45 protein-coding genes and 2 pseudogenes (2 of these 47 only partly in view) are annotated in these 57,304 nt (G+C 71.5%); 29 read left to right on the plus strand and 18 right to left on the minus strand.

Going from position 1 to position 57,304, the window contains the following annotated elements; genetic code table 11:
* The 3 genes from ACFQ6S_RS35500 to ACFQ6S_RS35510 all read left to right on the plus strand — a co-directional run.
* On the plus strand, positions 1-384 hold the 3' portion of the coding sequence (locus tag ACFQ6S_RS35500; protein WP_383418909.1) for a PH domain-containing protein. It extends 72 nt beyond the left edge of the window; the window shows 384 of its 456 coding nt (coding positions 73-456); its start codon lies off the left edge, out of view; it ends in the stop codon at positions 382-384.
* Positions 385-588: 204 nt separating this feature from the next.
* On the plus strand, positions 589-1,914 hold the full coding sequence (locus ACFQ6S_RS35505) for a hemolysin family protein (protein WP_383418911.1): 1,326 nt from the start codon (positions 589-591) through the stop codon (positions 1,912-1,914).
* Entirely contained in the window at positions 1,911-2,999 is a 1,089-nt protein-coding gene (locus tag ACFQ6S_RS35510) for a hemolysin family protein (RefSeq protein WP_383418913.1), read from the plus strand. The genes ACFQ6S_RS35505 and ACFQ6S_RS35510 overlap by 4 nt, the downstream gene beginning before the upstream one ends.
* A 27-nt stretch (positions 3,000-3,026) precedes the next feature.
* Here the strand turns inward: ACFQ6S_RS35510 and ACFQ6S_RS35515 are convergent, their stop codons facing one another.
* Positions 3,027-4,892, minus strand: coding sequence for an AAA family ATPase (locus tag ACFQ6S_RS35515; protein ID WP_383419033.1), 1,866 nt, complete (start codon positions 4,890-4,892; stop codon positions 3,027-3,029).
* Positions 4,893-5,330: 438 nt separating this feature from the next.
* Positions 5,331-5,984, minus strand: coding sequence for a uridine kinase (locus ACFQ6S_RS35520; protein WP_383418915.1), 654 nt, complete (start codon positions 5,982-5,984; stop codon positions 5,331-5,333).
* A 209-nt stretch (positions 5,985-6,193) separates the two neighbouring features.
* On the opposite strand from ACFQ6S_RS35520, the gene ACFQ6S_RS35525 reads away from it, so the two are divergent.
* From ACFQ6S_RS35525 to ACFQ6S_RS35545, 5 genes are all read left to right on the plus strand, one after another.
* Positions 6,194-7,147 carry a hypothetical protein gene (locus tag ACFQ6S_RS35525; protein ID WP_383418916.1) on the plus strand — a complete coding sequence of 318 codons (954 nt, stop codon included), beginning with the start codon at positions 6,194-6,196 and terminating at the stop codon, positions 7,145-7,147.
* Positions 7,148-7,183: 36 nt separating this feature from the next.
* Positions 7,184-8,725, plus strand: a complete 1,542-nt coding sequence (locus tag ACFQ6S_RS35530; protein WP_383418918.1) for an amino acid permease — start codon at positions 7,184-7,186, stop codon at positions 8,723-8,725.
* A gap of 247 nt (positions 8,726-8,972) precedes the next feature.
* Entirely contained in the window at positions 8,973-10,322 is a 1,350-nt protein-coding gene (locus ACFQ6S_RS35535; protein WP_383418920.1) for a peptidase C39 family protein, read from the plus strand.
* Between the two features lie 60 nt (positions 10,323-10,382).
* A complete protein-coding gene (locus tag ACFQ6S_RS35540) occupies positions 10,383-10,523 on the plus strand; it encodes an SCO1431 family membrane protein (RefSeq protein WP_383418922.1) in 141 nt (46 codons plus the stop codon).
* A 146-nt stretch (positions 10,524-10,669) separates the two neighbouring features.
* Positions 10,670-11,329, plus strand: coding sequence for a TetR/AcrR family transcriptional regulator (locus ACFQ6S_RS35545; protein WP_383418924.1), 660 nt, complete (start codon positions 10,670-10,672; stop codon positions 11,327-11,329).
* 65 nt (positions 11,330-11,394) lie between these two features.
* On the opposite strand, the gene ACFQ6S_RS35550 is transcribed toward ACFQ6S_RS35545, so the two are convergent.
* A complete protein-coding gene (locus ACFQ6S_RS35550) occupies positions 11,395-12,633 on the minus strand; it encodes a glycoside hydrolase family 18 protein (protein WP_383418926.1) in 1,239 nt (412 codons plus the stop codon).
* 334 nt (positions 12,634-12,967) lie between these two features.
* On the opposite strand from ACFQ6S_RS35550, the gene ACFQ6S_RS35555 reads away from it, so the two are divergent.
* From ACFQ6S_RS35555 to ACFQ6S_RS35565, 3 genes are all read left to right on the plus strand, one after another.
* Positions 12,968-14,140, plus strand: coding sequence for an acyl-CoA dehydrogenase family protein (locus ACFQ6S_RS35555; RefSeq protein ID WP_383418928.1), 1,173 nt, complete (start codon positions 12,968-12,970; stop codon positions 14,138-14,140).
* A gap of 417 nt (positions 14,141-14,557) precedes the next feature.
* A complete protein-coding gene (locus ACFQ6S_RS35560) occupies positions 14,558-15,598 on the plus strand; it encodes a hypothetical protein (protein ID WP_383419035.1) in 1,041 nt (346 codons plus the stop codon).
* Positions 15,599-15,610: 12 nt separating this feature from the next.
* Positions 15,611-16,708: a phosphotransferase family protein gene (locus ACFQ6S_RS35565; RefSeq protein WP_383418930.1), complete on the plus strand. Its 1,098-nt coding sequence runs from the start codon at positions 15,611-15,613 to the stop codon at positions 16,706-16,708.
* A gap of 10 nt (positions 16,709-16,718) precedes the next feature.
* Here the strand turns inward: ACFQ6S_RS35565 and ACFQ6S_RS35570 are convergent, their stop codons facing one another.
* Positions 16,719-17,159, minus strand: a complete 441-nt coding sequence (locus ACFQ6S_RS35570) for a hypothetical protein (RefSeq protein WP_383418932.1) — start codon at positions 17,157-17,159, stop codon at positions 16,719-16,721.
* 268 nt (positions 17,160-17,427) lie between these two features.
* Between ACFQ6S_RS35570 and ACFQ6S_RS35575 the strand changes: the two genes are divergently transcribed.
* From ACFQ6S_RS35575 to fxsA, 4 genes are all read left to right on the plus strand, one after another.
* Positions 17,428-17,868 (plus strand): Lrp/AsnC family transcriptional regulator, encoded by a 441-nt coding sequence (locus ACFQ6S_RS35575; RefSeq protein ID WP_383418934.1) that lies wholly within the window; start codon positions 17,428-17,430, stop codon positions 17,866-17,868.
* Positions 17,869-17,926: 58 nt separating this feature from the next.
* Positions 17,927-19,531 (plus strand): amidohydrolase, encoded by a 1,605-nt coding sequence (locus ACFQ6S_RS35580; RefSeq protein ID WP_383418936.1) that lies wholly within the window; start codon positions 17,927-17,929, stop codon positions 19,529-19,531.
* 556 nt (positions 19,532-20,087) lie between these two features.
* Positions 20,088-20,915 carry a polyprenol monophosphomannose synthase gene (locus ACFQ6S_RS35585; RefSeq protein ID WP_383418938.1) on the plus strand — a complete coding sequence of 276 codons (828 nt, stop codon included), beginning with the start codon at positions 20,088-20,090 and terminating at the stop codon, positions 20,913-20,915.
* A gap of 57 nt (positions 20,916-20,972) precedes the next feature.
* Positions 20,973-21,527, plus strand: a complete 555-nt coding sequence (gene fxsA, locus ACFQ6S_RS35590; protein ID WP_383418940.1) for an FxsA family membrane protein — start codon at positions 20,973-20,975, stop codon at positions 21,525-21,527.
* A 170-nt stretch (positions 21,528-21,697) separates the two neighbouring features.
* Here fxsA and ACFQ6S_RS35595 read toward each other — a convergent pair whose 3' ends face one another.
* From ACFQ6S_RS35595 to ACFQ6S_RS35610, 4 genes are all read right to left on the minus strand, one after another.
* A complete protein-coding gene (locus ACFQ6S_RS35595; RefSeq protein ID WP_003977404.1) occupies positions 21,698-22,072 on the minus strand; it encodes an RNA polymerase-binding protein RbpA in 375 nt (124 codons plus the stop codon).
* Between the two features lie 278 nt (positions 22,073-22,350).
* On the minus strand, positions 22,351-23,709 hold the full coding sequence (locus ACFQ6S_RS35600) for an MFS transporter (RefSeq protein ID WP_383418942.1): 1,359 nt from the start codon (positions 23,707-23,709) through the stop codon (positions 22,351-22,353).
* Between the two features lie 56 nt (positions 23,710-23,765).
* Complete coding sequence (locus tag ACFQ6S_RS35605; protein WP_383418944.1) at positions 23,766-24,536, minus strand: glycerophosphodiester phosphodiesterase; 771 nt, start codon at positions 24,534-24,536, stop codon at positions 23,766-23,768.
* Positions 24,533-25,186, minus strand: a complete 654-nt coding sequence (locus ACFQ6S_RS35610; protein ID WP_383418946.1) for a YitT family protein — start codon at positions 25,184-25,186, stop codon at positions 24,533-24,535. Before ACFQ6S_RS35610 ends, ACFQ6S_RS35605 begins: the two co-directional genes overlap by 4 nt.
* 99 nt (positions 25,187-25,285) lie before the next feature.
* Here ACFQ6S_RS35610 and ACFQ6S_RS35615 point away from each other — a divergent pair, with 99 nt between their 5' ends.
* A complete protein-coding gene (locus tag ACFQ6S_RS35615; protein WP_383418948.1) occupies positions 25,286-26,785 on the plus strand; it encodes a PLP-dependent aminotransferase family protein in 1,500 nt (499 codons plus the stop codon).
* Between the two features lie 26 nt (positions 26,786-26,811).
* Here the strand turns inward: ACFQ6S_RS35615 and ACFQ6S_RS35620 are convergent, their stop codons facing one another.
* On the minus strand, positions 26,812-28,446 hold the full coding sequence (locus ACFQ6S_RS35620; RefSeq protein ID WP_383418950.1) for a hypothetical protein: 1,635 nt from the start codon (positions 28,444-28,446) through the stop codon (positions 26,812-26,814).
* Positions 28,447-28,486: 40 nt separating this feature from the next.
* Positions 28,487-28,681: a hypothetical protein gene (locus ACFQ6S_RS35625; protein ID WP_004002760.1), complete on the minus strand. Its 195-nt coding sequence runs from the start codon at positions 28,679-28,681 to the stop codon at positions 28,487-28,489.
* A gap of 317 nt (positions 28,682-28,998) precedes the next feature.
* Here ACFQ6S_RS35625 and ACFQ6S_RS35630 point away from each other — a divergent pair, with 317 nt between their 5' ends.
* The 5 genes and pseudogenes from ACFQ6S_RS35630 to ACFQ6S_RS35650 all read left to right on the plus strand — a co-directional run.
* Positions 28,999-29,391, plus strand: a complete 393-nt coding sequence (locus ACFQ6S_RS35630) for an ankyrin repeat domain-containing protein (protein WP_383418953.1) — start codon at positions 28,999-29,001, stop codon at positions 29,389-29,391.
* A gap of 301 nt (positions 29,392-29,692) precedes the next feature.
* Positions 29,693-31,111 carry a HEAT repeat domain-containing protein gene (locus tag ACFQ6S_RS35635; protein WP_383418955.1) on the plus strand — a complete coding sequence of 473 codons (1,419 nt, stop codon included), beginning with the start codon at positions 29,693-29,695 and terminating at the stop codon, positions 31,109-31,111.
* Positions 31,112-31,309: 198 nt separating this feature from the next.
* The gene (locus tag ACFQ6S_RS35640; RefSeq protein WP_383418957.1) at positions 31,310-32,440 is read left to right on the plus strand and encodes a glycosyltransferase family 4 protein; all 1,131 of its coding nucleotides are present in this window, start codon (positions 31,310-31,312) and stop codon (positions 32,438-32,440) included.
* Positions 32,437-33,597 (plus strand): glycosyltransferase, encoded by a 1,161-nt coding sequence (locus ACFQ6S_RS35645; RefSeq protein ID WP_383418958.1) that lies wholly within the window; start codon positions 32,437-32,439, stop codon positions 33,595-33,597. The genes ACFQ6S_RS35640 and ACFQ6S_RS35645 overlap by 4 nt, the downstream gene beginning before the upstream one ends.
* Positions 33,594-34,424 (plus strand): annotated as a pseudogene (locus ACFQ6S_RS35650) (SGNH/GDSL hydrolase family protein); the annotation flags it as partial. The gene ACFQ6S_RS35645 and the pseudogene ACFQ6S_RS35650, both read left to right, overlap by 4 nt.
* A gap of 216 nt (positions 34,425-34,640) precedes the next feature.
* On the opposite strand, the gene ACFQ6S_RS35655 reads toward ACFQ6S_RS35650, so the two are convergent.
* The 5 genes from ACFQ6S_RS35655 to ACFQ6S_RS35675 are packed head-to-tail and all read right to left on the minus strand — an operon-like array spanning position 34,641 to position 39,080.
* Entirely contained in the window at positions 34,641-35,510 is an 870-nt protein-coding gene (locus ACFQ6S_RS35655) for a biotin-dependent carboxyltransferase family protein (protein ID WP_383418959.1), read from the minus strand.
* The gene (locus ACFQ6S_RS35660; RefSeq protein WP_383418961.1) at positions 35,507-36,124 is read right to left on the minus strand and encodes an allophanate hydrolase subunit 1; all 618 of its coding nucleotides are present in this window, start codon (positions 36,122-36,124) and stop codon (positions 35,507-35,509) included. Before ACFQ6S_RS35660 ends, ACFQ6S_RS35655 begins: the two co-directional genes overlap by 4 nt.
* Positions 36,121-36,879 carry a LamB/YcsF family protein gene (locus tag ACFQ6S_RS35665; protein ID WP_383418963.1) on the minus strand — a complete coding sequence of 253 codons (759 nt, stop codon included), beginning with the start codon at positions 36,877-36,879 and terminating at the stop codon, positions 36,121-36,123. Before ACFQ6S_RS35665 ends, ACFQ6S_RS35660 begins: the two co-directional genes overlap by 4 nt.
* A gap of 33 nt (positions 36,880-36,912) precedes the next feature.
* A complete protein-coding gene (locus ACFQ6S_RS35670) occupies positions 36,913-37,758 on the minus strand; it encodes a putative hydro-lyase (protein WP_383419037.1) in 846 nt (281 codons plus the stop codon).
* A gap of 29 nt (positions 37,759-37,787) precedes the next feature.
* Positions 37,788-39,080: an MFS transporter gene (locus tag ACFQ6S_RS35675; protein ID WP_383418965.1), complete on the minus strand. Its 1,293-nt coding sequence runs from the start codon at positions 39,078-39,080 to the stop codon at positions 37,788-37,790.
* A 129-nt stretch (positions 39,081-39,209) separates the two neighbouring features.
* Here ACFQ6S_RS35675 and ACFQ6S_RS35680 point away from each other — a divergent pair, with 129 nt between their 5' ends.
* From ACFQ6S_RS35680 to ACFQ6S_RS35695, 4 genes are all read left to right on the plus strand, one after another.
* Positions 39,210-39,914, plus strand: coding sequence for a GntR family transcriptional regulator (locus ACFQ6S_RS35680; RefSeq protein ID WP_383418967.1), 705 nt, complete (start codon positions 39,210-39,212; stop codon positions 39,912-39,914).
* 199 nt (positions 39,915-40,113) lie between these two features.
* Positions 40,114-41,640, plus strand: a complete 1,527-nt coding sequence (locus ACFQ6S_RS35685) for a hypothetical protein (protein ID WP_383418969.1) — start codon at positions 40,114-40,116, stop codon at positions 41,638-41,640.
* Positions 41,641-41,734: 94 nt separating this feature from the next.
* Positions 41,735-42,616, plus strand: coding sequence for a hypothetical protein (locus ACFQ6S_RS35690; RefSeq protein ID WP_383418971.1), 882 nt, complete (start codon positions 41,735-41,737; stop codon positions 42,614-42,616).
* A 56-nt stretch (positions 42,617-42,672) separates the two neighbouring features.
* The gene (locus ACFQ6S_RS35695; RefSeq protein WP_383418973.1) at positions 42,673-47,328 is read left to right on the plus strand and encodes a hypothetical protein; all 4,656 of its coding nucleotides are present in this window, start codon (positions 42,673-42,675) and stop codon (positions 47,326-47,328) included.
* A gap of 44 nt (positions 47,329-47,372) precedes the next feature.
* On the opposite strand, the gene ACFQ6S_RS35700 is transcribed toward ACFQ6S_RS35695, so the two are convergent.
* From ACFQ6S_RS35700 to ACFQ6S_RS35710, 3 genes and pseudogenes are all read right to left on the minus strand, one after another.
* Positions 47,373-48,944: an APC family permease gene (locus ACFQ6S_RS35700; RefSeq protein ID WP_383418975.1), complete on the minus strand. Its 1,572-nt coding sequence runs from the start codon at positions 48,942-48,944 to the stop codon at positions 47,373-47,375.
* 96 nt (positions 48,945-49,040) lie between these two features.
* Positions 49,041-50,203, minus strand: a pseudogene (gene solA, locus ACFQ6S_RS35705) (N-methyl-L-tryptophan oxidase).
* A gap of 138 nt (positions 50,204-50,341) precedes the next feature.
* Positions 50,342-50,926: a hypothetical protein gene (locus ACFQ6S_RS35710; protein WP_383418977.1), complete on the minus strand. Its 585-nt coding sequence runs from the start codon at positions 50,924-50,926 to the stop codon at positions 50,342-50,344.
* A 422-nt stretch (positions 50,927-51,348) separates the two neighbouring features.
* Here ACFQ6S_RS35710 and ACFQ6S_RS35715 point away from each other — a divergent pair, with 422 nt between their 5' ends.
* The 4 genes in view from ACFQ6S_RS35715 to ACFQ6S_RS35730 are tightly spaced (at most 24 nt apart) and all read left to right on the plus strand, a layout consistent with a single transcriptional unit that may run on beyond the window.
* Complete coding sequence (locus ACFQ6S_RS35715) at positions 51,349-54,192, plus strand: nitrate- and nitrite sensing domain-containing protein (RefSeq protein ID WP_383418979.1); 2,844 nt, start codon at positions 51,349-51,351, stop codon at positions 54,190-54,192.
* A complete protein-coding gene (locus ACFQ6S_RS35720; RefSeq protein ID WP_383418981.1) occupies positions 54,189-54,626 on the plus strand; it encodes a roadblock/LC7 domain-containing protein in 438 nt (145 codons plus the stop codon). Before ACFQ6S_RS35715 ends, ACFQ6S_RS35720 begins: the two co-directional genes overlap by 4 nt.
* A 9-nt stretch (positions 54,627-54,635) precedes the next feature.
* On the plus strand, positions 54,636-55,031 hold the full coding sequence (locus tag ACFQ6S_RS35725) for a DUF742 domain-containing protein (protein ID WP_383418983.1): 396 nt from the start codon (positions 54,636-54,638) through the stop codon (positions 55,029-55,031).
* A gap of 24 nt (positions 55,032-55,055) precedes the next feature.
* Positions 55,056-57,304: the 5' portion of a hydantoinase B/oxoprolinase family protein gene (locus tag ACFQ6S_RS35730; RefSeq protein WP_383418985.1), read on the plus strand. 1,402 nt of this gene lie beyond the right edge of the window; 2,249 of the gene's 3,651 nt are visible here — the first part of the coding sequence; its start codon is at positions 55,056-55,058; the stop codon falls past the right edge of the window.

Raw genomic sequence — 57,304 nt, forward strand, 5'->3', positions numbered from 1 at the left:
GCCGCGATCTTCGTCGTCATCACGGCCGTCGCGGTGCTGCTGGAGAAGCTCGGTCCGGGGGAGCGCCTCACCTTCATCCTCACCGGCGCGCTGATGTTCGGCGTGCTGGCCAGGCTGGCTCGCGTGAAGGTCGTCGCCGACGAGTCCGGCGTCACCGTGGTGAACATCGCCACCAGGCGCCGGCTGGACTGGGCCGAGATCGTCCAGGTGAACCTCCGGCCGGGCGACCCCTGGGTGTTCCTCAACCTCAGCGACGGCACCAGCCTGCCCGCGCTCGGCATCCAGCCGGGCATCGCCAAGCAGCGGGCCATCGCCGACGCACGCACCCTGCGGGCGCTCGCCGAGGCACGTGCCATCCGGGAGACCGAGGACCATGACGGCTGACTCGGCTCCGTTCACCCTGCCGTAAATCGCGATGTCTTGATTAATCTGTTGGCGGAGGCGTTTTTCGTGACGCCTCCGCCACTGATGTCCCCAACGGTCCTCAGAGGCCCCCCTGCTACCCGAGGAGTGATTCCCTCCAGCGATGGACGGATCGTCCTGTAGTACCGGCGCCGCCCCCTCCCGACATACCGGGGCGGCCGCATCATGAGCATCCCCTTGCTGCTCCTGGCAGCCGCGTTCCTCCTCATTCTCGCCAACGGCTTCTTCGTGGCCGCCGAGTTCGGCCTGGTCACGGTCGAGGCGACGGACGCCGAGAAGGCCGCCGCGGAGGGCGACCGAAGGGCCCACCGGGTCGTCGAGTCGCTCAAGGAACTCTCCTTCCAGCTCTCCGGCACCCAGCTCGGCATCACCATCACCTCCCTGGTGGTCGGCATGCTCGCCGAACCGGCGCTCGCGGAGCTGCTGGGCGGCCCCTTCACCGCGATCGGCATCCCCGAGGGCGCGGTGTCCGGCGTGTCCGTGGTCGTCGGCATGCTGCTGGCCTCGGCCGTGCAGATGGTGATCGGCGAGCTCGTGCCCAAGAACTGGGCGGTGTCCCGGCCGATGCAGGTCGCGCGCTTCGTCGCCGGCCCGCAGCACGCCTTCGCTCGGCTGTTCCGCCCGGTCATCGCCGGGCTGAACGCCGTCGCCAACCGTCTCGTCCGCGCGCTCGGCATCGAGCCCGCCGTGGAGCTGGCCTCCGCCCGCACCCCCGGCGAACTCGTCTCCCTGGCCCGGCACTCCGCCCAGGCGGGCGCCCTGGAACAGGACACCGCCGACCTGTTCGTACGGACCCTGTCGCTAGCCGAGCTGACCGCGCAGCATGTGATGACGCCGCGCGTGAAGGTCAGCGCGCTCCAGTCGTCGGCGACTGCCGAGGATGTGGTCAACCTCACCCGTGCCACCGGTCTGTCCCGTTTCCCGGTCTACCGGGAGCGGATCGACGAGATCGTCGGCATGGTCCATCTGAAGGACGCGCTGGCGATCCGTTCGAGTGATCGTCTGCGCACCCCGGTCGGCCGCATCGCCCGCCCGGCGCTGCTCGTCCCCGAGACCCTGCCGGTCCAGCCCCTCCTCGCCCAGCTGCGCAGCGAGCAGCCCATCGCCGTCGTCGTGGACGAATACGGCGGCACGGCCGGCGTGGTCACGCTGGAGGACATCGTCGAGGAGCTCGTCGGCGAGGTCCGCGACGAGCACGACGGGCAGGACCTGCCCGAACTCGCCGCCGCCCCGCCGGAGGACGGCCGGCCCGCCTGGGACGCCGACGGCAGCTGCCGTGTCGACATCCTCCAGCGCATAGGCCTCGATGTGCCCGAGGGGCCGTACGAGACCGTCGCCGGACTCGTCGCCGACCTGCTCGGACGCATCCCGGCCGTCGGCGACAAGGCGGACCTGCCGGGCTGGCGGCTGTCGGTGCGCCGGGTGGGCCACTACCGCGCCGAGCGCGTCCGGCTGGTCCGGACCGGGGCCGTGGTGGAGGTCGCCCGATGAGCGTGCTCCAACTCGTCTTCGCCGCGCTGCTCGTGCTCGCCAACGGCTTCTTCGTCGGCGCCGAGTTCGCCCTGGTCTCGGTCCGCCGCAGCCAGATCGAACCGCTGGGCACGGCACGGGCCCGTCAGGTCCTGTACGGCCTGGAGCGGCTACCGCAGATGATGGCGGCGGCCCAGTTCGGCATCACCGTCTGCTCGCTGACGCTCGGCGCGGTCGCCGAGCCGACGGTGGCGCATCTGCTGGAGCCGGTATTCGAGTGGATCCATCTGCCGGACGGCGTGATCCATCCGCTCACCTATGTCATCGCGCTGGCCGCGGTGGTCTTCTTCCATCTGGTCATCGGCGAGATGCTGCCGAAGAACCTGGCCATGGCGGCCCCGGAGAAGGTCGCGCTGTGGCTCAGCCCGGGTCTGGTCTACTTCGCCCGCTTCTGCCGGCCGATCACCGTGGCCCTGGGTGCCGTCGCCCAGGCCATCCTGCGGCTCTTCCGCGTCGAGCCCAAGGACGAGGTCGAGGCGGTGTTCACCAGCGAGCAGCTCAATCGGCTCGTCGAGGACTCCGGCCAGGCGGGCCTGCTCGGCCCCGAGGAACAGGAGCGTCTGGAGGACGCCCTGGAGCTGGGCTCCCGCCCGGTGACGGACGTACTCCTGGGGCGCGAGTCCCTCGTCACCGTCAGCCCGTCGGTCACCCCCGGCCAGATCGTCGCGCTCACCGCCCGTACCGGGTACTCCCGCTTCCCGGTCGCGGCGGAGAACGGCGCCTTCATGGGCTATCTGCACGTCAAGGACGTACTGGACCTGGAGGAATCGGAACGGGCCGTGCCACAGCAGGTCTGGCACCCGATGACGACCCTGCGCTCCGAACTGCCGCTGGACGACGCCCTGACGGTGATGCGCCGCGCCGCGACGCACCTGGCCCAGGTGGCCGACGCGTCGGGCAAGGTCCTCGGTCTCGTCGCGCTGGAGGACGTACTGGAGCTGCTGGTCGGCGAGGTACGGGATCCGGCGCATCGGGAGTTGCCGGAGGTTCGGGTGACGGGGCCGCGGATGAGCACGGGTGAGCCCGAAGGGGTCCTCGCCGGCTGATCCACGGCCACGGCGTCGCAGGGTCCGTCACATGGCCGACGGATCCTGCGGCCCCCGCCCCGAAAGCACCTCTCCGTACGCCTGCATCAGATCCGGCAGCCGAAGTGTCGACAAGTCGTCCCTCGTGAGCGCCCCCGGATAGGTGGTCAACCGCAGATCCCGGTACGCACAGCTCTTCTCGTACAGCGTCCGCAGGAACCGTCCGTTGCCCAGTTCGTCGATCCACCCCTGGTCGACCACATGCCCGGCGATCGACCGCAGCTCGTCCAGCGCCTCCTCGTCCCAGGCGTCGCCGTTCTCCGCGGCGAGCACCTCGCCGATCGAGGTCAGTTCGAGGGGGCGGTACGAGGGGAAGTCGACGCGGGTCGTGAAGCGCGAGGACAGACCGGGGTTCGCGGCCAGCAGCCGGTCCATGCCCTCGGGATAGCCGGCGAGGATCACCACCAGGTGGTCCCGGTTGTCCTCGGCCCGCTTCAGCAGCACCTGAAGGGCCTCGTCGCCGTACGCGTCGCCCTTGCCGTAGCCGGTGTTGGACAGGGAGTAGGCCTCGTCCACGAACAGGACCCCGCCGAGCGCGGAGTCGATGAGCTCATTGGCCTTCACGGCCGTCTGGCCCAGATACTCGCCGACCAGATCGGCCCGCTGGGCCTCCACGAGATGGTCGCCGCCGAGCAGCCCGAGGGCGTAGAAGACGCGGCCCAGGATGCGGGCGACCGTGGTCTTGCCGGTGCCGGAGGGGCCGGAGAAGACGAAGTGCCGTTTGGGCGGCTGGACCGGCAGCCCCTGCCCGGCCCGCAGCCGGGCCATGTTCAACTGGGCGGACAGCGCCTTGACCTGGCGCTTGACGGGTTCGAGCCCCACCATGCGCTCGAGCTCGGCGAGCGCCTCCTCGAGTAACCGGGGGTCGGTCGGCCCGGCCGGCAGCGGCTGCGACGACACGGCCGTCTTCTCGCGCACCGCCGGATCCACCACCGACGGCAGCGGCCCGGTCGGCGGCAGGTCGGGGTCGGACAGCTTCAGGTCCCGCCCCTCGGTGCCGAAGAGCGGGTCCAGCCCGTCGGGGCCGTCGGCCACGTCCCCGCCGAACCCGGTGAGCGTGATCGCCGCGAGGTCGGTGGGGTCGTCGTAGCCGTCGCCCTCGGCGATGGCCGCGAGCCGGGCCGAGGTGTCCATGAAGGCGGGGTCGACGCGGTGCACCGCACGGTAGAGCGGGAGGGCGGCGGCGGAGCGGCCAGTGCCCTCGTGCGCCCGCGCCAGCCAGTACCGCAGCTCCTTGCGCTGCGGCTGCTCGCTGCGGCACCGCATCAGCGCGGCCGACAACAGCGGCTCGGCCTGTCCGTACATTTCCAGCCGGACCCGCGCCATGCCGCCGAACAGGCCCGCCTCGATACCGAGCAGCGGGTCGTCGAGCAGCGGGTCGGTGTGCCGTACGAGCTGCTCCCAGTCCTTGACCAGATAGGCGCGGCAGGCGTGCAGGAAGCGGACCTGGTGGTCGGTGTCCACGGGCGGGAGCCCGGCCAGCGCCCGGTCCAGCTCGGGGACGTGCCGGCCGTCCAGCCAGTGCGAGGCGTGGGCGAGGAGCAGGTCGCGCGGGCTCTCCAGGACCGGCTGCACCCACCAGCCCAGCCAGTACCAGGAGTTGATCGTGCGCCGATGCCGGGTGCGCTGTTCCCCGAAGCGGTCCCGATGGCGGAACATCCGCAGCAGCGCGGTCGTCGTGTCGACGCGCAGTGCGTGCAGACCGAGCCATCCGTCGGCCATTCCCGGATCGATCCGTACCGCGGTGCGGAACTCCTCCTCCGCCTGCGGATACGCCCCCATCGTGTAGGCATCCACACCTCGCAACCAGGCGAGGTCGGCCGGGGCCTCGGGGCCCTGCGTGCCGAAGTCCATCACGTCCCCCACAAACCGTGCCCCCGTCGGTTGGCCGGCCGCTGGCCCGTCGGCCGCCTTGGTCAGCTCGATCGAACCGCCGTATCGCGGACCGGAGTTGCAGCGGTGCGCAGAGCGGCCGTCCGTAGGTCGCACCGAGGGCATCGTACCTGCGAGGGCATGGCGCGCCCCAGGGTGCCGCACCGGCCGTTTGGCGAGGTGGGAGCGGATCGGAGGGAGAGCGGTTGGTGACCGAGGGTGACCAAATCGCGCCGCTCGGCGCCCGAAAAGAGAAGCGCGGGCAGAACGAAGCCCCCGATCACGGGGGAACAACCGGGGGCTTCGCGTCTTCGGGCGGTCTCGAATGACCGCACATTCAGAACGTAAGTCCTGTACGGCCCCCGGGTCAAGCCGAGTTGAGGCACTCCGGGAACTTGTCCGGCGGGGCTCTTCACAAGTTCAGCACATTGCCGATGGGTCGTCACCGTGTGTGATGGACTGGTCCGGTCCAACCGTCCCGGCAGGCCCAGGAATCACCTCATATCCCTTGCCGCACTGCCGGACCAGAAGGTCGGCGAAGGGCCGGGAAGGGTCGTCGGCGAAGTGACTCAGCTCCGCCCTGACCCACCCTTCCCAGAACTCCCGCTGCTCCTCCCCGTCCCGTGAGCGGCCTCGCGTCCACGACTCCTCGTGCGGCACGTCCATCCACAGCAGCCGGGCGAGATACGGGCGCAGGGCGCGGCGGCCGGCGCCGACGCCCTCGACGAGGATCACCGGGGAGGGCGGCAGGGGGAGCGGCGCGCCGAAGCGGCGGGCCCGCCAGTCGTAGGGGGTGTAGTGGGCGGTCCGGCCCCGGGTGAGCGGTGCGATCACCTGGGCCAGCAGTCGCTCCGTCCACTCGAACAGCTCGTCGTGGCTGGCGATGTCGTCGAGGTGCAGCACCGGGGCGTCGTCCAGCGCCCGGGCCAACTGCCCGGCGAACGTGGACTTTCCGGAGCCGGCGTGTCCGTCGACGCCGATCAGGCGGACCGGGCCGCAGGACGGGGGGAGGCGGCGCAGCCGCGTGGCGAGGTCGTGAATCGTTTTTCCTGAAAGCTGAGCGGGGGTGGGCATATTTCGTTGGAACATTCTAGTAGTGGGTGAAAGCGGATGGGGCGGCGCGATGAGAAAAGGTGTCGCTTTGAACTAGCCGGCGGATGACCGCAATGCCGCCGAAAAACTCCGGCCACCAGGGTGAAATCCACGTTCCGGTTGGGGCCCACGCTGAGTAAGGTGCCAGGGGTGCAACTGTGAGGTGACGTAACGGGGATGGGCTGGGACACATGGCCGCGGGGTTATTCGAAGGGCAGTATCTCTGGCATCCGGCGGCCGACGACCGTGTGCTGGCGAGCGTCTGCGTCGATGTCCGGGCCGGACGTTGGCTCAGCGCCCGCGACGCCCTGGCCGAAACCCGCGGTGACTTCGGCCTGAGGGCGCACCGCTCCCTCGTGCTCGCCTCGGAGGCCGCCGACTCCGATCTCGTCGAGCGCTGGCTGGCCGAGGAACCCGGCCCCGAGGCGGCCCTGATGTGGGCGCGGGTGGCCGTGCTGCGGGCGATGCGCGCGGCCGACGCGCGCGACCCGCGGACCGAGGCGCTGGAGCGGATAGCGCTGGCCGCCTGCGACCGGGCCGCGACGGCGGACCCTGCCGACCCCACTCCCGTGGTGACGAAGCTGGCCATGGCCCGGCTGCACCGGCTGCGCGACCAGGCCCCGCGCGGGCTGCTCACCGCACCGGCCGGGCCCTGGCGCCTGTTCGCGCACGTCCTCTCGCTCGACCCCTGGCACCGCGAGGCCCACCACCGCTTTCTGGCCTGCTTCTTCCCCCGCTACGGCGGCTCCGTGACGGCCGCCTGGGACGTCGCCGCCTTCCTCGGCCAGCGCGCCCCCGCCGACTCATCCCTGCGCCTGCTCCCGCTGGTCGCCCTGGTCGAGTGCTACGACCCCACCCAACTGCTCGCCGACCGGGTCTGGGAGCAGCCGCAGTGGCGCTCGACCGCCCTGTCGATCCACCACCACTGGCTGCCCACGGTCGCCGACTACCCCTTCACTCCCGTCCTCGACCTGGCCTATCTCGCGCATGCCCTGGTCATGGCCGGGTGCGAGACGCAGGGGCACACCGTCTTCACGGCGATGGGCCCCTACGCCTCGCGCATGCCCTGGTCCGTCTTCGGCGACCCGGCCGAGCAGCTGTCCCGGGCGCGCCGCGCCTGCGGGCTGCCCGTGCCGGCCGTCTGACGCACCACAACCCCCCACCTAGAGAGAGGTCCGGCCGTGTCACAACGGATATCCGCATCGCGTGCCCGAGCACGCGGGGGAGCGGATCCGAACGCACTGGACGACGATGCGACGCTGCATGCGATGGGTTATCCGAGAAAACTCACGCGGCGTTTTCAGGCCTTCGACAATTTCGCCATCTCGTTCACCATCATCAACATCATCTCGGGTATCTTCTCGGGCTTCGGGTTCGGTCTGAACGCGGGCGGCCCGAGCATTCTCGTCTTCGGCTGGATCGGCGTATCCGTCATGGTGCTCTTCGTGGGAGCAGCGATGGCGGAAGTCGCCTCTGCCTATCCGACGAGTGGTGCGCTGTATTTCTCCGCCGGGAAACTCGCCAAACGCCACAAAGGTGCCTGGTCCTGGTACACCGGATGGCTGAACTTCGTCGGCCAGGTCGGCGGCACGGCCGCCACCGGGTACGCCGCCGCCACCTTCGTCCAGGCCCTCGTCGCCCTGCAGTGGCCCTCGTACGAGCCGACCGGCCACCGTACGGTGCTGATCGCGGCGCTGATCATCGTGCTGCAGGGGCTCGCCAACACCTACACGGTGCAGCTGGTCGCCCTGCTGAACCGGATCTCCGTGTGGTGGCTGCTCAGCGGACTCGTGATCATCGTGAGCGCCCTGATCGTGATTCCCGATCACCACCAGCCGGCTTCGTACGTCACGCATTTCGCGAACAACACCGGTTTCACGAGTGCCCTTTACGGCGGGATGCTCGGTCTGCTGGTGACCAGCTGGACCTTCACCGGCTTCGACGGCAGCTTCCACATGTCCGAGGAAACGGTCCGGGCGACGGTGAACGCACCCAAGGGGATCACGAGGGCGATCGGTTACTCGGCAATCGCCGGGCTGCTGCTGATGCTGGCACTGGTCTACAGCATTCGTGACTACGACCGTGTGGCGGGCGCCGACGCCCCGCCCGTGCAGATCCTGATCGACGGGCTCGGAGTGGGCGGCGCGAAGGCGCTGCTGCTGATCGTGATCGGCGCGATGCTCTTCTGCGGCCTCGCCAACCTCACCAGCAACACCCGGCAGATCTTCGCCTTCTCCCGGGACGGCGCGATGCCGGGTTCGCGCTGGTGGCATTCGGTCTCGCCGCGCACCCGGACGCCCGTCAAGGCGGTCTGGCTGGCGGTGGGCTGCTCGCTGACGCTCGTGGTGCCCGGCTGGTGGTCGCACACGGCGTTCACGGCCATCGTCAGCGTCAATGTCGTGGGGCTCTTCCTCGCCTACGCCGTCCCGATCCTGCTGCGGCTGCGGCTCGGCGACGAGTTCCAGCCGGGTCCCTGGCACCTGGGCCGCTGGGGCAGGCCGGTCGGGATCGTCGCGGTGAGCTGGATCCTGCTCAGCAGCGTCATGTTCATGCTGCCGCAGGCCTCGCCGGTCACCGTCGACTCGTTCAATTACGCGCCGATCGCCCTGGCGGTGGTCCTGGCCGTGGCCACGGTGTGGTGGTTCACCACCGCCCGGCGCCGCTTCCACGGTCCGGTCAGCTACGGCCGTCCGGACGAGGTCGCGGCGATGGACCTGGTCTGACGAATCGTCATCGGTCCCGGTGCACCCCGTCACGGCGGGATGCACCGGGACCCCGGCTCGCTCATCTCGCCCCGCCCGTAGCGCGGTTGGGCCGGCGGCCACCCCCCGGGCATGCCAGTGGTCGATACCAATATTCGTAGGCACGCCAGGGGCCGAAGTGCTGGCAGACGCTGCCACCTGCGTCCATAGTTGGCGGACAGCCGTGCACAGGATCCGCCCGACTCGGACACCTGGGGGTCTTCCGCCCATGAGCAGAGCCGAAAAGCCGTCTCGCAGAACCGTCCTCGCCGCCGCGGTGGCCGCTGCCGTCGCCGGTGGCGCGGGGCCGGCCGGCGCCGACACCGCCGCCCCGGCCGACGCCCCGGACCGGACCGTCGACAACCACGCCTGGACCACGTACGCCGACTGGCGCTGCGGCACCGCCGACGGCACCCGTGCCGTCCCGGGCGCCCGCCCCGGCCTCGTGATCGCCGCACCCGCCGGCACCACCGACTACACGGACCCCCACACCGGCCGCACCGCCCGCTGGGAGTACGCGACCTGGACCTCCCCGGTCCACCGGCTCTGCGTCCCCGCGACCGAGGCGATCGCCTCCTGGAACGCCCACACCCCCGCCGGCACCTGGCTCCAGATCGAACTCTCCGGGATCTACTCCGACGGCACCGAGACCCCCTGGTACGTGATGGGCCGCTGGGCGGCCGGCGACCAGGACATCCGGCGGACCTCGGTGGACGACCAGAGCGACGGCCGGAGCAGCGTCTGGACGGACACGTTCGCCATCGACGACCCGGCCACCGGGCTGCGCCTGAGCTCGTACCGGCTGCGGCTGACCCTCTACCGCGCGCCCGGCACGAAGGTCACGCCCAAGGTCTGGCGGATCGGCGCCATGGGCTCCGACGTCCCCGACCGCTTCACCGTCCCGGCCTCCACCCCCGGCCGCGCCCGGGAGCTGACCGTCCCGCGCTATTCGCAGGAGATCCACGTCGGCCAGTACCCGGAGTACGACAACGGCGGCGAGGCCTGGTGCAGCCCCACCTCCTCGCAGATGATCGTCGAGTACTGGGGCGGCCGGCTCACCCCGGAGCAGCTGGAGTGGGTCGATCCCGCGTTCGCCGACCCGCAGGTCTGCCACGCGGCCCGGTTCACCTTCGACTACCAGTACGACGGCTGCGGGAACTGGCCGTTCAACGCCGCCTACGCGGCCACCTTCGACGGCCTCCAGGGCGTGGTCACCCGGCTCGGCTCGCTCACCGAGCTGGAGACGCTGATCGCGGCCGGTATCCCGGCCATAACGTCCCAGTCCTTCCTGAAGGAGGAGCTGACCGGGGCGGGGTACGGCACCGCCGGCCATCTGATGACGGTCATAGGGTTCACCCCCGACGGCGACGTGATCGCCAACGACCCGAACTCACCGAGCAACCAGGCGGTGCGGCGCGTCTACAAGCGGCGCGAGTGGGAGAACATCTGGCTGCGGACCAAGCGGTACAACGCCTCGGGCAAGGTCGTCTCCGGCACCGGCGGCGTCTGCTACCTCTACTTCCCGGCGCGTCCTACCCCGCGGCAGCGGGCCGCGCTCGCGGCGGTGGGCGTGCGCTGAGCCGGCGGGCGTGAGGAACGTCTCGGCGGCAAAGGCCCTTCCCGGTGGCAAGGTGGGCATATGACCACGCACTCCACCACGGCCGCCCGTGTCCGCACCGGCGGCCCCAGGGAAGACGGCCCGAAGATCGTCGAGCACATCATGGGCTGGACCCTCGTCGTGGTCGTCGCGATGCTGGTGACCCAGCTCGGTCTGCTGTGAGCTGACACACACGGGGCGCTTTGATCGGACATTTACCGACCCGATGGTGAGCGGACGTATCAGAGTCGATCACACTCGAACGAGCGGTAGGTGAAGGTCTGCCATACTGCCGATGTCCCGCCGCCCGTTGAACAACAGGGTCGAAATTGAATATCAGTCAACAGCGCGACGCGGCCCGTCCCCGGGCCCGCGGCACCGAGCGTTCCGTGGCGCGCCGTGCCGAACTCATCGCCATCGGGCGGAAGTTGTTCGCGGACACGTCCTACGACACCCTCTCCATGGACGACATCGCCCGGCAGGCCCATGTCGCCAAGGGGCTCATCTACTACTACTTCCAGTCCAAGCGCGGCTACTACCTGGCGATCATCCAGGACTCCGTCGTCGACCTGGTCACCTACGCGGCGAGCGGTCTCGAACTGAAGCCGTTGGACCGGGTCCACCGCACCATCGACAGCTATCTGCGCTACGCCGAGCACAACCAGGCCTCCTACCGCACCATCGTCAGCGGCGGCGTCGGCTTCGACGCCGAGGTGCACGCCATCCGGGACGGCGTGCGCGAGGCCATCGTCGCCACCATCGCCGAGGGCGCGTACGGCCGTACCGACATCGCCCCGCTGGCCCGGATGGGCCTGCTCGCCTGGGTGTGCAGCGTCGAGGGCGCCACCCTGGACTGGATAGACCGCCCCGAGTTGCCCCGGGACACCATGCGCGAACTGCTGGTGAAGATGCTGGGCGGCACCATGCGCTCCATCGAGGAGCTGGACCCTTCCTACCGGGCCCCGGAGCCGGCCCGCCGGGAGGGCTGACCCCACGGCACGCGCATGGGGCGGAGGTCTCGTGGCCCTCCGCCCCAAGCCCCCCGTGGGACCGGCTAGTTGATGGCCCTGATCAGCTCACCGTTCGCCGTGTCCCCGCTCAGCTCCCAGAAGAACGTCCCGCCCAGCCCCTGCTGGTTCTTGTACGTCATCTTGGTCGCGATGGTCGCGGGGGTGTCGTAACTCCACCAGTTGTTCCCGCACTTGGCGTACGCGGTGCCGCCCACCGTCCCGGTCGCCGGGCACTTGGTCTTGAGCACCTTGTAGTCCTCGATGCCCGCCTCGTAGGTGCCGGCGGCCGCCCCGGTCGCCGTGCCACCCGGTGCGGACTGGGTGACGCCGGTCCAGCCGCGGCCGTAGAAGCCGATGCCGAGCAGCAGCTTGGACGAGGGGACGCCGAGGCCCTTGAGCTTGGCGATGGTCGCCGAGGTGTGGAACTGAGCCTTCGGGATGCCGGAGTAGGAGTTCAGCGCCGAGTGTGGAGCCGTCGGACCGGTCGCGTCCCAGGCTCCGAAGAAGTCGTACGTCATCGGGTTGTACCAGTCGACGTACTGGGCGGCGCCCGCGTAGTTCGCCGCGTCGATCTTGCCGCCGCTGGTGGCGTCGGCCGTGATCGCCGCGGTGACCAGGTTGCCGGAGCCGAACTTGGCGCGCACCGCCGACATCAGGTTCTTGAAGGCCTCACGGCCGCTGGTGTCACAGGTGGCGCCGCAGGCGTTCGGGTACTCCCAGTCGATGTCGATCCCGTCGAAGACATCGGCCCACTTGGAGTTCTCGACCAGGTCGTAGCAGGACTGGGCGAACGCGGCGGGGTTGCGTGAGGCCTCGCCGAAGCCGTTCGACCAGGTCCAGCCGCCGAAGGACCACAGGACCTTCAGTCCAGGGTGCTTCTTCTTCAGCTCGCGCAGCTGGTTGAAGGTGCCGCGCAGCGGCTGGTCCCAGGTGTCGGCGACGCCGTCCACCGACTCGGCGGCGGTGTAGGTGCGCTCGGTCGCGGCGTAGGAGTCGCCGATCGCGCACTTGCCGCCGGTCACGTTGCCGAAGGCGTAGTTGATGTGGGTCAGCTTGGCCGCCGAGCCCGAGGTCTCGACGTTCTTGACGTAGTACTTGCGGTCGTAGGTGCCCCATTCCGTGAAGTAGCCGACGACCTTGGAGCCGGCGGCCAGTCTGGGCGAGGAGGCGGGTTCGGCGGTGGCGGTGCCCGCGCCGGCGAGCAGTCCGGCGCCGAGGACGGCCGCGCACGCGGCGGAGACGAGCGCCATCAGCCGGGCGCGGGGGCGGTGCGAGAGGTGCATCGGGTGTCTCCTCGTGGGGGAGAGGGGAGCATGCTCCGATTGGCATGAACGCGCTGATGCGTTGATCCGTCACGGTAGGAGGACTAGACCAGTACGTCAATGGTTCGGACCAATTTCGGCACCGCGGATAACTTGCTGGACACTTCTTTGAGTGAGCGGTCGTTAACTGGTGACTCGATGCCTCCGATCGGGCATACTCACAGCGCACAGCCGCTGGTCAGCAGCTTCCGAGACCCGGGAATGCGAGCATCGGCCCGGCACCAGTGAGACCCGGCGGAGTCGCCCCACCCAAGGCGTACGTCCGCCGACGTGCCCGACAGGGAGGATCGTCGACATGCCCGACCGCGCCCCGCAGCCGGTGGACCGTCAACTGCCCACGGACGAGGCCCGGGACCTGCTCTCGCTCGTCCGCGACATCGCGCAGCGCGAGATCGCCCCGAAGGCGGCCGAGGAGGAGGACGCCGGACGCTTCCCGCGCGAGGTCTTCACCCTGCTCTCCGAGTCCGGACTGCTCGGTCTGCCCTACGACTCCGAGTACGGCGGCGGCGACCAGCCGTACGAGGTCTATCTCCAGGTCCTCGAGGAGCTCGCCGCGGCCCGTCTCACCGTCGGCCTCGGCGTCAGCGTGCACACCCTGGCCTCCTACGCCCTCGCCGCCTACGGCAGCAAGCAGCAGCAGGTCGAGCACCTGCCCGCGATGCTCGGCGGCGGGTTGCTCGGCGCGTACTGCCTCTCCGAGCCGGCTTCCGGATCCGACGCGGCCTCGCTGCGGACGAAGGCCGTGCGCGACGGCGACAGCTGGGTGATCACCGGCACCAAGGCGTGGATCACCCACGGTGGCATCGCCGACTTCTACACCGTCATGGCCCGCACCGGCGAGGACGGCCCGCGCGGGATCAGCGCGTTCCTGGTGCCCGGCGACGCTGCCGGCCTTAGCGCGGCGGCGCCCGAGAAGAAGATGGGCATGAAGGGATCGCCCACCGCCCAGGTCCACTTCGACGGCGTCCGGGTCGGCGACGAGCGGCGCATCGGCGACGAGGGCCAGGGCTTCGCCATCGCCCTGTCCGCGCTCGACTCCGGGCGGCTCGGCATCGCGGCCTGCGCGATCGGCGTCGCCCAGGCGGCGCTCGACGAGGCGGTGACGTACGCGACCGAACGCCGCCAGTTCGGCAAGCCCATCGCCGACTTCCAGGGCCTGCGCTTCATGCTCGCCGACATGGCCACCCAGATCGAGGCGGGCCGCGCGCTGTACCTGGCGGCGGCACGGCTGCGTGATGCGGGCCGGCCGTTCGCCAAGCAGGCGGCGATGGCGAAGCTGCACTGCACCGACACGGCGATGAAGGTCACCACCGACGCGGTCCAGATCCTCGGCGGGTACGGCTACACCGCGGACTTCCCGGCCGAGCGCTATATGCGCGAGGCGAAGGTCCTCCAGATCGTCGAGGGCACGAACCAGATTCAGCGGATGGTCATCGCCCGTCACCTAGCGGGTCCCGAGGGCCGCTGAACTGACCGTGCTTGACCTGCGGCGCCGCGAGCCGGATCCACTCCGGGTCGTGGCGCCCGGGCAGGGTGCGGCCCCGGTCGGCCCACATCCGCATCAGATCGCGGTAGATCGGCGGATCCGACTGCTGCGGGGGTGCCGGCGGCTGAAGCGTTCCTGCGGGCCGGGGAACGAAGACGCGGCGCTGGGGCCCGGTCCCGTAGTAGGTGTGGGGCATACCAGGGCAACGCGGCAGTGGCGGGACAAGTCACCGCCGGTCGGAATCGGGCGTGAGTTCACCCGCGTCCGGTTCCCTCTCTGGTCACCCGAGGCTGTCTGACGTACCGTCAGCCCAGCCCGCGTCCAGGGAGGCTTGCCGTGGCCGACGACGACCGCCCGGTACCGCTCGACGAGTACCCGGTGCACCAGGTGCCCCTGTCCATGAAGCACGTCGCGACCAGCGACCGGAATGCCTACGACCGCTGCATCTTCCACGTCCTCGACCACCGGGGGCGTGCCCTGCTGATCCTCGGCCTCGGGGTCTACCCGAACGTCGGGGTGATCGACGCCTACGCGACCCTGCGGGTGGGGGACACCCTGCACGCCGTACGGGCCTCGGACGCGCTCGGCGAGGACCGGATGCGGCTCGCCGTCGGGCCGCTGCGGATCGAGGTCGAGAAGCCGCTGCGCCGGCTGCGCCTCGTGTGCGACGACGACTCGCTGTCGTACGACCTCTCCTGGACCGCCGACTTCCCGGCCCTGTGGGAACCCCATCACGTCCAGCGTCGCGGTGACCGGCTCACCCTCGAAGGGCGCCGCTTCGTGCAGGCGGGCAGCGTGGCGGGGGTGATCCGTGCCGCCGGTGAGGAGTTCCGGGTCACCGCCGCCGAGTGGACCGGCACCCGTGACCGAAGCTGGGGCGTGCGGCCCATACCGGGGGAGGAGGGCGGACGGCTCGCCGAGGAGCATCCGACCGAGGGCTTCCACTGGACATGGTGCCCGGTCCGCTTCGAGGACCGGTTCCTGATGGTGATCGTCCAGGAGGACGCGGACGGCCATCGCTCGCTGAACGAGGCGACCATGGTCCGCCCCGGCCACCGCGACCGCCAACTGGGCTGGCCCCAGGCCGAGATCACCTACCGCTCAGGCACCCGCCACCCCGAACGCGCCCTCATCCACCTCGGCGACCTCCGCAAGCCGCAGGAGCTTCAGGTGGAGATCCTGACCTCCTCCCCGCTCGCCATCGGCGCCGGCTACCCGCCTGCCGACGACTGGCAGCACGGCACCTGGCGCGGGCCCGGCTGGTCCGACCGGCGCACCTACGACCTCACCGGGGCCCACCCTTTGGCCGCGTACGGCGTCACCGACCACGCGGCGCGCTTCCGTCTGGACGGCCGGATCGGCCACGGGATCTTCGAGCACGGCTCGTTCGGGCGGCACGACCCGAGCGGGTTCGCGGACTTCAAGTCGGTCGCACCGTAGGGGGTTCACGTCATGGCAGCCACGGCACCTCGCCCGCGCACGACCACCCGTGACCCCGAGGAGCTCACCCGCCGCCTCACCGCCTGGCTCGGCACCCGGCTGCCCGGCGCCGGAGCGGTCGGCGTCACCGTCCCCGAGTCCAACGGTCTGTCCAGCGAGACCCTGCTCTTCGGCATCGAGCACCCGCAACCGCCCGCGCCCGCCTGTGCGTTGCGGCTCGCGGCGGACCCGGCGGCGTACACCGTCTTCCCGGTGTACGACATGCCGCGCCAGTACCGGACGATGCGACTGGTCGCCGAGCGGTCCGACCTCCCCGTGCCGAAGGTGCTGTGGCTGGAGGAGGATCCTGGCCCGCTCGGGGCGCCCTTCTTCGTCATGGAACGCGTCGAGGGGCGGGTGCCGCCGGACGTGATGCCCTACACCTACGAGGGCAACTGGCTGCACGCGGCGAGCGACGAGCAGCGCGAGCGGCTGGAAGCGGCGACGGTCGGGCTGTTGGCGCGGCTTCACGACCAAGTGCCCTTGAAGGAGGCCCAGTTCCTGGAGCTTCCGGGCGAGGGTGACGCACTGCGGCGGCACGTCACGGCCCAACGCGCGTACTACGAATGGGTGGTTGACGGACTCGCCCGCTCACCGCTGATCGAGGCCGCCTTCGAACGCCTGGAGGAGCTCTGGCCCCGCGATCCGGGCACACCCGTGCTCAACTGGGGCGACGCGCGCATCGGAAACATCGTCTACGACGGCTTCGAACCCACCGCCGTCCTGGACTGGGAGATGGCGGCACTGGCCCCGCGCGAGGTCGACCTCGGCTGGACCGTCTATCTGCACCGCTTCTTCCACGACCTGACGGTCGCCTTCGGGCAGCGCGGTCTGCCGGACTTCCTGCGCCGCGACCGGATCGAGGCCCGCTACGCGGACCTCACCGGACACACCCCGCGCGACATGGACTTCTACACGCTGTACGCCGCTCTGCGGCACGGCGTCGTCATGCTGCGGATCGCCTATCGCCAGGCCTACTTCGGCGAAGTCGCCGTCCCGGCGGACCCGGACACACTGATCCTGCACCACGACAGCCTGCGAGCCATGGTGCAGGGCAGCTACTGGGATTGAGCGAGGCCGTTCAGGCAGCCTGGCGGCGCATCTCCGGCACGCGCATGGGGCGCGAGCCCGGGCCGCCGACGTGCGAGAAGGGCTGTGTCCGCCAGTCCAGCCCCTGAGGGAGCGTCAACAGGAGGGCGGTGTCCTGCTCCTGGGGCTCCGGCGACTCGTCCGCGGAGCGGGCCTCGGTGGCCCTGCGGCCCGTACCGGCACAGACCGTGAGGCCGAACGGGTTCCACGGCGAGGCGCAGAGCGCGTGCTCCGGCAGGACCTCCTCGTCGGCCAGCAGGGCGATGGGCTGAGCGCAGTCCGGGCAGAACACCCGGTACATCTCGTAGGTGTCGTACGCGTCGAGTTCGTCGTCCTCCTCCAGGGCGTCGGGTTCGACGCCCTCCGGAGCGGGCTCGACGATCAACTGCGGCCGCTTGGGCGTGGTACGACCAGGGCGCTTAAGACTCTGCATGGGTTCTCCCCCTCGGGCTGGGCCGTGACGGCACTGCGGCCTCGACCACAGCAAGCACTTCCCGCCTGCTCTCGGCGTTAATCACGGGGACATCACGGAGCCTGTTCGAGGCCTGTGGCCTTCGTCACATGCCGCTCGCAGGTGCCCAAGGCGGCCGGTTTTGTCCCTCAGGCCGCTCACAGTCGACCGCCGGCCACATCACAAACCGGGCATGACCTGGGCCGCTGAGGTATCCGAGGAGATCAACCGCACTGTAGGTTCTTGCGCCATGGAGGAGCTGGACCGACAAATCGTGCAGCTGCTCGTCAAGGACGGGCGGATGAGTTACACCGATCTGGGCAAGGCCACGGGTCTGTCCACGTCTGCCGTGCACCAGCGGGTGCGGCGGCTGGAGCAGCGTGGCGTCATCCGCGGTTATGCCGCGGTCGTGGACCCCGAGGCGGTGGGGCTGCCCATGACCGCGTTCATCTCGGTGAAACCGTTCGATCCCAGTGCGCCGGACGACATCGCGGACCGGCTTGCCGATGTGCCCGAGATCGAGGCCTGCCACAGCGTCGCGGGCGACGAGAACTACATCCTCAAGGTCCGTGTGGCGACGCCGCACGAACTGGAGGAGCTGCTGGGGCGGGTGCGGGGGCTGGCGGGGGTCTCGACGCGGACGACGGTGGTGCTGTCGACGCCGTACGAGGCGCGACCGCCCAAGATCTGATCGCCGTTGGGGTGACCCCGAGTCCGAGGTGGAGGCGCGAAGCGCGAAACTGGTCCCCATGAGTGAGTCCAGCGCCCCGCCGAAGACCGTCCTTCTCCGTCGCGGAGAAGTCCACAGCCCCGCCGACCCCTTCGCCACCGCGATGGTCGTCGAGCGCGGCCAGGTCGCCTGGGTCGGGTCCGAGGGGGCCGCCGACGCCTTCGCCGACGGTGTGGACGAGGTCGTCGATCTGGACGGTGCCCTGGTCACCCCCGCGTTCACGGACGCTCATGTGCACACCACCGCCACGGGCCTCGCCCTGACCGGCCTCGATCTGTCCGGCGCTCCCTCCCTGGAGGCGGCGCTGGCCCTCGTGCGGGACTTCGCCGCCGCCCGGCCCGGTGACCGCGTCCTGCTCGGGCACGGCTGGGACGCCTCCCGCTGGCCCGGCGGCCGCCCGCCGACGCGTGCCGAGCTCGACGCGGCCACCGGAGGGCGCCCCCTCTACCTGTCCCGGATCGACGTCCACTCGGCGGTCGTCACCACGGCTCTGCTCGACCTCACGCCCGGCGACCTCGGCGCGGTCGACGCCCCGCTCGTCGCGGACGTCCACCACGCCGTACGCGCCACCGCGCTGGCCTCCATCACGCCGGCCCAGCGCGTCGAGGCCCAGCGTGCCGCCCTGACCCGCGCCGCCGCCCTGGGGATCGGAACCGTCCACGAGTGCGGCGGGCCTGACATCTCCTCCGAGGACGACTTCACGGGCCTGCTCCGGCTCGCCGCCGAGGAGGCGGGGCCGCGGGTGGTCGGCTACTGGGCCGAGCAGGACGTGACCAAGGCGCGGGAGCTGGGCGCGATCGGCGCGGCCGGAGACCTCTTCGTGGACGGCGCCCTCGGCTCGCACACCGCCTGTCTGCACCAGCCGTACGCCGACGCCGCCCACACCGGCACCGCCTACCTGGACGCGGCCGCCGTCGCCGCCCATGTCGCCGCCTGCACCGAGGCCGGCCTCCAGGCGGGCTTCCACGCGATCGGCGACGCCGCCGTGACCGCCGTGGTGGAGGGCGTCCGCGCAGCCGCCGACAAGACCGGGCTGGCCCGCGTCCGTGCCGCCCGGCATCGCGTCGAGCACGCCGAGATGCTCACGCCGGACAGCGTCGCGGCCTTCGCCGAGCTCGGCCTGACGGCCTCCGTGCAGCCCACGTTCGACGCGCTGTGGGGTGGCGAGGACGGCATGTACGCCCAGCGCCTCGGCGCCGAACGCGCCCGCTCCCTCAACCCCTTCGCGGCCCTGCTGCGTGCCGGCGTCCCGCTCGCCTTCGGCTCCGACAGCCCCGTCACGCCCCTCGACCCCTGGGGCACGGTCCGCGCCGCCGCGTTCCACCACACGCCCGAGCACCGGGTCTCGGTGCGCGCCGCGTTCACGGCGCACACGCGTGGTGGCTGGCGGGCCGTCGGACGCGACGACGCGGGTGTTCTGGTGCCGGGTGCGCCCGCCGACTACGCCGTGTGGCGCACCGACGAACTGGTCGTCCAGGCCCCCGACGACCGGGTCGCGCGCTGGTCCACCGACCCCCGCTCCGGCACCCCCGGCCTGCCCGACCTGACCCCCGGCCGCGACCTCCCGGTCTGCCTGCGCACGGTGGTGGGCGGACGAACGGTCTTCGTACGGCCGGGCGAGTGATCTCCCGGGGTGGCGCGAACCCGATTACTTCGCGCCGCCCCGTCGCGCGACCTGCGCATCCTCTGCGTTGACCAGCGAAGGGGGTGAAAAACCGCAGCTCAAACGGCTGTTGACAGGCGCAGGCCGGGGGCCGGTAGGTTCGGCCGAGTCCACCACCGGACGCCCGACCGGACAACCGCGAAACTTCCGGGAACCCGTCGCAACGCCGCTGGGTCAGGGACGGTGTGCCGCACCGGGGCACCGCCACTGGGAGCCAGGCTCAGCGCCAGCGCGGCGACGACGGAACTTTTCGGCCGATCGGGGAGGTGTGACCCGGGTGGGGCCCGGGCGCTCAGTAGACAACGGCTTTCGGTCGACCCGCAGCCAGCGGGCCCCAGGTCGGCCCGAAGGGCGCCGGGCCCCCATCCGCAGCAGCAGCGCACCGGCGCACGGTCACGCAAAACCCACACTTACCCCGCTCTTGTGGAATCGAGACCGCCATACGAACGTGCTGTCACGTCAGCGCAGGCAGCGCCCACTATGGTGGACGTCTGCGTACGGAAGTGAAGGGGCAGCAGTGAACGACGGCGACGGGACCCTCGGGGCACAGGACCGCGGGAGGCGGTTCGGTCCGCTCGGCACGGCGTTGGTGATCATTCCGACCTACAACGAGGCGGAGAACATCAAGAGCATCGTCGGCCGGGTCCGCAAGGCGGTCCCCGAGGCACATGTGCTGGTGGCCGACGACAACAGCCCCGACGGCACCGGCAAGCTCGCGGACGAACTGGCCGCCGAGGACGACCATGTGCAGGTCCTGCACCGCAAGGGCAAGGAAGGCCTGGGCGCCGCCTACCTCGCGGGCTTCCGCTGGGGCATCGAGCACGACTACGGCGTCCTGATCGAGATGGACGCCGACGGCTCCCACCAGCCCGAGGAACTGCCCCGCCTGCTGACCGCCCTCAAGGGCGCGGACCTGGTCCTCGGCTCCCGCTGGGTGCCCGGCGGCCGGGTGGTGAACTGGCCCAAGTCCCGCGAGTTCATCTCCCGCGGCGGCAGCCTCTACTCCCGGGTCGCCCTGGACCTGCCCCTGCGCGACATCACCGGCGGCTACCGTGCCTTCCGCCGCGAGACGCTCGAAGGCCTCGGCCTCGGCGACGTCGCCTCCCAGGGCTACTGCTTCCAGGTCGACCTCGCACGGCGCGCGGTCAAGGCCGGCTACCACGTCGTCGAGGTGCCGATCACCTTCGTCGAGCGCGAGCTCGGGGACTCGAAGATGAGCCGCAACATCGTGGTCGAGGCGCTGTGGCGGGTCACCACCTGGGGAGCGCAGGAGCGGGTGGGCAAGCTGCTGGGCCGCCGCGCGAAGCCGTCATCGTCGTCTCAGCCGCCGCGGACACAGGGCTAGGCCTACGACGGCACAGGGCTTATCCCGCTCTGAGCCGCGTCCAGGCACACTGGACGCATGACGACTGGCGCACCGACCCCCACCTATCCCGCCCGGCCCCGGCGCTCCCGGCTGCGCACCTTTCTGCCGCTGGGCATCGCCGCGTGGCTGGTGCTGGAGATCTGGCTGCTGACCGTGGTCGCGGACGCGACGAGCGGTCTCGTGGTGTTCCTGCTGTTGGTCGCCGGTCTCGTCGTGGGCTCGGTGGTCATCAAGCGAGCGGGCCGACGCGCCTTCCAGGCGCTGAACGAGGCACTGCAACGCGGCGGCACCCCGGCGAGCGGCGGTGGCAACGGCCTGATGATGCTGGGCGGCCTGCTGATCATGCTGCCGGGCCTGGTCTCCGACGCGCTGGGCCTGCTTCTGCTGATCCCGCCGCTGCAGAAGGCCCTGAGCGGCTATGCGGAGCGGACCTTCGACAAGCGGCTGCGCGAGGCGAACCCGGGTTCATTCGGCGACGCCTTCCAGCAGGCACGCATTCACCGTCCCGACGGCAAGGTCGTGCCGGGTGAGGTCATCAGGGACGAGCCCGGGGACGCCCCACAGGGGCCCAAGCCGCCGCTGACCAGCTGAGCGGTCCCAGGGCCTGCCGGTGCCGGCGTGCGCCGGTGCCGGTGTGCCGGCCAGGCCCGGTGCCGATCTCTTTCCGAGCACACGAAACCGCGGGCGCCGTACGTCGTGATCACGTACGGCGCCCGCGGTCATACGCGTTACCTGGCGGAATCGTCCAAGCCGCGCAGGGACTAGGCCGACTTGCGGCTGTCCCGGGGGTGAACCGCGATGTTCATCGCCCCGGAGCGCAGAACGGCTAGACGCTCCTCGAGGACCTCTTCGAGTTCCTCACGGGTGCGCCGCTCCATCAGCATGTCCCAATGTGTACGCGCGGGCTTGGCCTTCTTCTCCTCTGGGCCGTCGCCATCCACGAGGAGTGCCTGGGCTCCGCAGACCTTGCACTCCCACTCCGGCGGAATCTCCGCCTCCACCGAGAAGGGCATCTCGAAGCGGTGCCCCTTCTCGCATGCGTACTCCACGGCCTGGCGCGGGGCCAGGTCGATGCCGCGGTCCGTCTCGTAGCTGGTCACCACGAGGCGCGTGCCGCGAAGAGCTCGCTCACTCATGAATCGTGCCTCCCGGGCTTGTCGCCCACAGGACTGGTGTCGCTGTCGTCGTCATCCGGTCAACGTCCGGTCGGCGGTAAAGATTCCCGTTCCGCGTCACGTTCCGGGTCGTGCGTCGCCGTCGTAGCCGCAGCCTTGCTGACCAATGTCGTACCCACCGGCGCCCGGTTTGTCACATCTGCTAGCAGATGTAACCCAGCGTTTCGGCATCTTTGACGCGCAGTAACGGTACGCCTGGCAGGCCAAACGCGTACACTACCGCCCTTTCACTCGGAACGCTAAATCGTGGTCGGCACCGGATTGCCCGCGTCGCTGATCGCCCGGCGCACCGGAACCCTTGCGAGCAGGGCGAACCCGATGACGAAGAAGGCCACGAGGGAGATGATCGCGTCCCGATAACTTCCGGTGAGCTGGTAGGTGAGGCCGAACAGAAGCGGGCCGAGCCAGCTCATGCCGCGGTCGCTCATCTCGTACGCCGAGAAGTACTCGGCCTCCTTGCCCGGCGGGACCAGATGGGAGAACAGGGACCGGGACAGGGCCTGGCTGCCGCCCAGGACCAGCCCGATGCCGGCCGCCAGCACGAAGAACCACACTGGCGCCCCGGCCGGCAGGAAGTACCCGGCCGCCAGCGTGACCGTCCACGCGACGAGCGAGCCGAGGATCGTCCGCTTCGCCCCGTAGACGCGGGCCAGCCGGCCCATCGTCAGCGCTCCCGCCACCGCGAGGACCTGGACCAGCAGCACGGCGCCGATGAGCGTGGACTGTCCGAGGCCCAGTTCCTCGGAGCCGTAGATCGACGCCTGGGAGATCACGGTCTGGATGCCGTCGTTGTAGATCAGGTAGGCGAGGAGGAAGCCGAGCGTCAGCGGATGGCGGCGCATGTCGCGGACCGTCGCCGCGAGCTGCCGGAAGCCCATCGCGCCCGGTGCCTTCTCGGCTCTCCCGCCGGTGGCGGGGCGGTCGCGCAGCCGGCGTAGCGGGATGAGCGCGAACGCGCCCCACCACAGACCGGCCGAGGCGAGGCAGATGCGGACGGCGGTGCTCTCGGAGACGCCGAAGGAGTCGTGCGCCAGATACAGGACCAGGTTCACGATCAGCATCAGCGAGCCGGAGGCGTAGCCGAAGGCCCAGCCCCGGGAGGAGACCGCGTCGCGCTCCTCGGGCGGAGCGATCTGCGGGAGATAGGAGTTGTAGAGCATCATCGCGACCGACTGTGCCGCGTTCGCCACGATCAGCAGGAGACCGCCGAGCAGATAGCGGTCGCCGTCCAGGAAGAACATGGCCGCGGTCGCCGTGGCCCCCAGATACGCGGCGACCGCGAGCAGGGGCTTCTTGCGGCCCGTACGGTCGGCCGCCGCGCCCACCAGGGGCATCACCAGGACGGCCACCACGACCGACAGGGACACCGAGTACGCGAAGAAGGAGCCCGCGCGCACCGGGATGCCCAAGGGGTGGACGAATCCGTCCGCGTCCGCCGCCTCCTCGGCGACCGACGTCAGATAGGGGCCGAGGAACACGGTGAGCACGCTCGTCGAGTAGACGGAGCACGCCCAGTCGTAGAAGTACCAGCCGCGTTGCTCGCGGCGGCGACCGGCGGCCTCGTCGGCCGCATCCGTCCGCACGGTGTCGGTGCCCACCCCGCGCCCTCGCTTCCCCGTGGTGATCCCGCGCGAGGGCGGAGCCGGGGACGGGGTCAAGCCCAGACGTCCCGGTCCTCCATGACCTTGCGCAATGTGTCGATGTGATCGGTCATGATGCCATCGACTCCCAGGTCCAGGAGCCGGTGCATCGCATCGGGATCATTGATGGTCCAGACATGGACCTGTAGCCCGCGGGCGTGGGCGGCCCGTACGAAGCGGTGGTCGACCACCTGGATGCCGGACTGCGCCTCGGGCACCTGGGCGGCGACCGCCGAACGGCGCAGCGCCGCCGGCACGCCCCAGGAGCGCAGCCGCAGATTGAGCACGCCCCGTGTGCCGTACGACGTCGCCAGACGCGGGCCGGCCAGCCGCTGGGCGCGGACGACGCGCGCCTCGGAGAAGGAGCCGACGCAGATGCGGTCCCAGGCGCCTGTGCGCTCGATCAGCTCCAGGAAGGGGTGGAGCGCCGGCTCCGCCTTGAGGTCGACGTTCCAGCGCACGTCGGGGAAGGTCTCCAGGAGCTCTTCGAACAGCGGGACCGACTCCTTGCCGGCCACGCGGGCCTGCCGTACGTCGTCCCAGGGCAGGTCCGCGATCCGCCCCGCCCCGTCCGTGACCCGGTCCAGGGTCGAGTCGTGGAACGCGACGAGCTTGCCGTCGCGGGTGGTGTGGACGTCGGTCTCGATGTACCGGTAGCCCGTTTCGACCGCGCGCCGGAACTGCAGCACGGTGTTCTCCAGGCCGTCCGCCGCCCCGCCCCGGTGGGCGAACGGGATCGGGCCGGGGTGGTCGAGGTAGGGGTGCCGTATCCGCGTGGTGCTCACGGACGCAGTATCGCGCGCCGGGGTTGCCCGGTGGCAACGACCGTGCTGCCGTCGGATGCCTGGGGGACGGCGAACACCCGCAGGAAGAGCTGGGCGAGCGGGCCGATCGACACCGCGTAGAGGACGGTGCCGACGCCGACGGTGCCGCCGAGAGCGAAGCCGGTCACGACGACCGCGATCTCGACGGCGGTACGCATCAGGCGGATCGAGCGGCCGGTGCGCCGGTGCAGGCCGGTCATCAGGCCGTCCCTGGGCCCCGGCCCGAAGCGGGCGGCGATGTAGAGGCCGGTGGCCACGCCGTTGAGCAGGATGCCCGCCAGCAGAAGGGGGATCCGTACGGCCAGGGAATGCGCCTCGGGGAGCACGGCGAGGGTGCCGTCCATGGCGATGCCGACCACGAAGACGTTGGAGACGGTGCCGAGGCCCGGGCGCTGGCGCAGCGGGATCCACAGGAGCAGCACCGCCGCGCCGACGATGATCGAGACGACGCCGATGGTCAGTCCGGTGCGCTCGGCGATGCCCTGATGCAGCACGTTCCAGGGCTCCAGGCCCAGGCCCGCCCCGACGAGAAGCGCGGAGCTCGCGCCATAGAGCGCGAGCCCGACGTACAGCTGTGACAGCCGTCGTATGAGATGCCCCTGCGTGGACAAGAGGTGCTCCCTGTGGTGGTGGTGGCCTGATACATGACACCCTGTGGCTTGGGAAGTGACCCCTTCCATGGCCAATTCGGAGAAGGTGGACTGGAAATCATGGCGCAGTGGACTTCGGCGGTGGGTGCCGCGCAGCTCGCCCGGCTCCTCACCTCCCAGCAGGATCGCCCGGCCGGGCCCGGCAGCAAACGCCCGCCCGCCTACCGGGCGCTCGCCGACGGTATCCGGCTGCTGGTCCTGGAGGGCCGTGTGCCGGTCGCCGCGCGGCTGCCCGCCGAGCGTGAGCTGGCCCTCGCGCTGTCGGTGAGCCGTACGACCGTGGCGGCGGCCTACGAGGCGCTGCGCACCGAGGGGTTCCTGGAGTCACGGCGCGGTGCCGGGAGCTGGACGGCCGTACCGGCCGGGAATCCGCTGCCCGCGCGCGGGTTGGAACCGCTGCCGCCCGAGGCGCTCGGCTCGATGATCGACCTGGGCTGTGCGGCGCTGCCCGCGCCCGAGCCGTGGCTGACCCGCGCCGTCCAGGGCGCCCTGGAGGAGCTGCCGCCGTACGCCCACACCCACGGTGACTATCCGGCCGGGCTGCCCGCGCTGCGGTCGATGATCGCCGACCGGTACACGGCGCGCGGGATTCCGACCATGCCCGAGCAGGTCATGGTCACGACCGGCGCGATGGGCGCCATCGACGCGATCTGTCATCTCTTCGCGGGGCGCGGTGAGCGGATCGCGGTCGAGTCGCCGTCGTACGCCAACATCCTTCAGCTGATGCGGGAGGCGGGGGCCCGGCTGGTGCCGGTCGCCATGGCCGCGGGGCTGGCCGGCTGGGACATGGACCGATGGCGGCAGGTGCTGAGGGACGCGGCGCCGCGGCTCGCGTACGTCGTCGCCGACTTCCACAATCCGACCGGTGCGCTGGCCGACGACGACCAGCGGCGGCGGCTGGTGGACGCGGCCCGGTCGGCGGGGACCGTGCTCGTCGCCGACGAGACGATGAGCGAACTGTGGTTCGATCCGGATCTCGACATGCCCCGCCCGGTGTGCGCCTTCGACCCCGCCGGGTCGACCGTCATCACCGTGGGGTCGGCCAGCAAGGCCTTCTGGGCCGGGATGCGGATCGGGTGGGTGCGGGCGGCTCCGGATGTCATCCGCAGCCTTGTGGCCGCGCGCGCGTATGCCGATCTGGGCACGCCCGTGCTGGAGCAGCTGGCCGTGAACTGGCTGTTCGGCACGGGAGGTTGGGAGCACGCCGTGGAGGTGCGGCGCGGACAGGCCCGGGACAACCGGGACGCGCTGGTCAGGGCCGTACGCCGGGAGCTGCCCGAGTGGGAGTTCGAGGTGCCGCGCGGTGGGCTCACGTTGTGGGTGCGCACGGGTGGCCTGTCGGGGTCACGGCTCGCGGAGGCGGGCGAACGGGTCGGGGTCCGGGTGCCGTCCGGGCCGCGGTTCGGGGTGGACGGGGCGTTCGAGGGGTACGTGCGCCTGCCGTTCACCGTGGGGGGCGCGGTGGCGGAGGAGGCCGCGGTGCGGTTGGCCGCGGCGGCTCGCTTGGTGGAGCGCGGGGTGACCGGGGGGAGCGACACGGTGCGGCCGTTCGTGGCGTGAGACGGCGGCGAGTGCGACGCCGGCCCCTACGAGGTCTCGGCGACGACGGCCTTCGCCGGTACCGGTTCCGGCTTCAGTTCCGTCCTCTCCGGCGCGGCCAGCGACTCGGCCTCCACCGGCGTCGTCCGCTCCGGCAGCAGGTCCAGAACCGCTTGCCGGTGCGCGTCGCTCGTCGCGTCGTCGTACGGGTCCGGGGTCGCCGGGACCTGGAGGCGGTGGACCGGTCCGGTGCCGAGACGGGCGTAGCCCCGGCCGGGCGGGATGTCGGCGACCGGGGTGGTGTGCGGAGGAGCGCCGAGGACCGACTCCAGTTGCCGGGCCGTCGCCGGGCCGAGCACGACACGCGCGCGCGTGTGCTGTCGTACGGCGTCGGACAGGGCGTCCATGGCGTCCCACTGCTCGGCCACGACCACCGTGACGTTCGCCGCGCGGCCGTGCCGCAGGGGTACCTGGAGCAGGGACTGCGGGTCCTTGCGGTCGTCCGCCGCGGCGAGGTGGGTGAACACGGTCGGGCGGTCCAGCAGCAGCCACAGGGGGCGCCTGGTGTCGTCCGGCGGTGGGTTGCCCGCCTGGCGGGCGCGGTTCACGGCGATCAGGCGCCGCTCCGTCTCCGTCGCCGCCCACTCCATGCTGGCCAGCGCCCCCGCCAGTCCGCACTCGACGGCCAGCACGCCGTCGCGGCCGGTCAGACAGGCGTACTCGCCGGTGCTGCCGCCCTCGACGATGACGACGTCGCCGTACTGCAGGGCCTGCAGCGCGATGGAACGCAGCAGGGTCGAGGTGCCGCTGCCGGGCTGGCCCATGACCAGCAGGTGCGGCTCGGTGGAGCGGATGCCGGTGCGCCAGACGACGGGGGGTACGTCGCGCTGCTCCACACCGTGGGCGAGAGGGAGCGTGCGCTGCATGCGGCTGGGGTCGGTGAAGCCGAGGACCGTCTCTCCGGGGGCCGTGACGAAGCGCTGGGCGGCGATGTCGACGGGCAGCGGGGCGAGGACGGCGACGGTGAGTTCGTTGCCCTCCTCATCCCAGTCGAAGTGGTACTCCCGGCCGCGGCCGGACTTCGTGGTCAGCAGGTGCTCGATCCGCGCGCGGGCCTGGGCCTCCCCGTCGGTGAAGTAGGCCGGATAGCGGACGAGAAGGCCGCTGACGCGTCCCGTGGCGTCGAACTCGAACTCCGGGAAGGCCTTCTCCCAGTCGCCGCCGTGGGTGTACAGCGGTTCGGGGTCGTCGGCCGTGGAGAAGTACGGGACCAGCGCCTCGTACAGCGACCGCAGCCGCTCCTGCTGGGCCTCGTCGGGTCCCTCCGGCGTGGCCGGTTTGCGGTCCCGGCCCTGCCAGGCTGCCGCCGCCATCAGGGTGATGACGGCGAGCAGCGGCCCGTACGGCACGAGCGCCACGACCAGGATCACCGAGGCCACCAGGAACAGCAGCGGTCCGCGCTTGTCCTTGGGGGTCTCGGCCCATCTGCGCCGCCCGGCCGAGGCCAGCCGGCGCAGACCACGGGTGATCGTGATCAGTGGATGGAGGACGTCAGAGGCGCTGTCGCCGGCCGTCCGGGCCAGCTCCCGGCTTCGCGCGAACTGCGCCCGGGCCAACTCCCGGCTCCGGGCGATCTGCGTGCTGCCTGTGCTCAGGATGCGGGGGAGGGGGCGGCGGGCCACTGCTGTCTCCTACAGGTGCGTACGGGCGGGTGGGGCGGCGTCAGAACTGGATGCCGCCCAGGAGGCTCGCGAGACTCTCGCCGCCGGCCTTGATACTCGGGGCGATGGCCGTGCTCGCCAGATAGAAGCCGAACAGAGCCGAGATCAGGGCGTGCGACGCCTTCAGCCCGTCCTTGCGGAAGAAGATGAAGACGACGATGCCGAGCAGAACGACGCCGGAGATGGAGAGGATCATCTGAGTGCTCCTGGTTTGGGGGGGACAGTCACCATGAGTACTTCCAGGATCACAGGATGTATCCATACGATAAAAGGTGCAACTGGGTGAAATCCGGCGAATTTCCCCCGGTCGGCGGAGTGTCCTTGACCGAATGAGCTTGGGTGTCGGGTTCGGCCGTGTCTGCGATGATCTTTGCCGCGGACGCATCGGGTCATGTGCGGCGCGAGCCAGTACCCTGGCGAATCACTCGTACGGCCGAGCACCGCTCGCCGGCCGTACCTGTGCTCCCCGCAGTTCCCGACAGTCCCCGTACGTAGTGAGAGGCGGTCCGGCCGATGACTGAAGCCCCCGACCCCGAGGTTGTGGAGCTGGCGACCAAGATCTTCGATCTGGCCCGGCAGGGGCAGACCGAGGCGCTCGTGGCGTACGTCGACGCGGGCGTTCCGGCCAACCTCACCAACGACCGCGGCGACTCCCTCGTGATGCTCGCCGCCTATCACGGCCATTCCGACGCGGTACGTGCCCTGCTCGCCCGGGGTGCCGAGGCGGACCGTGTCAACGACCGAGGCCAGACGCCACTCGCCGGTGCCGTCTTCAAGGGTGAGACGGAAGTGATCGAGGCCCTTCTGGAAAGCGGCGCCGATCCGGCCGCCGGCACCCCGTCGGCCGTCGACACGGCCCGTATGTTCGGTAAGACGGAACTGGTCGAGCTGTTCGGCGCACGCTGATCCGAATGTTCTGACCAGCTGAAACACAGAAAACGGGGGAGGCGGTACAGGGCCGCCGAAATTTCGGTCGCGGCAGACGGAAGTGCCGAGTCATCATGACGTCGTGATTCACGGACGCGATGGCTGGGCAGGTGTTGCCGCACCGCGCGGGCCGTGATGCGGTCCGCATGGGCCACCGACGAGAGGCAGAGGAAGATGGTCTACAGCAAGCAGGAAACGGCGGGCGCCCCGACGTGTTGTCACGCGGCCAGGTGAAGCAAGAACCCCGGTTGTGTCGACGCTTGATGTGAGGCTGTTTCCCATGTTCGAACCGGTCATAGCGCCCAGCGGTACGCTGCTCGGCCTGCTCCAGCGGGGCCGCGGCGACGGAACACTGCACGCGCTCACCGCCCCGCGCGCCGAGGCGCTCGCGGCTCTGAACCACTGTGTGCTGCGGGATCCCCGCCACGACTGGCAGGTGGAGAACCGCTCCCTGTACTACGCCCGTCTCTACCTCGATCTGAACGGCGAGCTGGACGAGATCGAGGCCCACCTCTTCGACGTCGAGGACGCCCTCGACACCGAGGAGTCACGCACCGGGCTGACCCTCGCGGTCCTCGGCCACCTCGCCTCCTACGGCAGGCGGGACGCGCTCCACCTGCTGCGCAGGTACGCCGCCACGGGCTCCAACTGGGCCTGGGCCCTGGACGAGCTGGCGCTCCGGGACGACGACGCGGGGCTGCGTGCCCTCGCCGCGCCCGTGCTGGCGCGTTTCCCGGCCGATGCCGAGGGCGAGGCCGAGCTGGTCACCGTGGTGCGCGATGCTTTTGAGCCACGGCCATGGCGGCTGTGGGCCGAGGATCCGCGCGAATCGATCGCCACGCGTGTGCGTACCGCTCAGGAAGCCGGCTGTTTCGACCGCTGGCAACGGCAGATGCGACCTACCGGGCCCCGTCCGGGGTGGAGCGTGCAGGCGGTCTTCGAGTGGGCCCAGCAGGGCATCGAGCGTGGTGTGGTGCTCCATGTGCCCGCCGCACGGTGTCTCATGGCCGTCGCCGGCCCCGAGGACCGGCCCGAGATCATCGCCGCCGCCGAGGACGGCGCCGACGGCGCCCGCTGTACGGCCCTGCGTTACCTCGCGGACAGCAACGACCCGGCGGCCCTCGACCTGATCGAGGCGGCCGTGGTCACCGGCTCACCGGCGGTCGTGGAGGCCGCCGTCGACGCATTCGAACGTATGCGCAGTATCGCCGCCGTCGACCGCGCGCGTGGCTGGGCCCGACGGCCCGACCCGCTGGGCACCGCCGCCGGACGCATGCTCGCCTGCCGCGGCGGAGCCGAGGACAAGGATCTCGTCCTGGCCGCGCTACGGGAGGCCGTACGCGGCGAAGGTCCCGACGCGCCGACCCTGTGGACCCTCGTCGACGGCACCGGACGGCTCGGCATCGCCTGCGCCGCACCCGTGCTGCGTCATGTGTACCGCGAGACCGCCTCGTCCCATCTGCGCGGCCGCACCGCCCGTGCCCTCGCCGCCACCGATCCCTCCTTCGCCTCCGGATTCGCCGTCGAGTGCCTCTGGGACTGCGAGGAGACCACCCGCGAGATCGCCGCCCGGCACGCCGAGACCGGTGACACGCGCGTCGTCGAGCGACTGCGCCGGCTCGCCGCCGACCCGGCCGAGGAGGCCGAGGTCCAGACGGCCGTACGCAGCCGGATCGGACCCGACGCGAGCGCCGGCTGATCATCGAAGGGCATTTGTGTTCGCTCTGTGAACGTCGGGGAGATCCACCCGCAGGGTGAACACGGGGTGACCGGCGGGTCAGGCGCGCATGGACGCGGCCTGACCCGCTCGGGTGCGCAGCGGAACGCTCATGGGACGTTTGTCGTTCAGAAAGATCCACTTTGACGCGGCCACGTCCAGCACGGCGACAACACCGGTATGCGTGTCGTCATCGTGACCGAATCCTTTCCCCCCGATGTGAACGGCGTGGCCCACTGCGCGCTCCAGACCGCCCGACACCTCGTCGATCGCGGTCACGCTCCCCTCGTCGTCGCACCCGCCCCGGCGCCCGGAAACAAGCTCGCCGCCCTCGCGGCGCCGTGCCCGGTCGTCCATGTCCCCTCCCTTCCGCTCCCCGGCTACCCCCAGGTCCGCGTCGCCCTCCCCAGCCGGCGCCTCGCCGCGGCGATGGTCCAGCACCGCCCGGACGTCGTGCACCTGGCCAGCCCCTTCGTCCTCGGTGTGCGCGGCATGGCCGCCGCCGCCAAGTTCGGCATCCCCGCCGTCGCCGTCTACCAGACCGACCTGGCCGGATACGCCCGCACCTACATGGGCGCCGGCGAGGCCGCGGCCTGGCGGCGCATACGGTCCGTCCACTCCGCCGCCGACCTCACCCTCGTCCCGTCCAGCGCGTCCATGCACGATCTCGAGGCCCATGCGGTGCCCCGGCTCAAGCTGTGGGCACGCGGTGTGGACACCGCCCGCTTCCGCCCCGAACTCCGGGACGAGGCGCTGCGCCGCGAACTCGCCCCGAACGGAGAGGTGATCGTCGGCTACGTCGGGCGGCTCGCCCCGGAGAAGCACATCGAGCTGCTCTCCGGCGTGTGCGGCACGCCGGGCGTGAAGGTCGTGATCGTCGGCGACGGGCCGAGCCAGCCCGCCCTCGCCGAGGCTCTGCCCGGCGCGGTCTTCCTCGGCCGGCGTGGCGGGGACGACCTCGCCCGGATCTTCGCCTCGTTCGACATCTTCGCCCACACCGGCCCCTTCGAGACCTTCTGCCAGACCGTGCAGGAGGCCATGGCCAGCGGGGTGCCGGTCGTCGCGCCCGCCGCGGGCGGCCCGCTCGACCTGGTCGACCACGGCCGCACCGGCCTGCTGGTGCCACCGCGCGACGCGAACGCCGTACGGGACGCCGTGCAGTCCCTGGTCGCCGACCCGGCGCTGCGGGCCGAGTACGGTGCCGCCGGACTCGCCAAGGTCGAGGGCCGCACCTGGGCGGCCATCGGCGACCAGCTGATCGGGCACTACAAGGACGTCGTCGCCGCGCGCCGGACGGTGGTGGCGGCATGACCGGTCTGCGCATCGTCCGGCTCGCGAACTTCGTCGCGCCCGCCTCCGGTGGGCTGCGCACGGCGCTGCGCGAGCTGGGCAAGGGCTTCAAGCTGGCGGGCCACGATCCCGTTCTCATCGTGCCCGGCGAGAAGTACAGCGACTGCGAGACCGAGCAGGGCCGGGTGATCACCCTGCCGGGCCCGATGCTGCCCGGCACCGGCGGCTACCGCGTGCTCATCGACAAGCGGCGGGTCGCGGCCCTCCTGGAGGAGCTCGCCCCCGACCGCCTGGAGGTCTCCGACCGTACGACGCTGCGGTGGACCGGCAAGTGGGCCCGCCGCGCCCGCGTCCCCGCCGTGATGGTCTCCCACGAGACCGCCGACGGCGTACTGCGCACCTGGGGCCTGTCGGAGACCATGTCCCGGCGTGCCGCCGACGCCCTCAACGTCCGTACGGCCCACACGTACTCGAAGGTCGTGTGCACCACCGAGTTCGCCGAGCGCGAGTTCGTGCGGATCGGTGTCCGCAACGTCGTGCGGGCCCCGCTGGGCGTCGACCTGATGAACCGGCGGCCCACCATGCGCGACGCCGCGCTGCGCGCCACCCACGCGCGTGCGGACGAGACGCTGCTGGTGATGTGCTCCCGGCTCTCGGTGGAGAAGCGGCCCGGCACCGCGCTGGACGCCCTGGAGTCGCTGCGCCGGCGCGGAGTGCGCGCCGTGCTCGTCGTCGCCGGGAACGGTCCGCTGCGCGCGGGGCTGGAGAAGCGGGCACAGGAGCGGGACCTGCCGGTGACCTTCCTCGGGCATGTCGCCGACCGCAGCCTGCTCGGCGCGCTCCAGGCCTCCGCCGACGTCGCGCTGGCCCCCGGGCCCGCCGAGACCTTCGGGCTCGCCGCGCTGGAGGCCATGGCCTGCGGCACGCCCGTGGTGGCGAGCGCCTCCTCCGCGCTGCCGGAGGTCATCGGATCCGCCGGGGCCACCGCGGCGGACAACGGGGACGCCTTCGCGGACGCCGTGGAGATGATCCTCGACCGTCCCGAGCGCGAGCGCCGGGAGACGGCACGCGCGCGTGCCGAGTGCTTCGGCTGGGGCACCGCGGTGGACGCCTTCCTGACCGCCCACGACGCGGCGCTGCCGGCGCGTCCCTTCATGCGTGCGGAGGGCGCGGCATGAGACCGCTGCGTTTCGTCGCCCTCGGGGACTCGCTGACCGAGGGCGTGGGTGATCGTGTGGGGAACGGGTGGCGTGGCTGGGCCGCGCTGCTCGCCGGCGGGTTGGCCGAGCCGACCGCCGAGTTCACCAACCTCGCGGTCAGCGGGGCACAGACGCGGGACGTGCTGGAGGCCCAGCTGCCGGCCGCGCTGGATCTGCGGCCCGACGTCGCGTCCGTCCTCGTCGGCGTCAATGACACGCTGCGCAGCACCTTCGACATCGAGAAGATCGCCGAACGTCTCGACAAGGTCTACGCGTCGTTCACCCGTCAGGGCACGGCCGTGCTCACGGCCTGCCTGCCCGACCCGGGCACGATGCTGGGACTGCCGGCGGTCCTGGGCCATCCACTGGCCCGGCGGCAGCGGGCCGTCAACACGGTGGTCCACACGCTGTCCGAGCGGTACGGGGCGGTGCATCTGCACGCGGTCGACGACGCCTGGATCATGGACCGGGCGATGTGGAGCTCGGACCGGCTGCATCCCGGGGAGCGCGGGCACCGGCAGATCGCGCTGCGTTTCCACGCGATGCTGGCGCACCGAGGCGTCGCGACACAGCCGGCGCCCTCCGCGGAACCCGAGTTCCCGCCGCCCACGAAGTCGGCGAGCGTGCTGTGGCTGGCCACCGCGGGTACCGCGTGGATGATCCGGCGGTGCAACGACCTGCTGCCCCAACTGGTGCGCCTGGCCGTGGTCGAGATGCGGCACCGCGCGAGGGGCACCACCGAACGGCTCGACCAGCGGGCGGCCAAGGGGGTCTCCATGGCGCTGGCCGCGCTGGCCCTGCCGGACGGTGTCGGGTTGGCCGGGCATCGGCCGACGCCCGATTCGGTGGTGTTGTCCGACCATGTGCCGGCGCCGGAGCATCGGCCGGTGGCCGGGCATCGGTTGGTCACCGAGCACCTGTCGTTGTCGGAGGGGTTGGCGGTGCCTGTGCCGGGACAGCGCTCGGTCCCGGAGCCGCAGCCCGCATCGGAGGCGGCGTAGTGCACGCGTGCGTGGCGGGCGTCAACGGCGACGTACGGCCACGAAGCGGACCGGGGTGCCCGGGACCGCTTGTGCGGCGGCCGGGAGGTCGGCCGCGCGGACGACGGCGATCACGGGGTAGCCGCCCGTCGTCGGGTGGTCGGCGAGGAACACGACGGGCCGGCCGTCGGGCGGGACCTGGACCGCGCCCAGGACCACGCCCTCGCTGGGGAGTTCGCGAGTGAGTGCCCGTTCCAGGGCGGGGCCCTCGGTGCGCAGGCCGATGCGGTTGCTCGCGGGGGAGACGCGGTACACGCGGGAGGTGAAGGCACGCAGGGCACTTGGCGTGAACCAGTCGTCGCGCGGGCCCGGCGTCACACGCAGGACGAGTTCGGCGGGGGGTGCCGGCTGCGGGGCGACGTCCACGCGCGTGTGGAGCCGCGTCGGCTGCCCCAGAGGCAGCACCGCGCCGTCCGTGAGCGGTGGTGGGCCGAGACCGGACAGCAGGTCCGTGGAGCGGCTGCCGAGGACCGGGTCGACGGCGATGCCTCCGGAGACGCCGACATAGCTCCGTACGCCCGAGGCGGCCGCGCCCACGTCCAGGAGCGCACCGGCGGGGACGTGCAGCGGGGTGCCCCAGGCGACCGGGCGGCCGTCCACCGTGACCCGGCAGGGCGCGCCGCCGACCGCCACGGTGACCGCCGAACGGGTCCGCACCGTGCAGCCGGTCAGCGTGGTCTCCAGCACGGCCGCCTCGGGGGCGTTGCCGACCAGTCGGTTGACGAGGGCGGCAGCTGGCCAGTCGAGCGCGCCCGAGCGGGGCACGCCGAGGTGGGCGTGCCCGGGGCGGCCGAGGTCCTGCACGGTGGTCAGCGGCCCCGCGCGGACGACGGAGAGCGCGCGGTCGGTCATGAGCTCCCCACCGCAACGAAGCGCACACGCGTGCCCGGCGACAGCAGCGCGGCCGGCACACGCGTGTGGTCCCACAGCACGGCGTCCGTGGTGCCGATCAGCTGCCAGCCGCCCGGCGAGGAGCGCGGGTACACGCCCGTGTACGGCCCCGCCAGAGCCACCGCGCCCGCGGGGACGGCCGTGCGCGGAGTGGCCCGGCGAGGGACGTCGTAGCGCGGCGGCAGGCCTGTGAGATAGCCGAACCCGGGGGCGAAGCCGCAGAAGGCGACGCTGAATTCGGTGCCCGCGTGGATCCGGGCCACCTCCTGCGGTGACACGCCCCAGTGCGCGGCGACGTCGGCCAGGTCCGGGCCGTCGTAGCGCACCGGCAGTTCGACGACGTCACGCGCGCGTGGGGGAGCGGGCGGCACGTCCGAGTGGGTCAGTTCGGACGCGAGGCGGGCCGGGTCGGCGAGGCCGTCGAGCAGGACGGTCCGGGCCGCCGGGACGATCTCCCGGACCGACAGCGAGCCCTCGGCGCGCCGGCGCAGCAGATCCGTGTGCAGCGCCTGGGCCTCCTCGCCCGAGGACACCTCGACGAGCAGGGCGTCGTCACCGACGGGCAGCGCCTTCATACGAAGGCCTCCACCCGGACACCCGACTCCTCCAGCCGCGCCCGCACCCGGCGGGCCAGCTCGACGGCGCCGGGTGTGTCCCCGTGCAGGCACAGGGAACGCGCCCGTACCTCGATCCGAGCCCCGGAGTGGGAGGTGACCGCGCCCGACCGGGCCAGGCCCACCGAACGCTCCACGACGGCTTCGGGGTCGGTGACCACGGCGCCGTCCTGGCCGCGCGGCACGAGCCTGCCCCGGTCGGTGTACGCGCGGTCCGCGAACGCCTCCGTGACGGCCGGGAGCCCGGCCTTGGCGGCCACCTCCAGCAGCCGTGAGCCGGGCAGCCCGAGCACGGGCAGCGTGGCGTCCGCCAGGAGCACACCATCGACGACCGCGCCGGCCTGCTCCTCGTCGTGTACGACGCGGTTGTAGAGCGCGCCGTGCGGTTTGACGTACGACACGCGCGTGCCCGCCGCTCGCGCGAAGACCTCCAGGGCGCCGATCTGGTAGGCCACTTCGGCCGCCAGCTCGGCGGGCGGCACGTCCATCGCGCGCCGCCCGAACCCGGCCAGGTCCCGGTAGGAGACCTGGGCGCCGATCCGCACCCCCCGTTCGGCCGCCTGCTCGCACACCCGCCGCATGGTGGCCGCGTCCCCGGCGTGGAAGCCGCAGGCCACGTTGGCGCTGGTGACGACCGACAGCAGCCGTTCGTCGTCGGTGAGCTGCCAGCGGCCGAAGCCCTCGCCGAGGTCGGCGTTCAGATCGATGGAGGTCATGAGTCCGTCGTTTCCCCGGTCGGCTGACCGTGGTCAGGCGACGATGCGGTACTGCTCGTCGCGGGCGTCGGTCAGGAACATCTGGCCCGGTGCGTGGGTGATGGCGAACGGCGGGCGCGAGGCCATCACCGCGGCCTGCGGCGTCACTCCGCAGGCCCAGAACAACGGGATGTCGTCCGGCTCGGCGTCCACCGGATCGCCGAAGTCCGGGCGGCCGAGGTCGGCGATGCCGAGCGCCGCCGGATCGCCGCAGTGCACCGGGCCGCCGTGCACCGCCGGGAGCAGACCGGTCTCCCGCAGCGCCGCCGCCAGGTGCTGTGGCGGCACCGGGCGCATCGACACCACCATCGGGCCGTGCAGCCGCCCCGCCGGACGGCACTGGCGGCCGGTCACGTACATCGGGACGTTGCGGCCCTGCTCGACGTGCCGGATCGGCACGCCCGCCTCGGCCAGCGCCCACTCGAAGGTGAAGCTGCACCCGATCAGGAACGACACCAGATCGCCCCGCCAGTGGGCGCGCACGTCCGTCGGCTCGTCCACCAACTCGCCGTCGTGCCACACCCGGTAGCGCGGCAGGTCCGTGCGCAGGTCGGCGCCCTCGGCCAGTGGCGTCGTCCAGGAACCGGCGTCCGTGACGTCCAGGACCGGGCAGGGCTTGGGATTGCGCTGGCAGAACAGCAGCATCTCGTACGCCCAGTCGGCGGGCACCGAGATCAGGTTGACCTGGGTGTGGCCCGCCGCGACCCCGGCCGTGGGGCCCGTGAGGCCGTCCCGGAAGCGGGCGCGGGCCGTTTCCGGGCTCCACGCGTGCGCGTGCTCGTCGACGAGGGTGAGGGCGCGGTCCTGTGTCGGGAGGGTGACGGGGCGGTCTTCCGTCACGAGGGTCAGCGGTCGGTGTCCCGTGCGGTTCACGCCAGCTCCTTCCCGCGCGTCTCCGGCAGTCCGAACAGGGCCAGCGCCGCGATGCCGTAGCCGATCGCGCCGAAGACCAGCGCGCCACCCACGCCCCAGCTGTCCGCCAGGAAGCCGACCGTCGTCGGGAAGACGGCACCCACCGCGCGGCCGGTGTTGTACGTGAAGCCCTGTCCCGTGCCGCGCACCGCCGTCGGGTACAGCTCGCTCAGGTAGGACCCGAAGCCGCTGAAGATCGCCGACATGCAGAAGCCGAGCGGGAAACCCAGCACCAGCAGCAGGGTGTTGGCGCCGCTCGGGATGTTCGCGTACGCCAGGATGCAGACCGCCGACAGCAGCGCGAACAGCCAGATGTTGCGCTGGCGGCCCAGCCGGTCGGTGAGGTAACCGCCGGTCAGATAGCCGAGGAAGGCGCCCGAGATCAGGAACGTCAGATAGCCGCCGGTTCCGACGACCGACAGGTCGCGCTCGGTCTTGAGATAGGTCGGCACCCAGGTGGCGAGCGTGTAGTAGCCGCCTTGGACGCCGGTGGAGAGCAGGCCCGCGAAGATCGTCGTCCGCAGCAGGCCGGGCTTGAAGATCGCCGCGAAGTTGCCCTTCTCGGTGCTCCGTTCACGCACGGCCACGGCCTCGGGGGCGTCGTGCACCCGGCGCCGCATCCAGATGACGAGCAGCGCCGGCAGTGCGCCGGTCCAGAACATCACGCGCCAGGCCAGGTCGTCGTCGGCGAGCGAGAAGACCACCGTGTACATGATCGCGGCTAGGGCCCAGCCGACGGCCCATGAGCTCTGGATCGCGCCGAGCGTGCGGCCGCGGTGCTTGGCGCTGGCGTACTCGGCGACGAGGATCGCGCCGACCGCCCACTCGCCGCCGAAGCCGAGGCCCTGGAGGGCCCGGAAGACCAGCAGCGTCTCGTAGTTGGGCGCGAAGCCGCAGGCGACGGTGAAGACCGCGTAGGTGACCACGGTGATCATCAGGGCCTTGACCCGGCCTATCCGGTCGGCCAGCACTCCGGCGACGGCGCCGCCGATCGCGGAGACGACGAGCGTGACGGTGGTGAAGAGACCGGTCTGGCCGCTGTCGAGGCCGAAGTACGCGGCCAGCGCGACCATGCTCAGCGGCAGGGTGAAGTAGTCGTACGAATCCAGGGCATAGCCGCCGAAAGCGCCCGCGAAGGCGCGCCGGCCGCGCGGACCGAGGGCGCGCAGCCAGGCGAACGCGCCGTCGTCGTCGGCGCGTTCCTCGGTGGCGGGGTGGGTCAGGGCCTGCGGTGGAGGGGTCGTGCTCATGGGCACCTCGCAGAGAGGGGACGGGGGTGCGGAACTGAGCTGAACGGTGAGCAGTAAGGTAGAGGATCGTTGAACGATCCTTCAATACCCGTGTTGTTTCGTTCTCGTGTCTGCGGTTGAATTCCGGGCATGGCAGAGCAGCTGGGCGGACTGGCCGACGACCGTGCCCTCCTGGGGCGCACGAGCACGGCGGAGCGGGTCTCGGACATCCTCAGAAGCCGGATCGCCGAGGGCTTCTTCCCGCCCGGCACCCGGCTCTCGGAGGACAGCATCGGAGGGGCGCTCGGTGTGTCCCGCAACACACTTCGCGAGGCGTTCCGGCTGCTCACCCATGAACGACTGCTCGTCCACGAACTGAACCGAGGCGTGTTCGTACGGGTCCTGACGGTGGAGGACGTCGAGGACATCTACCGCACCCGACGCCTCGTCGAGTGCGCCGTCGTACGGGGCCTCGGCGAACCGCCGTACCCCCTGGAGGGGCCCGCCGAAGCCGTCGCCGAGGGGCAGCGCGCGGTGCGCGAAGGTGACTGGAAAGGGCTGGGTACCGCCAACATCCACTTCCACCGGGAGCTGGTGGCGCTCGCGGGCAGCGAACGCACCGGTGAACTGATGCGCAGCGTCTTCGCCGAGCTCCGGCTCGCCTTCCACGTCGTCGACGATCCGCACCGGCTGCACGAGCCCTATCTCGCCCGCAACCAGCAGATCCTCCGGGCGCTGGAGGCGGGCGACAAGGACGAGGCCGAGAAACTGCTCGCCGTCTATCTCGACGATTCGCTGGAGCGGGTGGTCGAGGTGTACCGGCGGCGGGTGGGGGAGGGCGAAGCTCTCCAGTAGCTGCGCGGGGCACGCGGTTCGGGGATCGGGGGGTGCACGCGGTTCGCGGGGCCGGGTGCGGGTTCGGTCCACCCTCGTGGGGATGTGGTCGGCCCCCGCCGGTCCGCGGGCGATATGCGGCTGTTGTCGCCCGGCGCGCCGCCGGAGGCGATCCGCGTCGTTTGGATCGTTGTCAGACCCAGGACCTAGTCTGTGCACCGTGACTTCGCCTGCATCGACGGACCGTGTTCCGCCCCAGCTCGGCGCGGGACCGCGCCCGGCTCCGGGCCCGGCCGCCGACGAGGGGCTGGCGCGGCGGCTGCGCGCGCTCGCCTGCACCGCGCCGCTGCACGACCTCGACACACGCAAGGCCAACCTCGCGGGCGAGTACTCCGTGTACGGCATGGCGGAGGTGGCACTCGCCGCCATCGACCTGGTCACACTGAACATGGACTTCGACACGGGCGCCGACCACGACCAGATAGTCGCCCGCCTCATCCCGCGCATCGCCGCCCAGGCCCCGCGGCGCCCGGTCGCCGAGCACGAGCGGGTGGCCCGCTGGGTCCTGGAGAACCTGATCAATGTCGGCAGCGTGGACCGCGGCTTCCGGGCCGTGTACGGCACCTTCGCGCCGGACGGCAGCTATGTCCGCCGTGACTACGACTTCAAGCTCATCGAGGAGGTCCCCGGGCCGGGCGGCACGGTGTACCTGCGGACGACCGACGAGGCGGTCAACGTCCTCGTCGGCGCTCTCGACACCGATGTGACCAGCGCCCAGATCGCCGCCGAGGTCAAGCTCGAGGTGCTGATCAACCGCGGCCGGCTCGCCGACGCCCAGCTGGCCGCCGAGCAGGCCAGGTACCGCACCGTGCAGTACTCCGAGACGCTCCGCCGGGCCCTGGACGCGACCCGGCGCAACGTCCGGGCGGTCGACTGGCTGAGCGCCGTACCGGACATGATCGCCGAGGCGCTCGACCACGTCGCCGACCGATACCGGCACGAGAACGCGATCCTCACCAACATCCGCAAGGCACGCGACGAGACCGAGGACCCGGAGCACAAGCGCCGCGCGGCCGAGCTGGTCGACATCGTCAAGGACTGCATCCGACGGCACACACAGCTGCAGTCGCGCTTGCTGGAGGCCGGACCGCTCTTCCGCGCCGAGCAGGACCGCCAGGCCTTCGCGACGCCGATGACCACGTCGGGGATCGACCTGTACGGCCATCTCGTCGCCCCCGTCCTGCCGTTGCCCCTGGAGCACGCGGTACGGGTCACGGACGCCTTCTTCGCGCGCGGGACGGGACTGCGTACGCCGGTGTCGGTCCGGGTGGGCGATCTCGTCGACATACTGCTGACACCGCCCGCGGAGCGCGAGCACCTGGGCGCCGAGATGCCCGAGCCCGACCTCATCGCGACACCGGACGACAGCCGGTTCAGCGAGGAGCAGCTGGCCGCGGCGATGGTCCTGCTCGATCTGCCGGCCGACGCGCCGCGTCGGCTGTCGGGCCTGTTGGCCGAGGCACGGCGGCGGGATCCCGATCTGCCCTACCTGGTCGCGCTGTTGGCCGTTCACGCGGCCAGTCCGCCGGTGGGCACGGCCTATCGGCAGGGCGAGGGGAAGCTGCTGTTCGCCGTGGACGACGGGACCGAGCTGGATGATCCCGAGTTCGGCGGCGCCGACCTCATCGTCGGCACGGCCCTGCTGGACGCCGCTGGGATGGCGGCCGACAGAACGGAAGCCGCATGACCCGCGCCGAGCACCGTATGGACCGGCAACACCGCACCGGGAACCAGCAGCACCGCACCGGGAACCAGCAACACCGCACCAAGGAGCCGAAACCGTGACCGAGGACGTCGATCGGAGCGACCCGGAGGCCCCCGCCCCATCGGCGACCGCCACCGTCACCCCCGCCGACGCCGCCGACGCTGCGCGGCTCGTCGCCTTCGGGCTGCAGCCGAAGTTGCAGCCCGCGCGCGACCAGGAGTACACCGATCTGCTGCGCCGCCACCGCGAGGACCCGCCCTTCGCTCGGCTCGCCGACGCCGTGGCCGCCGGGCTCGGACTGGTCGTGCTGGAGGTGTCCCCGCGCGCGGGGATGGCGGTGACGGCCGCCGAGGACTCGGTGTTCGCGGTGCGCATGGGCGACTACACGCGCCGGACGTCGGCCGACGGCAGCGACCGGTTCCTGCACGGGCTGGCCCATCTCGCCGTCGCCGCCATGGCGTTCCCGCGGCCCGAGGACCTCGCCGACGACGGCTACATCGGTCGGGTCACCGTCAATGGCGTCGACGCCTTCGTCCGACAGGCCTGCCGCCGGCTGGAGGAGCGGGCGGATGAGCAGGGGGAGAACACCGACCCCGCCACGGACGCGCCCGGCCTGGAGGCCGCCTGGCGGATCTGGGTGAGACGCAGCGCGACCGGCGCCACCAAGGACGCGCGCCGGCCGGCCGGCTCCACCACCGGCATCGTCGGCAAGGCCGCGGCCTTCCTGACCGACTCCGGGTTCCTGCAGCGGACGGGCGACGACAACGGCGGCACGTATCGGACGACCGCCCGCTATCAGCTCCAGGTGCGCGACATGGCCGGCAGCGCCGCCATGGCCGAGCTGCTGGAGCTGGGCGTGGTCCCGGTCACCGACGGCTCGCCCACCCTGCTGCCCGCCGAGGAGACGGACGATCTGGAGCTGGTGGCCGACGCCGGGCTGCCGTTCCACTCCGCCTGAAGCCGACGCGCCTTCCCGAACTTCCCCGACCTGCCGAAGACTTACGAGAGTCCGCCATGTACGAGCTGTCCCGGGTCCGCCTCTACTCCATCGGACCCGCCGGTGCGCGCTACGCCGACACCGTGCTTGATCTGCGCGGTGTGGGCCAACCCGTGCCCGACCCCGCGCCCACGCAGGCGGAGTTCTTCGAGGAGGAGCCCGTCGGGCCGCCGTGCCGGCCCGCGCCCGCCGGGGTGCTCTTCCTGGAGAACGGCGGCGGCAAGTCTGTCCTGCTCAAGCTGATCTTCTCCGTGATGCTGCCGGGCCACCGCAACACCCTCGGCGGCGCCAGTTCCGGCGTGCTGCGGAAGTTCCTGCTCGCGGACGACTGCGGGCATGTCGCGCTGGAGTGGCAGCACACGCTCACCGGCGAGTGCGTCGTGGTCGGCAAGGTGAGCGAATGGCGTGGGCGCCAGGTCTCCAACGACCCGCGCAAGTTCGCCGAGGCCTGGTACTCCTTCCGCCCGGGACCCGGCCTGAGTCTGGACAACCTGCCGGTCGCCGAGTCCACCGCCGTACGACCGTCCGCCGAGGGCCAGTCGGGCGCACAGGGCCGCCGTCGCACCATGAAGGGCTTTCGGGACGCCATCACCGAGGCGGGCAAGGCGTATCCGCATCTGGAGGTCCACTGGGAGGAGATCCACGACCGCTGGATCGAGCACCTCGGCGACCTCGGCCTCGATCCCGAACTCTTCCGCTACCAGCGGGAGATGAACGCCGACGAGGGCGAGGCGGCCGGCCTCTTCGCGGTCAAGAAGGACGCCGACTTCACCGACCTGCTGCTGCGGGCCGTGACCGACACACGCGACACCGACGGCCTCGCCGACCTGGTCGGCGGCTTCGGCAACAAGCTGGGCCGGCGGGCCGAGCTGATCGCCGAGCGGGACTTCACCGCCGGCTCCGTCGACCTGCTGGGGCGGATCGTCGAGGCCGCCGAGACACGCTCACGCGCGCGTGACATCCACGCCGGCGCCGAGCGGCGCACCAGGACCCTGGCCCGGCGGCTGTCCGCACGAGGCGCCCAGGAGCGGGTGCGGGCCGCCGACCTCGCCCAGCGGGTCACCGCCGCCGCATACGCCGTCACCCATGCCGAGGCGGCCCGGGAGCGCAGCGCGCTGATCGCCGCCGAACTGGCCTTCCGGCACGCCTCGCTGGCCCTCGCGGCGGCCGAGAAGTCGGCGGCCGCGCAGAAGCGTGAGCTGGCCGACGCGCGCACCCTGCACTCCGCCTGGCAGGCCGCGGAGGCGGTTCTGCGGCACCGTGCCGCCTCCGACCGCGTCGCCCGCGTGGCCGCCGCCATCCAGGAGGCCGAGCGGGACGCGGCCCCCGCGCTGGCCGCCCGAGCCAAGGCCGCCGTCGATCTCGTACGGGCCCTGCACGCGGCCGCCGAGAGCGCCGAGACCCTCGCCAACGAGGGGGAGGAGCGCTCCGCCGCGCTGCAGGAGGTCAGCGAGTCCGCTCACCGGGACTCCACCGCCGCCGCCACCGACGCGCAGCGCGCCCGCAGCGAGGTCGGGCATCTGCGGCAGCGGTTGACCGAGGTCGAGCAGGAGACCGCCGAGGCCGTCCGCGCGGGCTGGCTCGACGACAGCGCGCCCGACGCCGACCCGGCCCGCGCGGCCCTCGCCGCGAGCGACGCCGAGAAGACGGCCGTCGCCGCCTGGGACATCGCCCGCGAGGCCTCCCGGCGCGCCTCGGAGCACGCGCGTGAGGCGGCGTCGACCGAGTCCCGCGCGGAGCTGACCGCGGCCCGCGCGGCGGACGCGGCGACCGGCGCGGAGCGCGCCCACGACGCCGAGCACCGGCTCGCCGAGGGGCTGGCGGTGGAGGAGCGGCTCGCGGAACTGCTCAGCCTGACCGGCGAGTCCGTCGTGAAGCGCGGGTCCGTGCCCGCTCCGCGAGCGGGCGACGATGGCAGGGCGAGCGTGCCCGCGCCCGACGCCGCCCTCGTCGAGGGTGCTCTCACCCCCGAGGAGCTGGACCGCTTCGCCGACGAGCTGCGTGAGCTGCTCGACGACGCCGTCTCCGCTGCCGAGCGCCAGCTCTTCGAACTGCGTACGGCAGCCGCCGACGACGCCCGGATCCTGGGCGCGCTGGGCGACGGCGGCCTGCTGCCGCCCGGCCCGGACGTGCTGGCCACCGTGGAGTTCCTCGGCGAACAGGGCATCCCCGCGCTGCCGGGCTGGCGCTACCTCGCCCAGGCCGTCGATCCCGCCGACCATGCGCGTGTGCTGGCCGCCCGGCCCGAACTGGTCGACGGCGTGATCATCACCGATCCCGCCACACACGCGCGTGCCCGCGAGGTGCTGGGCGACGCGGCCCTGCTGCCCCGCTCGGCCGTCGCGGTGGGTACCGCGGCGGCCCTGCTCGCCCCGACCCCGGCCGCCGACGAGCCGAGCGGTGACGTCTTCCTCGTACCGCCGAACCCCGCCATGCACGACGAGCACGCCGCCGACGAGGAACGGCAGGCGCTGCGCGCGCGGGCGACCGAGCGGGACGAGGAGATCCGCACTCTCGCCGCGCGGCTCGGCAAGGACCGGGAGCTGGCGGCGCGGCTCGCCTCGTGGCGGACCGGCTGCCCGGCCGGACACCTGGTCGAGCTGGCGCAGGCGGCCAGGGACACGCGTGCCTTCGCCGAGGAGTCCGAGGCCGAGCTCGGCGAGGCACGGACCGTGCGGGCCGAGGCCGACGAAGCCGCCGCCGAGGCCGCACAGGTCCGCGACGAGCGGCAGGAGGCGGCACAGCGGGCACGGCGCTCCGCCGACGCCCTGGCCGGACTGGCCTTCCGCCTGCGCGAACGGGCCGGCTGGCAGGTCAAGCTACGCGAACTCGCCGACGAGGCCACCGAGTCCGAGGCCCGCGCCCAGACCTGCCTGGAGCGCGCCCGCGCCGCCGACGAGGACCGCCGCGCCGCCCAGCGCGCCGGCGACGACGCGCGCCGCACCGCCCGCGCCCTGCGCGCCGAGCGCTCGGAGATCGCGGGCGCCCCCGACGACGTACCGGACACGGACGCGGAAGCCCCGAAGGTGTCCCTGCCCGCGCTGCGCGAGGCATATCGGGCCGCCTCCCAGCTTTATGAGAAGGTCGGCGTCGGTGCCGACCTGCGCGCCGAGCAGGCCCGCGCGGAGAGCGACGAGAGCGCGGCGCGCGCGGAGCTGGACCGGCTCAGCAACAAGGTCCGCACCCGGGCCGAACAGCTCCTGCAGTCGCCCGACGGCTCCGACGGGCCCTCCCGGCAGGCGGCCGCCGCGCGTGCGGAGGAGCTGGTCCAGCTCCTGGAGACCCGGATGTCCAGCGCGAGCGAGCAGCTCGGGCGCCTGCGGGGAGAGGCCGAGCGGCACGCCCCCGAGGACGGTGAGGCGCACACCGAGCTGTCCGAGGAACTCCGGCCGCGCGACGCCGACCACGCGCAGGCGCTGCTGCGCACCGCGACCGCCGAACTCGCCTCCCGCACCGAGGCGTTGACCCAGGCCCGCGAGGCACACGGCGAACTCCTCGAAGCCCACCGCGCGGCCGAGGACGCGGCCGGCGGCTTCGACGAGATCGCCGCGATGCTGCGTGACCTGCTGCGGGAGCACACCGCGGACGAGGAGAAGGAGGCGCCCGAACCCTACCCGGGCAGCCCGGAGGAGGCCCGGCAGTCCGCGGCCGAGGCCCGCCGGTCGCTGCGTGGCTGCGCCGCCGACCTCTCCGCCGCCGAGGCCGCCGTACGCGAGGCGAGCGACGTGCTCGTACGGCACGCCAACTCCACGCGCTACGAGCAGGTCCGCACCCCCGCCCGCCAGCAGATCCGCGAACTGCCGGCCGCCGCGCTGCCCGAGCACGCGCAGAAGTGGGCCGACGCCTTCGCGCCCCGACTGCGGGTCCTCACCGACGAGTTGGCGCAGCTGGAACGCAACCGCGACTCGATCGTGGACCGGCTCCGGGGTCTGGTCGAGTCGGCGCTGGCGACCCTGCGGTCCGCCCAGCGACTGTCCCGGCTGCCCGAGGGGCTCGGCGAGTGGTCCGGGCAGGAGTTCCTGCGCATCCGCTTCGAGGAGCCCGACCAGGCGACCTTGACCGAGCGTCTCGGCGAGGTCATCGACGAGGCGACCAGGGCGGCCGTGAAGAAGAACTCCGACCTGCGGCGCGACGGTATGTCGTTGCTGCTGAGGGGAGTTGCGGCCGCCCTTCAGCCCAAGGGCATCGCCGTCGAGATCCTCAAGCCGGACGCGGTGCTGCGCGCCGAGCGCGTGCCCGTCGGGCAGATGGGCGACGTGTTCTCCGGCGGTCAGCTGCTCACGGCGGCCATCGCGCTGTACTGCACGATGGCCGCGCTCAGGTCGAACGACCGGGGCCGCGACAAGCACCGGCACGCGGGCACCCTCTTCCTCGACAACCCCATCGGCCGTGCCAACGCGACCTATCTGCTGGAGCTGCAGCGCGCGGTGTCGGACGCGCTGGGAGTCCAGCTCCTCTACACCACCGGCCTGTTCGACACCACCGCGCTGGCGGAGTTCCCGCTGGTCATCCGCCTGCGTAACGACGCCGACCTCAGGGCCGGACTGAAGTACATCAGCGTCGAGGAGCACCTCCGCCCGGGGCTGCCGCAACAGCCCCAGGCGGGGGAAGCGGTGCACAGCGAGATCACCGCGACCCGGATGTTCAGACGCCCCGCGCCCGAAGCGCCCTGAGGTGCGGTGCGGGGACGGCGTGATCAGCCAGGGTGCGGCCGGCTTCAGTCGGCCGCCGGCTTGGTGAGGGACGGGGTGCCGGAGGTGGCCGAGGAGTCCAGGCTGTGCTCGGCGAGGACTCCCGTCCGGTGCCGCTGGACGAACCAGTAGTAGGCGAAACCGCCGCCCGCGATGACGGCGACGAACAGCACCGCACCCCAGCGCAGGTACCAGTGGTACGGGGCCGCAGCGTTGTAGACCGCGGCACGCGGCCAGATCAGGTTGATCGTCATGCCCGCGCCCCACACCACGGCGACGATGTTGACCAGCAGCCCCCAGCGCCCCAGCGAGAACCTTCCCTCGCCCGCGGGCTGCCACCTGCCGCGCAGCCGCGCCACCAGCATGGGCGCCGTCACCCCCAGGTAGGCCAGGTAGATCATGATGATGCCGATGCTCGTGACGACGGTGAAGATCTGTGGCTGACGGATGTTGACCACCAGGATGGACAGCGCCAGGATTCCGATGATCACGGTCGGCAGCACCGGTGTCTGGAAGCGCGGGCTGACCCGCGCCAGCTGTGAGGACGCCGGCAGGTTGTTGTCCCGGGCCATCGCGAACGCCAGCCGGATGGCCGCGGTGTGGACCGCCAGCGCGCACACCGTGACGGCGATCAGCACACACCACAGCATCGCCTTGCCGGCCGTGGGACCGAGCACGTCGAGCACGACGTACTGAAGGCCGTCCGTGGACAGCTTCTCGCCCTTCAGGCTGGAGACGCTCATCAGCGCGAGCAGCAGGATCAGGCCGCCGAGCACGAAGGAGGCCACGATGGCGCGGATGATGGCGCGTGGTGCGTTGCGGGACGGGTCCAGGCACTCCTCACCGAGGGAGGAGGCGGTGTCGAAGCCGTACATGACGTACGCGGACGCCAGCGACGCCACGAGGAACGCGCCCAGGTATCCGGTGCCGTAGTCCGCGCCGGTGCCGTTCGTCTCCAGGACGACCTGCGGGCCGCGTGTGATGTGGACGGCGAACAGGACGATCAGTACGACGGTGGCGATCAGCTCGATGAACACGCCCGCCGTGTTGATCCTCGCCATCAGCTTCACGCCGAAGGCGTTCACCAGCGTGGTGAACAGGATCAGTACCGCGGCCAGGACGACCGCGTTGGTCGCCACGTCGTACTTGCCGGTGCCGTCCCCCACGAACTGGAACGCCGACGAGATCTGAGGGAGCGTCAGCTGATAGGCCAGTGCCACGGCCGAGATGGACACGATGGACGCGACCAGCATCATCCAGCCGGCGAGCCAGCCCAGATGCGGGTTGCCTATCTTCTTTGACCAGTTGTAGACCGAGCCCGCCACGGGGTAGCGGGCGGCGAGCTCCGCGAAGCAGAGGGCGACCATGAACTGGCCGACGAAGACCATCGGCCACGACCACCAGTAGGCGGGGCCACCGCTGCCGTAGCCGAAGTAGAACAGCTGGAACGTGCCGGTCAGGATCGAGATGTAACTGATCCCCGCGGCGAAGGTGTGGAAGTTGCCCAGGGTGCGCTTGAGTTCGGGCTTGTAGCCGAACTCCGCGAGTTCGGCGTCGTCATGACTGTGCGGGCTTGCTGGTTGCTCCGTGGTCGGCATGAGCGGACTCCTCGTGGGCCGGCGGAGGGGAGGGAGTGGCTCGGAAGGGTGAGTGGATCAATGAGGCGGGACGGTGTCAGTGCGGCAGGACACCTGTCAATGCGGCGCGTCAGTGCCCGTGAACCGATCCGGGGCGAACAGATCGATGGGGTGCTGGGTGCCGCCGGTCAGGGCGAGGTCGGCGAGGATCTCGCCGACGACGGGCACGAACTTGAATCCGTGCCCGGAGAACCCGCAGGCCACGGTGACCGACTCCGGGTGCGCCGGGTGGCGTGCGACGACGAAGTGCTCATCGGGCGTATTGGAGAACATGCAGGTCGCGGCCTTGAGAAGCCTGCCGGGCAGGTCCGGGACGCAGCCGGAGATGTGGTCCGCCATGGCCTGGATCTCGTCATCGTGGACGGTCCGGTCGATCGTCCCCGGAGTCGTGACCTGTCCCTTGTGGAAGAAGGCGACCTTGGCGCCGAGATCCGGTCCGTCGATGGCAGGGAAGCCGTACACCTGGACGCCGGCCGCGTCCTCCCAGATGTAGATGGGGTGATGCGCGGGGACGAACGGATCCGTGCCGTGTTTCGGCTGGAACCAGTACATGACCTGCCGTTCGATGCTGAACGTCACCCCGATGTCGGTCAGCAGCTGCGGCGCCCAGGCGCCCGGGCAGATCACCAACTGGCCGGCGGTGTAGGTGTTCTCGGCCGTGTGGACGCGTACGCCGTCCCGGTATGGCTCCCAGTGCGTCATCGGCTCGTCGAAGTGCAGGTCGGCGCCCTGCCGGGGGGGCCAGTTGGAGATGCGCGGCGACGGTGTTCTCCGGCCGCAGAAGGCCGGCCTTTCGCTCGAACAGCGCCACCTCGTCGTCCTTCGGCGTGAGCGTCGGGAAGCGGCGGCGGATCTCCTTCGCGTCCAGCATCTCGTGCGGCAGGTCCCACTCCTGCGCCGACCGCAGCGAGCCGTCGACGGTGAGCGAGTCGGGCGGGCCGACCATCACGCCGCCACAGAGGACGGCGATGTCCCGACCGCCGGCCCGCTCCAGCTCCTCGTACAGCTCATAGGCGCGCAGCAGCAGCGGAACGTACGCCGCACCCTCGAAGTACGACTGCCGGGTGATCCGCGAACCGCCATGGCTGGAGCCGCGGTCGTGCACGGGGCCCGAACTTCTCCAAGCCCAGCACGCGCGCGCCGCGCGCCGACAGATGGTGGGCGGCGGCGCTGCCCATGCCGCCGAGACCGATGACGATCACGTCGTAGGTGGCGGACACGGGCGTCTCCTGTCTGCGGACGAGAGTCGCCTCAGTGCCGACCCGCGGTCGAGGAGCGGACTCTTCGCGGTCCGGCATTCCGCTCCACGACGGCTCGGCCGACCGGGTATCCCGCGCCCGGCCGCCTCTCAACCACGCTCAGGGGTGCGACAACTGTCCGGCCCCGCCCCGCTGACGTATCCGCTCCTGGGCGCGCTCCGTCTCCCGACCCTGCTGTCGCGCCCGGCGCCGCTCGCGACGCAAGGCCCGCGCCGTGCTGCTCGGTGCCGAGACCACGCCGTTGCGCTGGTTCCACACCTGGCGGGTCACCCAGACGTCCACGGCGCCCCACGTGGCCACCACGGTGCTCACCACACTGCTGATCACCATCGGGAACGCCAGCCACGATCCCGCCAGGGTGCACAGGAAGGCCACCATCGCCTGTATCAGCGTCACCGCGATGATCAGCACGGCTCGCACCGCCGACCTCCGCACCGGATCGGGCATCCGGCGCCGCCGGGCCGGCTCCTCCACCCACAGCTGCCGATAGCCCGACCAGCCCTCGGTCACCCCGTCGTCCGCATCCGCCGTCACCACGCTCGCGCCCTCCGGAATCTCCCGGCTCCCCGTCCGGGGGCGTGCGCCCGCCGGAATGTCGCGATCCAGTGCCTCCGGGCCACGCCGCACCCTCACATGCGCCACAGCGCCGTCCTCGGGCGTCTCACGCCGCTCCGCCGTGCCCATCACCGTGTCACTCCCCACCGCCAGCAGACCGCTTGCCCGTGTCCGAAGACCCGGCTCCCCAGCGGTTGCCCGGCTTGCGCTGTTTTACGCCCGCCAGAGGCTGGATGCGGCTCCTGTGGCCCATTCCGCCCCCAATTCCCATACAGAAGGACGAACGACGCGTCCCGAAGATTCCCAGGAAAGATAAAATTCCGGCCAACTGGCCGGGGAGACCGGCCGGTTCCCTCCGCCGGGGGGTCCCGCGATCGCGGTAGGCAATCTCCCGCAATGCCCGGACAACTCCCCATGTCTCGCCGCCGGTGCGGAAGTTCAGGTTCCGGACGGCTCTTCGAGTTAACTGTGCGTCGGTAGTAGGCTCGCGCCGACTGTTGACGCACAGGTGTGCCCCCTGACCGGTGGGGGGGTTTGAGCTGGGGGAGGCCATGCGCTTTCGCGGGAAGTCGATCCGCCGGAAGATGGTGGCGCTGCTTCTCGTGCCGCTGGTGTCCCTGACTGCGATCTGGGGTTTCACCACGGTACTCACGGGGCGAGGTGTGGCCCAGCTCTTCACGGTGTCATCCCTCGTCGAGAAGCTCGGCTATTCCACCGAGGACGCCGTGCGCGTTCTCCAGCAGGAACGCCGTCAGGCGCTCGTCTATCTCGCCGATCGCCGGGCGTCGGACGCGCAGACCGCGCTGCGCGTCACTCGCAACGCCACGGACGTGGCCGTCGCCGAGATCCGCAAGAACGCCAAGGACCCCGATGTCCGCGACGCGATGGACGAGGGTGACGCGGAACGCCTCACCGCCGTCCTGGATGCCTTCGACGGCATCAACTCCCTGCGCCGCAGCATCGAGGACGGGACGGTCACCCGCTCCCAGGCCCTCTATCTCTACAACCGGCTCGTCGACCCCTGCTACGCGCTGCTGGGAGCCATCGACGGCATCGACAGCGTCGCGATGGACAAACAGGCCCGCGCCCTGCTCAACGTCACCCGCGCCCGCGAACTGCTCTCGCGCGAGGACGCGCTGCTCAGTTCCGCCCTCGTGGTCGGCAAGCTCACCCGCGAGGAGACCCGTGACGTCTCCGACCTCGTGGCCCAGCGCACCGTGATGTACGACATCAGCCTGACGGATCTGCCCTCGTCCGACCGCGAGCGCTATGAGCGGTTCTGGAAGAACGCCTCCACGGCCCCGCTGCGCGTGGCCGAACAGGCGGTCATCTTCGCCCAGCCCGGCAGGCCCAGCACGGTCGACGCCAAGAGCTGGGACACCGCCGCCGGCAGCGTCCTCGAAGAGCTCAGCAAGCTCAACGACGAGGCGGGCACCCGCTATCAGGAACGCGTCCAGCCCGTCGCGATGGGCGTCATCATCAAGGCGGCCATCGCCGGCGTCCTCGGCCTTCTCGCCCTGCTGTTCTCGCTGGTCCTGTCCGTGCGCATCGGCCGCAGCCTCATCCGCGATCTGCGGCAACTGCGCCTGGAGGCCCACGAGGCGTCCGGCGTCCGGCTGCCCAGCGTGATGCGCCGCCTGTCGGCGGGCGAACAGGTCGACGTGGAGACCGAGGTTCCGCGGCTGGAGTTCGACAAGAACGAGATCGGCGAGGTCGGCCAAGCCCTCAACACCCTCCAGCGCGCCGCCGTCGAGGCCGCCGTCAAGCAGGCCGAACTGCGCGCCGGCGTCTCCGAGGTGTTCGTCAACCTCGCCCGCCGCAGCCAGGTCCTCCTGCACAAGCAGCTCACCCTCCTCGACACCATGGAACGCCGGACCGAGGACACCGACGAACTCGCCGACCTGTTCCGCCTGGACCACCTGACGACCCGTATGCGCCGCCACGCCGAGGGCTTGGTGATCCTCTCCGGGGCGTCCCCCTCCCGGCAGTGGCGCAAGCCCGTCCAGCTCATGGACGTCGTCCGCGCCGCGGTCGCCGAGGTCGAGGACTACGAGCGCATCGAGGTGCGCCGCCTGCCCCGCGTCGCCGTCACCGGCCCGGCCGTCGCCGACCTCACCCACCTCGTCGCCGAACTCCTGGAGAACGCCACGGTGTTCTCCCCGCCGCACACCGCCGTCCAGGTCCTGGGCGAGCGGGTCGCCAACGGCTTCACCCTGGAGATCCACGACCGCGGCCTCGGTATGGCGGCCGACGTCCTGCTGGACGCCAACCTCCGGCTCGCCGAGACGCCGGAGTTCGAACTGTCCGACACCGACCGGCTCGGCCTGTTCGTGGTCAGCCGGCTCGCCCAGCGGCAGAACGTCCGTGTCTCGCTCCAGCCGTCGCCGTACGGCGGCACCACCGCCGTCGTCTTCATCCCCGACGCGCTGCTCACCGACGACGTGCCGGACACCAACGGCATCGGGTTCCGTCTCGACCGGCCCACGCCCTCGAAGGAGGCCGAACTGGAGGAGTCGCGCCGGGCCGCCCTGACCCAGGTGCCCGCCCGCTTGCCCGGCCTGCCCGCCGCGCTGCTGGACGGCCCGGTCGAGCTGGAGGCCCCGGTCGACCTCGACGCCCTCGGCGACTTCCCCGACGGCCTCGACGACGAGGACGGCGAGCGCGGAGGGCTCTTCCGCCCGCGTCGTGCCCTCTCCCACCCGGAGGCCGAGGTGACAGGTCCGCTCGGCGAACAGCACCCCCTCTCCGGCACCCCTGACGGGCCGGACCGGACCGACGACGTGAGCGCCCCGGTGCCGCTGCCCCGCCGCGGTGCACCCAAGCTGGTCAGCTCGCACGGACGTCCGGTCACCGAGCAGCGCTCCCGGCGGGGGAAGGCGGACCCGGAGCCTCCCGCGGTCCCCAGCCGTCCGGAGCCGAACGGCCTCGCTCCGCTGCCGACCCGCCGCCGCGCAACCGGACCCCGAGCGGAGGTGACCGGCGGGCCGGACCGCATCGACGACCGCACCGAGCCCTCGTCCTCCGCCGGACGCGACCGCGGTGAACCGTCGGAGCCGCTGGCTCTCCCCAAGCGCACACGCCGCCCAGCGATCGCGTCGAGCAGCGCCGACGACTCCGTGCCGACCCCGCCCACCCCGCCGCGGCAGCCCGGTTCCGGTGCGGGACCGCTGCCCCGACGGGTACGGCAGGCCAACCTGGCGCCCCAGCTCAAGCAGGGCCCCGCACAGCGCGCCGACGACAAGTCGGAGCTCGAGGAGCGGGACGCGGACGAGGTACGCAGCCGAATGGCCTCACTCCAGCGCGGCTGGCAGCGTGGCCGCCGGGAGAACGCCGCGGACGACGACGCCCACAGCGGCACAGCACCACAAGGAACGACTAAGGGGGACGGTCGATGACCGCACCGAAGGCGACCGGCCACACCGCGACCAATCAGTCCGGGGAGCTCAACTGGCTCCTCGAAGACCTGGTGGACCGCGTCGCCAGCATCCGTAAGGCCCTCGTGCTCTCCGGCGACGGCCTGCCGACGGGTGTGTCCAAGGACCTGACCCGCGAGGACAGCGAGCACCTGGCAGCCGTCGCGTCCGGGTTCCACAGCCTCGCCAAGGGCGTCGGCCGTCACTTCGAGGCGGGTAACGTCCGGCAGACGGTCGTCGAGCTCGACGACGCCTTCCTGTTCGTGACGGCCGCCGGTGACGGCAGCTGCCTCGCGGTGCTCTCGGATGCCGACTCCGACGTCGGCCAGGTCGCCTACGAGATGACGCTGCTGGTCAAGCGGGTCGGCGTACATCTGGGCACCGCTCCGCGCACCGATCTGCCCTCGGGCGGGTAGTGGGATGGCATGAGCGCTGACGGTCAGGGAAGAAGCCACTGGTTCGACGACGAGGCCGGGCCGGTCGTCCGTCCGTACGCCATGACGCGCGGGCGCACCAGCAGTGCGGCCCAGCACCGCCTCGACCTGATCGCGGTGGTCGTCGCGGAACCGCACGCGGACGATCCGGACGCCGACTCGACACTGTCCCCGGAACACGTGGACATCGTCGAGCTGTGCCGTGACGAGCCGCAGTCCGTCGCCGAGCTCTCCGCCGAGCTCGATCTGCCCATCGGAGTCGTACGGGTTCTCGTCGGGGATCTCGTGGACGGGGAATTCGTCCATGTGAACCGGCCCGTACCACCGGCCGAGCTGGTCGACGAGAGTATTCTGCGCGACGTGATCAGCGGCCTGCGGGCGCTGTGAGCGGCGCGGAAGCGGGGTAGAGACGTGACAGGCTGGCAGTTCTGGGTCGACCGTGGCGGCACCTTCACGGACATCGTCGCGCGACGCCCGGACGGCCGCCTGCTGACCCACAAACTCCTGTCGGAGAACCCGGCCCGCTACTCCGACGCGGCCGTCGCGGGCGTACGCGAGCTGCTGGACGGTTCCCGGGATCCCATCGAGGCCGTCCGCATGGGCACGACGGTCGCGACGAACGCCCTCCTCGAGCGCAAGGGCGAGCGGACCCTGCTGGTCGTCACCCGAGGCTTCCGCGACGCCCTGCGCATCGCCTACCAGAACCGCCCGCACATCTTCGCCCGCCGCATCGAACTGCCCGAGCTGCTGTACGAACGGGTCGTCGAGGTCGACGAACGCATCGCCGCCGACGGCGCCGTCCTGCGCACCCCCGACCTGGACGCCCTCACCGGCCCCCTCCAGGAGGCCTACGACGACGGGATCCGCGCCCTCGCCGTGGTCTGCCTGCACAGCCACCTCCACCCGGCCCACGAACAGGCCGTCGGAGAGCTCGCCGCCCGCATCGGCTTCCCGCAGATCTCGCTGTCCAGCGAGGTCAGCCCGCTGATGAAGCTCGTCCCGCGCGGGGACACCGCCGTCGTCGACGCCTACCTCTCGCCCGTGCTGCGCCGCTACGTCCGGCACGTCGCCGACCAGCTCGAAGGCGTGCGGCTGATGTTCATGCAGTCCAACGGCGGTCTCGCCGAAGCCGGGCAGTTCCGCGGCAAGGACGCCATTCTCTCCGGCCCCGCCGGCGGGATCGTAGGCATGGCGCGGATGTCGCAGCTCGCCGGGTTCGACCGTGTCATCGGCTTTGACATGGGCGGCACGTCCACCGATGTCTCGCACTTCGCGGGCGAGTACGAGCGCGTCTTCACCACGCAGATCGCCGGCGTCCGGCTGCGCGCCCCCATGCTGGACATCCACACCGTCGCGGCCGGCGGCGGCTCGGTCCTCCACTTCGACGGGTCCCGCTACCGCGTAGGGCCGGACTCGGCGGGTGCGGATCCGGGGCCGGCCTGCTACCGGGGCGGTGGCCCGCTGGCCGTGACCGACGCCAACGTCATGCTCGGCCGGATCCAACCCGCCCACTTCCCCAAGGTGTTCGGCCCCGAGGGCGACCAGCCCCTCGACGACGCCCTCGTCCGTGAGCGATTCGGCGCCCTCGCGCGCGATATCCGCGAGCAGACCGGCGACGACCGCACCCCCGAGCAGGTCGCCGAGGGCTTCCTGCAGATCGCGGTCGCCAACATCGCCAACGCCGTGAAGCGGATCTCCGTTCAGAAGGGCCATGACGTCACCCGCTACGCGCTCACCACCTTCGGGGGTGCGGGCGGGCAGCACGCGTGCATGGTCGCCGACTCGCTCGGCATCCGTACCGTCCTGGTACCGCCCATGGCCGGCGTGCTCTCCGCTCTCGGCATCGGCCTCGCCGACACGACGGCCATGCGGGAACAGTCCGTCGAGGCCCCCCTGGAGGCGGCCTCGATGCCGGGCGTCCTCAAGACGGCGGACGACCTCGAATCGGCCGCCCGCAACGAACTCCTCGACGAGGACGTGCCCGAGGACCGCATCAAGGTCACCCGACGCACCCAACTGCGCTACGACGGCACCGACACCACCCTCACCGTCGAACTCACCGAACCCGACACGATGCGGCAGGCCTTCGAAGAACGTCATCGCGCCACGTACTCCTTCACCCTCGACCGCCCGATCGTCGTCGAAGCCCTCTCCGTCGAAGCCACCGGCATCACCGAACCCCCCGATCTCTCCGCTCTCGCCCCTTACGAGGCCGCCCCTGAAGGCAGCCGGGCCACCCCGCAGTCGGTCCGCCTCCACACAGGCGGCACCTGGCGCGACGTACCCCTCCACCGCCGTGAGTCCCTCCCTCCCGGCGAAACCGTCACCGGCCCGGCGATCATCACCGAGGCCAGCGCGACGACCGTCGTCGACGACGGCTGGCGGGCCGCGATGTCCGACGACGGGCATCTGGTCATGGAACGCGCGGCGATTACGGAGAGTTCCGAACTCGACACGGAAGCCGACCCGGTTCGTCTCGAGGTCTTCAACAACCTCTTCATGTCCATCGCCGAACAGATGGGCGCCCGCCTCGAATCCACGGCCCAGTCCGTCAACATCAAGGAACGCCTGGACTTCTCCTGCGCCCTCTTCGACCCCGACGGAAACCTGGTGGCCAACGCCCCGCACATCCCCGTCCACCTGGGCTCGATGGGCACGAG

It is taken from the genome of Streptomyces sp. NPDC056479 (assembly GCF_042795335.1).
Classification (GTDB): domain Bacteria; phylum Actinomycetota; class Actinomycetes; order Streptomycetales; family Streptomycetaceae; genus Streptomyces.

Excerpts from the sequence above, each read along its gene's own strand:
- ACFQ6S_RS35525 (WP_383418916.1), top strand. The coding sequence starts at position 6,194 with ATGGCCGCGGGGTTATTCGAAGGGCAGTATCTCTGGCATCCGGCGGCC.
- ACFQ6S_RS35580 (WP_383418936.1), top strand. The coding sequence starts at position 17,927 with ATGAGTGAGTCCAGCGCCCCGCCGAAGACCGTCCTTCTCCGTCGCGGA.
- ACFQ6S_RS35640 (WP_383418957.1), top strand. The coding sequence starts at position 31,310 with ATGCGTGTCGTCATCGTGACCGAATCCTTTCCCCCCGATGTGAACGGC.
- ACFQ6S_RS35570 (WP_383418932.1), bottom strand. The coding sequence starts at position 17,159 with ATGCAGAGTCTTAAGCGCCCTGGTCGTACCACGCCCAAGCGGCCGCAG.
- ACFQ6S_RS35720 (WP_383418981.1), top strand. The coding sequence starts at position 54,189 with ATGACCGCACCGAAGGCGACCGGCCACACCGCGACCAATCAGTCCGGG.
- ACFQ6S_RS35680 (WP_383418967.1), top strand. The coding sequence starts at position 39,210 with ATGGCAGAGCAGCTGGGCGGACTGGCCGACGACCGTGCCCTCCTGGGG.
- ACFQ6S_RS35665 (WP_383418963.1), bottom strand. The coding sequence starts at position 36,879 with ATGACCTCCATCGATCTGAACGCCGACCTCGGCGAGGGCTTCGGCCGC.
- ACFQ6S_RS35700 (WP_383418975.1), bottom strand. The coding sequence starts at position 48,944 with ATGCCGACCACGGAGCAACCAGCAAGCCCGCACAGTCATGACGACGCC.
- ACFQ6S_RS35660 (WP_383418961.1), bottom strand. The coding sequence starts at position 36,124 with ATGAAGGCGCTGCCCGTCGGTGACGACGCCCTGCTCGTCGAGGTGTCC.
- ACFQ6S_RS35715 (WP_383418979.1), top strand. The coding sequence starts at position 51,349 with ATGCGCTTTCGCGGGAAGTCGATCCGCCGGAAGATGGTGGCGCTGCTT.
- ACFQ6S_RS35565 (WP_383418930.1), top strand. The coding sequence starts at position 15,611 with ATGGCAGCCACGGCACCTCGCCCGCGCACGACCACCCGTGACCCCGAG.
- ACFQ6S_RS35630 (WP_383418953.1), top strand. The coding sequence starts at position 28,999 with ATGACTGAAGCCCCCGACCCCGAGGTTGTGGAGCTGGCGACCAAGATC.
- ACFQ6S_RS35615 (WP_383418948.1), top strand. The coding sequence starts at position 25,286 with ATGGCGCAGTGGACTTCGGCGGTGGGTGCCGCGCAGCTCGCCCGGCTC.
- ACFQ6S_RS35595 (WP_003977404.1), bottom strand. The coding sequence starts at position 22,072 with ATGAGTGAGCGAGCTCTTCGCGGCACGCGCCTCGTGGTGACCAGCTAC.
- ACFQ6S_RS35550 (WP_383418926.1), bottom strand. The coding sequence starts at position 12,633 with ATGCACCTCTCGCACCGCCCCCGCGCCCGGCTGATGGCGCTCGTCTCC.
- ACFQ6S_RS35505 (WP_383418911.1), top strand. The coding sequence starts at position 589 with ATGAGCATCCCCTTGCTGCTCCTGGCAGCCGCGTTCCTCCTCATTCTC.
- ACFQ6S_RS35520 (WP_383418915.1), bottom strand. The coding sequence starts at position 5,984 with ATGCCCACCCCCGCTCAGCTTTCAGGAAAAACGATTCACGACCTCGCC.
- ACFQ6S_RS35560 (WP_383419035.1), top strand. The coding sequence starts at position 14,558 with ATGAAGCACGTCGCGACCAGCGACCGGAATGCCTACGACCGCTGCATC.
- ACFQ6S_RS35510 (WP_383418913.1), top strand. The coding sequence starts at position 1,911 with ATGAGCGTGCTCCAACTCGTCTTCGCCGCGCTGCTCGTGCTCGCCAAC.
- fxsA (WP_383418940.1), top strand. The coding sequence starts at position 20,973 with ATGACGACTGGCGCACCGACCCCCACCTATCCCGCCCGGCCCCGGCGC.
- ACFQ6S_RS35540 (WP_383418922.1), top strand. The coding sequence starts at position 10,383 with ATGACCACGCACTCCACCACGGCCGCCCGTGTCCGCACCGGCGGCCCC.
- ACFQ6S_RS35515 (WP_383419033.1), bottom strand. The coding sequence starts at position 4,892 with ATGGACTTCGGCACGCAGGGCCCCGAGGCCCCGGCCGACCTCGCCTGG.
- ACFQ6S_RS35555 (WP_383418928.1), top strand. The coding sequence starts at position 12,968 with ATGCCCGACCGCGCCCCGCAGCCGGTGGACCGTCAACTGCCCACGGAC.
- ACFQ6S_RS35625 (WP_004002760.1), bottom strand. The coding sequence starts at position 28,681 with ATGATCCTCTCCATCTCCGGCGTCGTTCTGCTCGGCATCGTCGTCTTC.
- ACFQ6S_RS35695 (WP_383418973.1), top strand. The coding sequence starts at position 42,673 with ATGTACGAGCTGTCCCGGGTCCGCCTCTACTCCATCGGACCCGCCGGT.
- ACFQ6S_RS35710 (WP_383418977.1), bottom strand. The coding sequence starts at position 50,926 with ATGGGCACGGCGGAGCGGCGTGAGACGCCCGAGGACGGCGCTGTGGCG.
- ACFQ6S_RS35535 (WP_383418920.1), top strand. The coding sequence starts at position 8,973 with ATGAGCAGAGCCGAAAAGCCGTCTCGCAGAACCGTCCTCGCCGCCGCG.
- ACFQ6S_RS35635 (WP_383418955.1), top strand. The coding sequence starts at position 29,693 with ATGTTCGAACCGGTCATAGCGCCCAGCGGTACGCTGCTCGGCCTGCTC.
- ACFQ6S_RS35645 (WP_383418958.1), top strand. The coding sequence starts at position 32,437 with ATGACCGGTCTGCGCATCGTCCGGCTCGCGAACTTCGTCGCGCCCGCC.
- ACFQ6S_RS35675 (WP_383418965.1), bottom strand. The coding sequence starts at position 39,080 with ATGAGCACGACCCCTCCACCGCAGGCCCTGACCCACCCCGCCACCGAG.
- ACFQ6S_RS35575 (WP_383418934.1), top strand. The coding sequence starts at position 17,428 with ATGGAGGAGCTGGACCGACAAATCGTGCAGCTGCTCGTCAAGGACGGG.
- ACFQ6S_RS35655 (WP_383418959.1), bottom strand. The coding sequence starts at position 35,510 with ATGACCGACCGCGCGCTCTCCGTCGTCCGCGCGGGGCCGCTGACCACC.
- ACFQ6S_RS35725 (WP_383418983.1), top strand. The coding sequence starts at position 54,636 with ATGAGCGCTGACGGTCAGGGAAGAAGCCACTGGTTCGACGACGAGGCC.